This is a genomic window from Streptomyces sp. NPDC111606, assembly GCF_055656945.1.
This window is the reverse complement of record NZ_JBVKBY010000003.1, coordinates 795,128-846,210: the sequence shown is the minus strand read 5'-3', so window position 1 is coordinate 846,210 and position 51,083 is coordinate 795,128. Positions and strand designations below refer to the sequence as shown.

37 protein-coding genes are annotated in these 51,083 nt (G+C 71.7%); 17 read left to right on the top strand and 20 right to left on the bottom strand.

The window, feature by feature from the left end:
* From ACZ7M7_RS15440 to ACZ7M7_RS15415, 6 genes are all read right to left on the bottom strand, one after another.
* Positions 1-2,188, bottom strand: a 2,188-nt coding sequence (locus tag ACZ7M7_RS15440) for a condensation domain-containing protein (protein ID WP_472116622.1), incomplete at its 3' end; no start/stop codon positions are given.
* Between the two features lie 136 nt (positions 2,189-2,324).
* Positions 2,325-11,357: an amino acid adenylation domain-containing protein gene (locus tag ACZ7M7_RS15435; protein ID WP_472116619.1), complete on the bottom strand. Its 9,033-nt coding sequence runs from the start codon at positions 11,355-11,357 to the stop codon at positions 2,325-2,327.
* 231 nt (positions 11,358-11,588) lie between these two features.
* A complete protein-coding gene (locus ACZ7M7_RS15430) occupies positions 11,589-12,905 on the bottom strand; it encodes a sensor histidine kinase (protein WP_472116616.1) in 1,317 nt (438 codons plus the stop codon).
* Position 12,906: 1 nt separating this feature from the next.
* Positions 12,907-13,563, bottom strand: a complete 657-nt coding sequence (locus ACZ7M7_RS15425; RefSeq protein ID WP_472116613.1) for a response regulator transcription factor — start codon at positions 13,561-13,563, stop codon at positions 12,907-12,909.
* Positions 13,564-13,697: 134 nt separating this feature from the next.
* The gene (locus ACZ7M7_RS15420) at positions 13,698-14,351 is read right to left on the bottom strand and encodes a response regulator transcription factor (RefSeq protein ID WP_383616519.1); all 654 of its coding nucleotides are present in this window, start codon (positions 14,349-14,351) and stop codon (positions 13,698-13,700) included.
* Between the two features lie 158 nt (positions 14,352-14,509).
* Positions 14,510-15,898 (bottom strand): glycoside hydrolase family 43 protein, encoded by a 1,389-nt coding sequence (locus ACZ7M7_RS15415; RefSeq protein ID WP_472116610.1) that lies wholly within the window; start codon positions 15,896-15,898, stop codon positions 14,510-14,512.
* 273 nt (positions 15,899-16,171) lie between these two features.
* On the opposite strand from ACZ7M7_RS15415, the gene ACZ7M7_RS15410 reads away from it, so the two are divergent.
* The 4 genes from ACZ7M7_RS15410 (at position 16,172) to ACZ7M7_RS15395 (ending at position 19,934) form a co-directional block, all read left to right on the top strand.
* On the top strand, positions 16,172-17,596 hold the full coding sequence (locus ACZ7M7_RS15410; protein ID WP_472116606.1) for an amidase: 1,425 nt from the start codon (positions 16,172-16,174) through the stop codon (positions 17,594-17,596).
* 26 nt (positions 17,597-17,622) lie between these two features.
* Complete coding sequence (locus ACZ7M7_RS15405; protein WP_369274989.1) at positions 17,623-17,841, top strand: hypothetical protein; 219 nt, start codon at positions 17,623-17,625, stop codon at positions 17,839-17,841.
* 134 nt (positions 17,842-17,975) lie between these two features.
* Positions 17,976-19,445: a flotillin family protein gene (locus ACZ7M7_RS15400; RefSeq protein ID WP_472116603.1), complete on the top strand. Its 1,470-nt coding sequence runs from the start codon at positions 17,976-17,978 to the stop codon at positions 19,443-19,445.
* A 42-nt stretch (positions 19,446-19,487) separates the two neighbouring features.
* Positions 19,488-19,934 carry a type II toxin-antitoxin system PemK/MazF family toxin gene (locus tag ACZ7M7_RS15395; RefSeq protein WP_451168811.1) on the top strand — a complete coding sequence of 149 codons (447 nt, stop codon included), beginning with the start codon at positions 19,488-19,490 and terminating at the stop codon, positions 19,932-19,934.
* A gap of 3 nt (positions 19,935-19,937) precedes the next feature.
* On the opposite strand, the gene ACZ7M7_RS15390 is transcribed toward ACZ7M7_RS15395, so the two are convergent.
* Complete coding sequence (locus tag ACZ7M7_RS15390) at positions 19,938-20,762, bottom strand: TIGR02452 family protein (RefSeq protein WP_472116600.1); 825 nt, start codon at positions 20,760-20,762, stop codon at positions 19,938-19,940.
* A 311-nt stretch (positions 20,763-21,073) separates the two neighbouring features.
* Here ACZ7M7_RS15390 and egtA point away from each other — a divergent pair, with 311 nt between their 5' ends.
* The 5 genes from egtA (at position 21,074) to ACZ7M7_RS15365 (ending at position 25,735) form a co-directional block, all read left to right on the top strand.
* Positions 21,074-22,378 (top strand): ergothioneine biosynthesis glutamate--cysteine ligase EgtA, encoded by a 1,305-nt coding sequence (gene egtA / locus ACZ7M7_RS15385; protein WP_472116597.1) that lies wholly within the window; start codon positions 21,074-21,076, stop codon positions 22,376-22,378.
* Positions 22,375-23,694 (top strand): ergothioneine biosynthesis protein EgtB, encoded by a 1,320-nt coding sequence (gene egtB, locus ACZ7M7_RS15380; protein WP_472116594.1) that lies wholly within the window; start codon positions 22,375-22,377, stop codon positions 23,692-23,694. Before egtA ends, egtB begins: the two co-directional genes overlap by 4 nt.
* Positions 23,694-24,494: an ergothioneine biosynthesis protein EgtC gene (gene egtC, locus ACZ7M7_RS15375; RefSeq protein WP_472116591.1), complete on the top strand. Its 801-nt coding sequence runs from the start codon at positions 23,694-23,696 to the stop codon at positions 24,492-24,494. Before egtB ends, egtC begins: the two co-directional genes overlap by 1 nt.
* On the top strand, positions 24,491-25,453 hold the full coding sequence (egtD, locus tag ACZ7M7_RS15370) for an L-histidine N(alpha)-methyltransferase (RefSeq protein ID WP_472116588.1): 963 nt from the start codon (positions 24,491-24,493) through the stop codon (positions 25,451-25,453). Before egtC ends, egtD begins: the two co-directional genes overlap by 4 nt.
* Before the next feature lie 66 nt (positions 25,454-25,519).
* Positions 25,520-25,735, top strand: coding sequence for a dodecin (locus ACZ7M7_RS15365; RefSeq protein WP_383616547.1), 216 nt, complete (start codon positions 25,520-25,522; stop codon positions 25,733-25,735).
* An 18-nt stretch (positions 25,736-25,753) separates the two neighbouring features.
* Here ACZ7M7_RS15365 and ACZ7M7_RS15360 read toward each other — a convergent pair whose 3' ends face one another.
* Complete coding sequence (locus ACZ7M7_RS15360) at positions 25,754-26,245, bottom strand: phosphatase domain-containing protein (RefSeq protein ID WP_472116585.1); 492 nt, start codon at positions 26,243-26,245, stop codon at positions 25,754-25,756.
* A gap of 414 nt (positions 26,246-26,659) precedes the next feature.
* Here ACZ7M7_RS15360 and ACZ7M7_RS15355 point away from each other — a divergent pair, with 414 nt between their 5' ends.
* The 6 genes from ACZ7M7_RS15355 to ACZ7M7_RS15330 all read left to right on the top strand — a co-directional run bounded on the left by ACZ7M7_RS15355 (position 26,660) and on the right by ACZ7M7_RS15330 (position 33,204).
* A complete protein-coding gene (locus ACZ7M7_RS15355; RefSeq protein ID WP_472116582.1) occupies positions 26,660-26,950 on the top strand; it encodes a DUF485 domain-containing protein in 291 nt (96 codons plus the stop codon).
* Positions 26,944-28,548, top strand: coding sequence for a solute symporter family protein (locus ACZ7M7_RS15350; protein ID WP_472116579.1), 1,605 nt, complete (start codon positions 26,944-26,946; stop codon positions 28,546-28,548). The genes ACZ7M7_RS15355 and ACZ7M7_RS15350 overlap by 7 nt, the downstream gene beginning before the upstream one ends.
* A gap of 84 nt (positions 28,549-28,632) precedes the next feature.
* Entirely contained in the window at positions 28,633-28,803 is a 171-nt protein-coding gene (gene rpmF / locus ACZ7M7_RS15345) for a 50S ribosomal protein L32 (protein WP_427844222.1), read from the top strand.
* Positions 28,804-28,996: 193 nt separating this feature from the next.
* Positions 28,997-30,664, top strand: a complete 1,668-nt coding sequence (locus tag ACZ7M7_RS15340) for a LuxR C-terminal-related transcriptional regulator (RefSeq protein WP_472116577.1) — start codon at positions 28,997-28,999, stop codon at positions 30,662-30,664.
* 133 nt (positions 30,665-30,797) lie between these two features.
* Positions 30,798-32,171, top strand: a complete 1,374-nt coding sequence (locus tag ACZ7M7_RS15335; RefSeq protein WP_472116574.1) for an FAD-binding oxidoreductase — start codon at positions 30,798-30,800, stop codon at positions 32,169-32,171.
* Positions 32,172-32,205: 34 nt separating this feature from the next.
* Entirely contained in the window at positions 32,206-33,204 is a 999-nt protein-coding gene (locus ACZ7M7_RS15330; RefSeq protein ID WP_472116570.1) for an LLM class flavin-dependent oxidoreductase, read from the top strand.
* 25 nt (positions 33,205-33,229) lie between these two features.
* On the opposite strand, the gene ACZ7M7_RS15325 is transcribed toward ACZ7M7_RS15330, so the two are convergent.
* Positions 33,230-34,546, bottom strand: coding sequence for a phytase (locus ACZ7M7_RS15325; protein WP_472116567.1), 1,317 nt, complete (start codon positions 34,544-34,546; stop codon positions 33,230-33,232).
* A 186-nt stretch (positions 34,547-34,732) separates the two neighbouring features.
* Between ACZ7M7_RS15325 and ACZ7M7_RS15320 the strand changes: the two genes are divergently transcribed.
* Complete coding sequence (locus ACZ7M7_RS15320) at positions 34,733-37,066, top strand: ATP-binding cassette domain-containing protein (protein WP_472116564.1); 2,334 nt, start codon at positions 34,733-34,735, stop codon at positions 37,064-37,066.
* Here ACZ7M7_RS15320 and ACZ7M7_RS15315 read toward each other — a convergent pair.
* The 5 genes from ACZ7M7_RS15315 to ACZ7M7_RS15295 all read right to left on the bottom strand — a co-directional run bounded on the left by ACZ7M7_RS15315 (position 37,056) and on the right by ACZ7M7_RS15295 (position 42,516).
* Complete coding sequence (locus ACZ7M7_RS15315; protein WP_472116561.1) at positions 37,056-38,063, bottom strand: lysophospholipid acyltransferase family protein; 1,008 nt, start codon at positions 38,061-38,063, stop codon at positions 37,056-37,058. The two genes, ACZ7M7_RS15320 and ACZ7M7_RS15315, sit on opposite strands and share 11 nt — an antisense overlap.
* Positions 38,064-38,077: 14 nt before the next feature.
* The gene (locus ACZ7M7_RS15310) at positions 38,078-38,848 is read right to left on the bottom strand and encodes a GNAT family N-acetyltransferase (protein ID WP_383599778.1); all 771 of its coding nucleotides are present in this window, start codon (positions 38,846-38,848) and stop codon (positions 38,078-38,080) included.
* Between the two features lie 302 nt (positions 38,849-39,150).
* On the bottom strand, positions 39,151-39,897 hold the full coding sequence (locus ACZ7M7_RS15305; protein ID WP_472116558.1) for a succinate dehydrogenase/fumarate reductase iron-sulfur subunit: 747 nt from the start codon (positions 39,895-39,897) through the stop codon (positions 39,151-39,153).
* Positions 39,894-41,843, bottom strand: coding sequence for a fumarate reductase/succinate dehydrogenase flavoprotein subunit (locus ACZ7M7_RS15300; protein ID WP_472116555.1), 1,950 nt, complete (start codon positions 41,841-41,843; stop codon positions 39,894-39,896). The genes ACZ7M7_RS15305 and ACZ7M7_RS15300 overlap by 4 nt, the downstream gene beginning before the upstream one ends.
* Position 41,844: 1 nt before the next feature.
* Positions 41,845-42,516, bottom strand: a complete 672-nt coding sequence (locus ACZ7M7_RS15295) for a succinate dehydrogenase (RefSeq protein WP_383599787.1) — start codon at positions 42,514-42,516, stop codon at positions 41,845-41,847.
* A gap of 120 nt (positions 42,517-42,636) precedes the next feature.
* Between ACZ7M7_RS15295 and ACZ7M7_RS15290 the strand changes: the two genes are divergently transcribed.
* Positions 42,637-43,521, top strand: coding sequence for a LysR family transcriptional regulator (locus ACZ7M7_RS15290; RefSeq protein WP_472116552.1), 885 nt, complete (start codon positions 42,637-42,639; stop codon positions 43,519-43,521).
* 3 nt (positions 43,522-43,524) lie between these two features.
* Here the strand turns inward: ACZ7M7_RS15290 and ACZ7M7_RS15285 are convergent, their stop codons facing one another.
* The 6 genes from ACZ7M7_RS15285 to ACZ7M7_RS15260 all read right to left on the bottom strand — a co-directional run bounded on the left by ACZ7M7_RS15285 (position 43,525) and on the right by ACZ7M7_RS15260 (position 51,066).
* Positions 43,525-44,421, bottom strand: a complete 897-nt coding sequence (locus ACZ7M7_RS15285) for an SDR family oxidoreductase (protein ID WP_470943701.1) — start codon at positions 44,419-44,421, stop codon at positions 43,525-43,527.
* 48 nt (positions 44,422-44,469) lie between these two features.
* Positions 44,470-45,480, bottom strand: a complete 1,011-nt coding sequence (locus ACZ7M7_RS15280; RefSeq protein WP_369274966.1) for an alcohol dehydrogenase catalytic domain-containing protein — start codon at positions 45,478-45,480, stop codon at positions 44,470-44,472.
* 132 nt (positions 45,481-45,612) lie between these two features.
* The gene (locus tag ACZ7M7_RS15275; protein WP_472116548.1) at positions 45,613-46,515 is read right to left on the bottom strand and encodes a LysR family transcriptional regulator; all 903 of its coding nucleotides are present in this window, start codon (positions 46,513-46,515) and stop codon (positions 45,613-45,615) included.
* Positions 46,516-46,758: 243 nt separating this feature from the next.
* Positions 46,759-48,894 carry a putative bifunctional diguanylate cyclase/phosphodiesterase gene (locus ACZ7M7_RS15270; protein ID WP_472116545.1) on the bottom strand — a complete coding sequence of 712 codons (2,136 nt, stop codon included), beginning with the start codon at positions 48,892-48,894 and terminating at the stop codon, positions 46,759-46,761.
* Positions 48,891-49,703, bottom strand: coding sequence for an SAM-dependent methyltransferase (locus tag ACZ7M7_RS15265; RefSeq protein ID WP_383599802.1), 813 nt, complete (start codon positions 49,701-49,703; stop codon positions 48,891-48,893). Before ACZ7M7_RS15265 ends, ACZ7M7_RS15270 begins: the two co-directional genes overlap by 4 nt.
* A gap of 373 nt (positions 49,704-50,076) precedes the next feature.
* Positions 50,077-51,066 carry an SCO0930 family lipoprotein gene (locus tag ACZ7M7_RS15260; protein ID WP_383621608.1) on the bottom strand — a complete coding sequence of 330 codons (990 nt, stop codon included), beginning with the start codon at positions 51,064-51,066 and terminating at the stop codon, positions 50,077-50,079.
* Positions 51,067-51,083 lie beyond the last annotated feature (17 nt).

Genomic DNA, 51,083 nt, shown 5'->3' with positions numbered 1-51,083 from the left:
CCACCAACGTCTCCAAAACCCCCGGCAACACCCCCTCCTCAACCGCCAACACACCCGGCGGAACCGTCACATGCGTCGCCCCCGACCGACGCAACGCCTCCCCCAACGACACCACCGGCGGCAACCCCCCAACCCCCGCCACCACCAACACAGCCCCCGAACCAAACGCCATACACAGCTCCGACACCGCCGCATCGAAACTCAACGACGCAAACTGCAACACCCGCGCCCCCGCACCCACCACAAACCGCTCAATCTGCGCCCCCGCCAGATTCACCAACCCCGCATGCGACACCACCACACCCTTCGGCCGCCCCGTCGAACCAGACGTATGGATGACGTACGCCGCATTGGAGGGGCGCAGCGGTGCCGTGCGTTCGGATTCCGTCACCCGGCCCGGCGTGCGCCGCGCCACCGCCGCAACGACCTCCGGGTCGTCCAAGGCGATCGCCTGCCCCCGGGTGGCCTCGGGCAGCACCGCGCGGCCGGCCTCGGTGCACAGCACCACGACCGGGTCGGCGTCCTCGAGTACCAGGGTGAGCCGGTCCGCCGGATGCCCGGGATCCAGCGGGACGAAGGCCCCGCCGGCCATCGACACCGCCAGTAGCGCCACCACCGTGCCCGCCGACCGTTCGGCGACCACGGCGACCCGCCGCTCGGGTCCTACCCCCAGGGCGATCAGGTGGCGCGCCAGGCGGCCGGCTTCGTCCTCCAACTCGGCATAACGCAACGTCCGCTCGTCCGAGTCCAGGGCCAGCGCGTCCGGTGTCCGCCGCACCTGCCCGGCGAGCAGCTCGGGCAGTGTCCCGGTGGGTGCCTCGGGCTGGATGTCCTGCCAGTCCCGGGTGACGCGGGCCAACTCGTCGCCGTCCAGCAGCCCGAGGCGTGCCAGCGGCGCCTGCGGGTCGGCCACGAACCCTTCGAGCACGCGTTGCAGCGCTGCCAGCACCTGTTCGGCGCTGGCCCGGTCGAACAGGTCCGTGCGGTGGTCGAGCTGGAGCTCCATCCGCTCACCCGGCGCGACGATCAGGCCGAGCGGATAGTGGCTGGCGTCCCTCGTCCTGCCGTCCAGCCGGATGGTGAGCGAGTCGGGGCCGTCCGGCACCGCGTCCGCCGAACGCGGATAGTTCTCGTACACCACCAGCGTGTCGAACTCCGCGCCCGGTCCGGCGAGCTGCCTGATCTCGGTGAGCCCGAGATGCTGGTGGCCCAGGAGGCCGACCTGGCGCGCCTGCAGCGCGGTGAGCAGATCGGCGGCGGAGAGGCCCCCGGCCAGCTCGACCCGGACCGGCAGCGTGTTGATGAACAGGCCGACGAGCGAGTCGGCGCCCGGCAGGTCCGTGGGACGGCCGGCGACCGTGGTGCCGAACACCACGTCCTGCCGCCCGGCCAGTCGGGCGAGGACCACCGACCACGCGCCCTGCACCACCGTGGCCATGGTGACACCGCACTCGCGGGCCAGCACCTCCAGGGCCCGCGTCAGCTCGGCGCTGCACTCGGCGACCACCGCCTCGGGCCGCAGCGGCGCCCGGGCGGGGTCGGCCGGGGCGACCAGGGTGGGCTCGTCCGCCCCCGCCAGTTCCGCGCGCCATGCGGCCCGCGCCGCCTCCCGGTCCTGACGGCCCAGCCAGGCCAAGTAGTCCTTGTAGGAGCGAGCCGAGGGCAGGGCCCGGACATCGCCACCGGCCCGGTACACCATCGACAGTTCGTCCACCAGGATCGGCAGCGACCAGCCGTCGAGCACGATGTGATGCGTCGTCATCACCAGCCGGTGCCGCCGCTCGCCGAGGCGGATGAGAAGAAGCCGCAGCAGCGGGCCCCGCGCGAGATCGAAGCCGGCGGACAGCTCGGCCTCGGACAGTCGGACCGCCTCGGCCTCCGCCTCGGACTCCGGCATGCCGCTCAGGTCGGCCTCCTGCCAGGGGAGTTCGGCGTGCCGGGCGACGACCTGCACCGCCTGGCCCGACCTGCGCCGGCGGAAGCCCGCCCGCAGGGCGCCGTGGCGGGCGATCAGGCCCTCCCAGGAGCGGCGAAGCCGGTCGACGTCCAGCGGCCCGTCGAGGGCAAGGGCCCGCTGTCCCGCGTACACGTCGGACGCCCCGTCTCCGAAGGCCGCGTGGAACAGCAGCCCCTCCTGCAGCGGCGACAGCGGCCAGATGTCTTCGATGGCGTTCCGAGTGCGGGTCATCGCGTAGGTCTCCTCACAGCGGTAACAGCTTCGGTTCGGCAGCACGGGCGGTGCGTCAGGTGCGGATGTCGGGAGGTGGGTGGCGCGGGCGGGCGCCAGGGGTCGAGGACTGGGTTCAAGGGGTCGCGGAGTGGGCTCAGTGGTGGTCGTCGGCGAACTCGGACTCCAGGGCCTCGATCTCGTCCTGGTCGAGGTCGAGCAGCGCGAAGTCGGAGGGTGTGTGGCCGCCGGCCGACGGATCGGCGGTATGGGCGGCGAGCCCTTCCAGCAGCTCCAGCCAGGCCCGGCCGAGACGCTCCGCCCGGCCGGCGTCGAGCAGCGTCCCGGGCCAGCTCAGCGTGAGGGTCAGCAGGGGCCCGTCCGGGGTGTCGGCCACGAGGGCGCCGACTTCCAGCGGATGCGACACCGGCATGTCCGGGTCCGCCGTACCGACCATCGCGGTGTCCCCGGCCGCCTGCCAGGCGCGGACCGGACGTCCGCCCGGTCCGGCACCGGCGAACCGGCCCAGATAGTTGAAGCCGATCTCCGGTGCGGGAAGACCCGCCAACGCCCGTGCCGCGTCCGGCTGCGCACAGCGCAGCAGACCATGGCTCAGCCCGTCCCCCGGTACCGCCTGCACCTGCTCCTTCACTCGCTTGACCAGCGCGCCGGCCGAGCCGCCGCCGGCCGCGGCATCCTCCAGATCCAGATCCGACACCTCCAGCCGCAACGGATGCACCGCGGTGAACCAGCCCACCGTCCGGGATACGTCCATGCCCTCCGCCAACTGCTCGCGGCCATGCGCCTCGACGTCCACCAGCAGCGCGCCGGCACCGGTCTGCGGACGCCACCGCGCCACCGCTCCGGCCAGCGTTGCCAGCAGCACCTCGTGCACACCGCAGTGGTAGAGCGCCGGGGTGCGGCCGACCAGGACGGCGCTGCGGTCGGCGGAGAGCGTCCACTCACGGCGGGACAGGGTCCGGACGGTGTCACGGGCCGGGTCCAGGACCCGGGATCCGACCACCGTCCGACCGTCGGCCCCGGACAGCATGCGCACCCAGCCGTCCAGCTCCGCCGCTCGCTCCGCGCTCCGCGCCGAGCATTCCAACTGACGGGCCCAGGAACGAAAGGAGGTGCCACCCGGTTGCAGGACGGTCTCGGGCTTCCGGCCGCCGGCCACGGCCTCGCAGGCCGCCTGCAGGTCCGGCATCAGCACCCGCCACGACACCCCGTCGACCACCAGATGGTGAACGGCGACGACGACGCGACCGACCCGGTCCGGGCCGGCATCCACCCACACCGCGCGCACCATCACGCCGGCCACGGGATCCAGACCCTCGATCGCGGTCCGGGCGGCGTCTTCGGCCACGTCGTCCAAGCCGTCGTCGGGGACACCGCCGGCGTCCACCCGCACGACGCGGCCTGACGGATCCACCGTGCCGGGTTCCGGCACCATCAGCACCGGGTCCTCGGACCCGCCCTGGACGCGGGCCCGGAGCATGGCGTGTACCGCCAGTACTGCCCCCAGACCCGCCTCCAGCACATCCGTCCCCAGCCCGGCGGGCGCGCCGACGGCCATCCACTGCGCGAACCCCGGCCGCAGCGCGTCCGCGCCCATGGACCGCATCACCGGCGTCCACGGCACCTCGCCGACTCCGCCGTCCTCGATCTCTTCGGACGCGTCGTCGGTCGCGGCCGCCACCAGCGCGAGCCGCTCCGGGGTCTTCTCCTCGAAGACCTGGCGGGGCGTCACCACCCAGCCGGCCCGGCGGGCGCGGGAGGCGAGCAGCATCGACATGATCGAGTCGCCGCCCAGCTCGAAGAACCCGTCCCCGACCCCGACGTCTTCCAGGCCCAGCACTTCGGCGAACAGGGCGCAGAACGCTTCCTCGGCGGAGCTCCGGGGCGAACGCGTGGCCGTGGACGCGAGGTCGAGCGCGGGCAGGGCGGCACGGTCGACCTTGCCGTTGACCGTCAGCGGGAGGGCGTCCAGCACCACCACGGCCGAGGGGACCATGTACTCCGGCAGCCGCGTCGCCGCATGGGCCCGTACGGTGTCCGCGTCCACCGCTCCCACGACGTACCCGGCCAGCCGGCCGTCACGTGCCAGTACGGCTGCCCGCTCCACGCCCGGGTGGGCGGCGAGGACGGACTCCACCTCGCCCAGCTCGACCCGGAAGCCGCGGATCTTCACCTGTGCGTCCGCGCGGCCCACGAAGGCCAGCTGGCCGTCCGCCGTCCAGCGGGCCAGGTCGCCGGTGCGGTACATCCGCCCGCCGTCATCGAACGGGCACGCGACGAATCGTTCCGCCGTCAGGTCGCTGCGGTTGACGTACCCACGGGCCAGACCATCCCCGGCCACGTAGAGCTCACCCGTGACGCCCTCGGGGACGGGACGGAGGAACGCGTCCAGGACGTAGGTGCGGACGTTGGGCAGCGGGCGGCCGATGGCCGGCGGCGCGTCCTCACCGGTGATGCCCTCCTCCAGCAGGACGGCCGTGGTGATGACGGTCGCCTCGGTCGGCCCGTAGGTGTTCCACACCCGCGCACCCTCGCGCCACCTCGCCGCCAGACCGGCCTCCAGCCGCTCCGCACCCAGCACCCAGTTGCCGACCCCCGGCACCACGTCCGGCTCCAGGGCCCACAGCAGCGACGGCACCACACTCGCGACCTCGACACCGGCCGCCTCGAGCATGGCCGCCAGGGCAGCCGCGTCCTGGCGCTCTTCCGCCGAGGCGATCGCCAGCACCCCACCCGCGGCCAGCGTGACGGCCACGTCCAGCACGGCCGCATCGAAGCTGAACGAGGCGAACTGCAACGCCGTCACCCCGGGCCCGGCGCCGAGGACGGGACGCATCGCCGAGGCCAGGTTCGCCACCGAAGCGTGTTCCACCGCCACGCCCTTCGGCCGCCCCGTCGAACCCGACGTATAGATCACATACGCCAACTGGTCGGCCACAACCGCCGGAAGCACACCGAGGTCACTCTCCAACTCGTCGAACAGGACCGTCTCGATGTCCGCGGACAAGCAGCCGGCGGTCTCAGGCGTCACCAACACCAGTTCGGCGCCACTGTCGGCGACCATGAACACCAGCCGGTCGGAAGGGTATTCGGGATCCAGCGGCACATACGCCCCACCGGCCTTCCACACCGCAAGGATCGCCACCACCAACTCGGCGCCACGCGGCAGGCACAAACCCACCCGCGACTCCCGGCCCACCCCGCGCGCCGTCAAGCTGCGCGCGAGCGCGTCGGAACGCGCATCCACCTCCGCATACGACAACGCCCGGCCCTCGGACCACAATGCCACCGCGTCCGGCGTCCTGGCCGCCCAGGCACGGACACGCTCCAGCACGGTCGTTGTGTCCACCTGCTGAGCCGTGGCGTTCCACTCCTCCACGACCGCGGCCCGCTCGGCCTCGTCCAGCAATTCGAGGTCGCTCAGCCGCAGCTCCGGATCGGCCGCCATCTGCTCCAGGACCCGGACCAGGCGGCGAGCCATGCGCAGGGCGCCCCGGTGGTCGAACACGTCGGAGCGGTGGTCGAGACGGATCGCGAGGCCGTCGGCCGGGGTGACGCCCAGTGCCAGCGCGAAGTTGGTCGACTCGCGGAGTTCGGTGGCCGTGAGGGCCGGCCCGTCGCCGAGGGGCTGGGCGTCGAGGTCGCCCGGGTAGTTCTCGAAGGCCAGCAGGGTGTCGAAGGTCGCACCGGGGCCCGCGGCCCGCTGTACCTCGCTCAGCCCCACGTGCTGGTGATCGAGCAACGCCGACTGCCGCGACTGAAGCGCCCGCAGCGACTCACCCACCGACCGGGCCGCGTCCAGATCGACACGTACCGGAAGCGTGTTGATGAACAGGCCGAGCATCGCCTCCATGCCCGCGAGCTCCGCCGGGCGTCCCGCCACGGTCGCCCCGAACACCACCTCACGCCGCCCGGTCAGCTGCCCCAGTACCAACCCCCAGGCCAGCTGCACCACCGTGTTCAACGTGACGCCGGCACCACGGGCGACCCGCTCAAGATCGCGCATCAGTTCGACACTCGTACGGTCGGTGACCCGGTCCAGGACGACGGACGCCGTCGCGCTCGGCTCGGCCGGGGCGACGAGTGTCGGCTCCTCGACCGGCGCCAGTTCGGCCCGCCACGCCTCCAGCGCCGCCGCCGTGTCCCGGCCGGCCAGCCACGCCCAGTACGGCCGCGACGACACCGGCGCACCGAGCCCGTCCGCCCGGCCGCCGGCCGCATAGAGCGCCCACAACTCCCGCAGCAGCAGCGGCAACGACCAGCCGTCCAGCAGCAGATGGTGGAGCGTCACCAGCATCCGCGACCGCTCGGCGCCCTCCCGGACAAGCGCGACCCGCAGCAACGGCGGCGCCGCGAGGTCGAACCGCGCGGCCCGCTCCTCGACGCCCAGCTGTCCCGTGGCATCGCCGCCCAGGCCGGCCACATCGACTTCCCGCCACGGCAGTTCGGCCCGGTCGACCACCACCTGCACGGGTCCCGCCGCGCCCGCGATCTGCACGAACCCGGCCCGCAGCGCCGCATGTCGATCGACCAGCGCCTGCCAGGACGCCCGTAGCCGGGTCCCGTCCACCTCACCGTCGAGCGTCAGAACCATCTGCTCCACGTAGACGTCCGCTCCCTCCTCGTCGAAGAGGGAGTGGAACAGCAGGCCCTCCTGAAGCGGCGCGACGGGAAGGACGTCCGCCGGCCTCGGGACGACCCCCTCGATCTCCTCGACGCCGGCCTGGTCCAGCGCAACCAGCGGGAAGTCCGACGGCGAGTGACCGCCCGCCCCGTCCCGGACCTCCGCGACCAGCTCGGCGAGCGCACCCGCCCATGCCTCCAGCAGCCCGCGCGCCCGCCCCTCGTCCAGCAGTCGAGCCGGGTACGCCAGCGTCAGCTCCAGCACCGGACGGCCCACCGCATCGCGTACCGCTGCCAGCAGCTCCAAGGCGTGCATCACCGCAGCATCGGGCGCGCTCCCCGCCCCGAAGCCCTCACCCGCCCCCACGCGCCCGAGGTAGTTGAAGCCGACCTGTGCCGACGGCAGGCCCGCCAACTCCTCGGCCGTGTGCGGATTGACGTACCGCAGCAGCCCGTACCCGAGCCCGTCGCCGGGGACCGCCCGCGCCTGCTCCTTCACCCCGAGCACCGACACACCCCCGCCCGCGCTGAGCCGCACCGGATGCGAGGACGTGAACCACCCCACCGTCCGCGACAGGTCCTGGACGCCCGGCAGCGGCTCACGGCCGTGCCCCTCGACGTCCACCAGGAAGCCGTCCACCCCGGCCCATTCGCCGACCGCCCCGGCCAGCCCCGCGAGCAACACCTCGTCCACCCCGGCATGGAACGCCGTCGGCACCGCCGCCAGCAGCGACGCCGTCACCTCCGCCGGAACGGAGACCGACACCTCGCGCACCGTCGCACCCACATCCACACCCGGATCCAGCGGCGCGTCCGTCAGCGGCGTGTGCCCACCGTCCACCAGCGCCCGCCATGCCGCCAGCTCGGCCACCCGCTCCGGTCGGCCCGCCTCCGCCGCCAACTCCCGGGCCCACGCCCGGAATGACACCGGAACGGGGTCCCACTCCACGACGTGTCCCTCGGCGAGGGCCTCGTACGCGGACCACAGGTCTGTCTGGAGCACCTGCCAGGACACCGCGTCGACGACCAGGTGGTTGGCCACCACAACCAGGCAGCCCGGCACATCCGGCCCCGCGTCCAGCCACACCACCTGCACCATCACCCCGGCCGCGGGATCCAGCCGCCCCACCGCCGACTCGATCTGCTCCCCCACCAAGGCGGCCGGATCCGCCCCGACCGCGTCGACGCGCGTCACCAGCCCGTCGAGGGGCACCGTGGACCTCTCCGGGACCACCAGCACCCCGGAGTCCGCCACCAGACACGCACTCAGAACCTCATGACGCTCCACCAGAGCCGCCACCGCGTCCCGCAGGGCCGCCTCGTCCAGCCCCGCCGGCGCGTCCACCGCCATCGACTGCACGACCGCGCGCACGCCGTCGGCGCCGACCCGGTCCAGCACCTCGCGCATCACCGGCGTCAGCGGCACCTCACCAGCGGCGAAGTCCGCCGGGCGAGCGCCGTCCACCGTCTCGTCGACCGGCATCGCCACCGCGGCCAGCCGTGCCGGCGTCCGTAGCTCGTGCACCTGCCGGGCGCCGACGACCAGACCCGCGCGGCGGGCCCGCGACACCAGCAGCATCGCCGTGATGGAGTCGCCGCCCAGCTCTAAGAAACTCTCCTCCGCCCCGATCTCCTCCAGCCCGAGCAACTCCGCGAACAGGGCGCACAGCGCCTTCTCGGCAGGGGTCTGCGGAGCGCGACCGGCCCTCGCTGCGGCCTCCGGCACCGGCAGTGCGGCGCGATCGACCTTGCCGTTGACGGTCAGCGGGAACGCGTTCAGGACGACGACCGCCGACGGCACCATGTACTCCGGCAGCCGGGCGGCGGCATGAGTCCGTACGTCCTCGCCGTCCGCGTCCCCGACGACGTACCCGACCAGACGCCCGTCCCGAACCACCGCCACGGCCCGCTCGACCTGCGCATGAACCGCCAGGACCGCCTCGACCTCACCCAGCTCCACGCGGAACCCGCGGATCTTCACCTGCGCATCCGCACGCCCCACGAACTCCAGCCGGCCGTCCGCCGTCCAGCGGACCAGGTCCCCGGTGCGATACATCCGCCCGCCGTCACCGAACGGGCACGCGACAAAGCGCTCGGCGGTCAGGTCGGCGCGGCTGATGTAGCCGCGGGCCAGACCTGACCCGGCGATGTACAACTCACCCACCACATCCACCGGCACGGGCCGCACATACGCATCCAGCACGTAGGTGCAGAGGTTGGGCAGCGGAGAACCGATCGCGGGCGGCGCGTCCTCGCCGGTGATGCCCTCCTCCAGCAGGACGGCCGTGGTGATGACGGTCGCCTCGGTCGGCCCGTAGGTGTTCCACACCCGCGCACCCGCACGCCACTTCGCCGCCAGACCGGCCTCCAGCCGCTCCGCACCCAGCACCCAGTTGCCGACCCCCGAAACGGCCTCCGGATCCAGCACACCCAGCAGCGACGGCACCACACTCGCCACCCCGACACCGGCCGCTTCCAACATGGCCGCCAGGGCGGGCGGGTGCCGGCGCTCCTGAGCCGAGGCGATCGCCAGCGTGCCGCCCGCTGCCAGCGTCACCGCGACGTCCAGCACCGCCGCATCGAAACTGAACGACGCGAACTGCAACGCCGTCCCGCCCGGCTCGACGCCCAGGACCGGGCGCATCGCCGACGCCAGGTTCGCCACCGAACCATGGGCAACGGCCACGCCCTTCGGCTGCCCCGTCGACCCCGACGTATAGATCACATACGCCAACTGACCAGCCACAACCTCCGGCAGCACACCGAAGTCGCTCTCCAGCCCGTCCAGCCGGACCGCGTCGACGTCCTCCGGCAGCCGGTCCGCTGTCTTCTCCGCGACGAGCACCAGTTCGGCGCCGCTGTCGGCGACCATGTAAGCCAGCCGGTCGGAGGGGTATTCGGGATCCAGCGGCACATACGCCCCACCGGCCTTCCACACCGCAAGGATCGCGATCACCATCTCGGCGCCACGCGGCAGGCACAAGCCCACCCGCGACTCCCGACCCACACCCCGCGCCACCAACCCCCGCGCCCACACATCCGAACGCGCATCCACCTCGGCATAGGACAGAGCACGACCCTCGGACCACAGCGCAGCCGCCTCCGGCGTACGCACCGCCCACTCCCGGAACCGCTCCAGCACCGACGACGCATCCACATCCCGCGCCGTGGCGTTCCATCCGCTCGTCACCAGGGCACGCTCGTCGTCCCCCGCCAGTCCGATCCTCCGCACCGGCGCCGTCGGGTCCCCGACCGCCCGCTCGACGAAGCCGACCAACGACCTGTGGACCGCCCGCACCCACGCCCGGTCATAGAGCGCCGCGTTCGCCTCGACGGTGACCTCGATGCCCGAGCCGGTCCGGTCGATCAGGACGCCGAAGTCCTCGACCAGCCGGGTCGACACGTCCCATGCCACGCCTCGGCAGTCGCCGAAGGTCAGCTCCCCGGCCCGCGGCAGGATGTTCACGTACGGCCCGAAGTGCCAGCGATCGCCTTCCGGCCAGCCCAGCTCCCGGCGCAGCAGCTCGCCCCGGTACCGCTGGTGTCGGAGCAGCTCGCCGAGGGCTCCGTCGGCACTCCGTGCGAGGTCGGACAGGCTCGCTCCAGCCGGGACCGGGAACCGCAGGGGCAGCATGTTTGCCCGGGTGACGCGCGCTCGCAGGTCCCTCTCGGTCACACGCCCGGTCACAGGCAGGCTGAGCAGCGCCTCTGCCGACCCGGCCATCCCGCTCACGAAGGCGCCCGCGGCGGCGACGAGCATCCGGGACGTCCGCAGGCCGGCGCCGTCCGCCGCAGCGCGCAGCGCGTCCGCCGCGGCGGGAGCGAGGCCGCCCGTCTCACGCCGCACCGCCCCGGCACCGCTCTTGCCCTCCTGGAGGAAACCAAAGGCGCCGGAAAGGCGCGAGACCTCCGCCAGTTCCGGTCGGTCCGAGAATCGGTCGTACAGAAAACGTCGATCGTCGGTGAATTCGGTCGAGTTCCGGTACCTCGCCTCCTCGTCAAGCACCTCTCTCAGCGAGATGCACTCGGACTCCGAATTTGCCGCGCCCACGACAAGCGCCGAATACACCTCGGCGACCCGGCGCGCCATGAGCGTGCATGCATATCCGTCGAGGAGCAGGTGGTTATAGCCCTGGAACCAGCAGTACCGTTCGGAATCGAGTTTGTAGAGCACGAACGAGAAGAGCTGTCCTGCGAGCGGATCCTCCACACCGGCGAGTTCCTCGCGCATCCGAGTTTCGAGCCACGCCCGCCGGTCACCGTCGCCCCCGTTCTGCTCCTCGACGCGCAGCGCCCATCGCCCGGCGCCGTGCGGCATGGCGCGCACGCCGCCGACCGCGTCCTCGGCGAATCGCACGCCCAGGATCTCCGTCTCCTCGACCGTCCGGCGCAGCGCGGCTTCGAAGGCGGGCACGTCGAGCGCGCCCGTGATCTCGACGGCCTGCCCGACGCTGTAGAGCGCGCGCGGGCCTCCCAGGCGCTGCGCGCGCCAGACGCCCTCCTGGCTGTCGGACAGGGGAATTCCGCCGCCGATTCGCTCGCTCATATCCGCCCCTAACCCCTATTCCCTCTCCATGGGCAGGCAGCTGCCCAACGCGCCATTTCGCAGGAAACGCAAGGAAAAGAGCTTCCACTCGGGAAGCTCCTGGGAATCTCACCCCGTGGACCGAAAGGCCCCGGCGAAACGTCGCCAAAACCCGTTCACGACCGGGGCCGGTCAATCAGAACGATACCTATCGGACGGCATCGGACGGCATTGTCCAACCGACCGTTCTGGTCACTTGGACGCGGTCACCGCGCGCGTCTGCGGCCAACCCTCGTATCGCTCCACGCCCTTGACAAGCAGAGGAAAGGAGAGCTCGACGACGAGTCCCCCGCCCGGCCTGGGGCAGGCGGTGAGGGGGGCGTCGTGGGCCGCGGCGATGGCCCGCACGATCGACAGGCCGAGGCCGTGGTGGCCGTCACCCGCTGTGCGGTTCATGCGCTGGAACGGCTCGAAGAGCTGGTCGACACGGTCCTTCGGGACCTCGGGGCCGGTGTTGGTGACCGTGAGGACGGCGCGCCGATCGTGGCGCCGGACGGCGATGTCCACACTCCCGTCCGAAACGTTGTAATAGGCGGCGTTGTGGACCAGGTTGGCGACCAGCCGCTCCAGGAGCGCGGTGTCACCGGCGACCGGCGCCGGCTCGGTGCTGTCCACGATCCGCACGCCGTACCGCCGGGTCTGAGGCACCTGGGTGAGCAGCACGGACTCGACGACCTCGGACAGGTCGACGGGCTCGGTCCGGTCCATGCCCCGCTCACTGACAGCCAGGGTGAGGAGGGATTCCAGCAGGGCTCCCTGGTGGGTGCTGATCCGCAGCAGGCGCTCGAAGTTCTCGCGGAACGACTCGGCGGTGGCGTCGGGGTCGAGAAGGGCTTCCTCGAGGAGCGCACGTTCCACCGTGAGCGGGGTGCGCAGCTCGTGGGCGGCATTGGCGACGAAGCGCTTGTGGGACTCCAGGGCGGCCTCGAGCCGGTCCAGGAGGCCGTCGACGCTGTCGGCGAGGTCGCTGATCTCGTCACCCGGGCCCTCGACGGCGAGCCGCTCGTGCACATTGCGGGCGGAGATGCTGCGGATGCCGGCGGTGACGGTGCGCATGGGGCGGAGCACCCGGCGGGCCAGCAGCCAGCTGAGCACGACGGAGATGCCCGCCATGATGGCGAGGGCGATCCCGGACTGCACGAGCAGCTCGTGCATCTGGGCCTCGTGCATGCGGGCGGCCTGTTCGCGCAGTCGGGCGTCGAGCACGGACTCGGGCGGCGGGGCGTCGGTGCCCGGGCCGGGCCCGATGTGGATCGTGGGCTGCTCGCGGCCGCCCTCGCTGATCTCGTACTTGACGACGCTGTGGGTGGGGCGGTTGACCAACAGGTAGGTCATGCCGAGCAGGACAGCGCCGGACGCGATGAACAGCAGGCCGAACAGTACGGCGAAGCGGACCCGCACCCGGCGAGGCGTCAGGCGGCGGACCAGGGCGCGCAGCCAGGACGCCGGGGCGGAGCGGAGTGCGAGGTGGCGTGCTCGGGCAATGCGGGCGAGGAGGGATGCCACCATGTCAGTCGACCCGATAGCCCAGGCCCGGCACGGTCTGGATCACCGAGGCGTCGAGGAGCTTGGCCCGGAGCCGGTTGACGGTCGCTTTGACGGTGGTGCTGCCCGGATCCGCCACCTCGTCCCACACCTTGGCGAGCAGCTCGTCGGCCGGGACGGTCCGCCCCTCGGCGCCGAGCAGGTACTCGAGTACGCCGAACTCCTTCGTGGTGAGGGGCAGCTGGGTGCCGGAGTGGCTGGCGGTGCGGCGGGCGGGGTCGAGGCGCAGGGGGCCGCGGACGAGCACGGGCCGGCGCACCGGGTGGGCGCGGCGGCCGAGAGCGCGGGTACGGGCGAGGAGTTCGGCCCACGCGAAGGGCTTGGCGAGGTAGTCGTCGGCGCCGAGGCCGAGACCCTCTACGCGGTCGGCGACGGAGGCGGAGGCGGTGAGCATGAGCACCTTGGTGCGCAGGCCCTTGGCAGCGAGTTCGCCGCAGACCTCGTCGCCGTGCACGTCGGGGAGGTCGCGGTCGAGGACGACGACGTCGTAGTCCACCTCCATCACGAGGTCGAGCGCTGTCTCGCCGTCGTAAGCGGTGTCGACGGCGAGGCCCTCGCGGCGGAAGACCCTGGTGATCGAGTCCGCGAGCTCCGTATGGTCCTCCACCACCAGTACCCTCATCACTCCCCCTACGCGACACGCGCCACGGACCCCAGCCTGCCCCACTCCCGGTCACAACCGGGTTACCCCATCCACAGCCTGGCCCACCACCCCCCGCCTCGCAACGGCATCCGGTCCTCTGACCGCGGCGCGCATCAGATGCGGTAGCCGACGTTCGGGAATGTCTCGATGACCGGCGGGTCGCCGAGCTTGCGGCGCAACCGGCTCACCGTGACCTTGACCGCGTTGCTGAACGGATCAGCGTCCCGGTCCCAGGCCCGCTCCAGCAGCTCCTCGGCGGAGACCACGGCGCCGCCGGCCGCGAGCAGCACCTCGAGCACGGCCATCTCCTTCGGCGACAGATCCAGCTTGCGTCCACCGCGCAGAGCGGTCCGTCGGGCGGGGTCGAGCTCGATGTCACCGCGGACGAGGACCGGGGGGACGGCGGGCTGGTCGCGTCTGTCCAGGGCTTGGACGCGGGCGATGAGCTCGGCGAAGGAGAAGGGCTTGGCCAGGTAGTCGTCGGCGCCGAGATCGAGGCCGTCGACGCGGTCGGCGAGAGTGCCGGCAGCGGTGAGCATCAGGACGCGGGAGGGGCAGCCCTGCCGAACCAGCGCACGGCAGATATCGTCGCCGTGCACCAGCGGCAGGTCACGGTCCAGTACGACGACGTCGTAGTCCCCGCTGGAAGCCCGGCTCAGCCCCTGCTCACCGTCGTGCGCGAGCTCGACCTCCATGGCATGCCGACGCAGCCCCCTCGCGACGCTCTCCGCGAGATCCTTGTGATCCTCCACGATCAGTACCCGCATGTGCCCACCCTCGCAGCCGGACGGTCACTCAGAGGTAACAGAGAATGCGGCTACAAGGACCGGCTTCCGTTCCAACGCCGGTGCCGCCGCGATGTTTACACGGGAGGGAAGCCCTCCGCAGTCCTCAACGCAACTTCCCAGGCCAGCAGGAGTGCGGCTCAGGCCCAGGCCCCCACCGGCACGAACGAACTGTCCTGCCGGAACAGCTCAGTCCCGTCCGCCCGTTCCACCCGCAGCTGATAGCCGTAGTGCCGCAGGTAGTACCCGGGATAGTTGTACGACTCGAAGCGGAGCGCGCCGCTCGATGTGCCCGTGCGGGCGACGAACGTGGCGTCCCTCGCGAACGTCGACGTGCCGTCGTCGGTGTCGAAGCGGGCCCGGAAGTCCCAGTGGCGGAGGTACTTGCCGGAGGAGTCGTGGAAGGAGTGGCCGTTCGCGTCGGCGAGGCCGGGCACCACCGTGAAGGTCGATGCCTGCTTCTCGGCGGTCGTGCTGGAGCCGCTGACCACCGGGAGGTTGAGCAGGGACGACTGTGCCTGCCAGTAACGGGTGGGGTAGTTGGCCGACTGGAAGGACCGGGTGACGTTCTTCGCCAGGGCCGGGCCGCCCGTGACGGTCTCCTTGATGACCGTGAAGTGGCGGGCCGTTCCGGAGACGGCGGGCAGGGCGGCCGGGGCGGACCAGGTCGCGAAGGTGTCGTAACTGTCGCTGTAGTAGTAGGTGCCGTCGCCGTAGCCGTCGAAGAAGAGCCGCCAGCCGCCGTTGTCGAGCTGGACGAGTGCCGGGCCCTCCCGGTAGCTGCCCCAGCCCGCCCAGTCCCCGGTGCGGGAGATCGTGTACGGGCCGGTGAGGCTGGGCGCCGTGGCGTACTCGATGTACTTCGTCGTCTCATTCTTCGTGAAGGCGTGGTAGGTCGAGCCCAGCTTCACGATGAAGGTGTCGATGTGGTTCGCGCCGATCCCGGACAGCGTCACCGGTGAACTCCACGCCGTCAGTGCGGAGTTCGTGGCCCTCAGCAGATAGGGCGTGAAGATCCACTCGTCGTTGGTGGTCGAGCAGGACACGATGACGTTCACGCTGCCGTCGCTGTCGACGAACCACTCCGGCGCCCACGCGCGGGAGAGGCCCGCGATCGGGACCGTGTAGTCGTACAGGAACGTCCAGTTGAGCCGGTCGGTGCTGCGGGCGAATCCGATGGTGGTGCTGGTGTCCTGCCAGGTGTGGGTCGTGTAGGTGACGTAGTAGTAGCCGTTGGTGTGCTTGAGGACGCTCGCGTCGCGGATGCGGTTGCTCGGCGGGGTGTACGCGGAGGCCTTCGCCAGGCGGAAGTCGGTGGCGTCGTCCGACTGATAGACGTTCACGGTGCCGTCGTTGCTGTTCAGGAACGGCACGATCGTGTAGCGGGTGGCGGACCCGGTGGGCGGTGCGGCGGCCAGGGCGGTACCGAGCAGTCCGGGCGCTTCACCCAGCACGAGGGCCGGGGCGGGCAGGACGGCCATCGCGCGCAGCAAGGTGCGGCGGGACGGTCTGGGGGGAGGTGGGGTCACGGCGGCTCTCCATGACGTTCGGGGGTATGGGGATTCAGGGGGTTCAGGGACGCACTTCGTTCGACATTTCGAACACAGTTCGGCAGAGCGATCAGACGGTAGGGGTGGGACCAGGCCTCGTCAATCCTTCGCGCACGAAGCGGAAGAGGCCTGTGGGAAACCTGTGCTCCTTCAGCGCTCCCCCAATCGGACTCCCCCCGTTTCCCAAGTCGTTCCACCGACGGGCCTCGGAGGTTACTGTTCGGTAGACAACGTCGTTCCGGAGGTGCCCGTATGACACCCGACCGTGCCGTAGGCCTCGCCGAGTCCGCCCGTGCGCTGGCCGACGGGGAGGTGACGTCGCAGGCGCTGGTCGCGGAGGCGCTCGCGCGGATCGAGGCGACCCAGGGGTCCCTCAACGCCTTCCGGGTGGTCCGGGCCGAGGCCGCCCTCGCCGAGGCGAAGGCCGCCGACGCGGAACTCGCCGCCGGCGGGCGCCGGCCAATGCTGGGCGTCCCGGTCGCGGTGAAGGACGACATGGACGTGGCGGGCGAACCGACCGCGTTCGGCTGTTGCGGCGAGTTCCCTCCGGTCGCCGAGGACGGTGAGGCGGTGCGGCGGCTGCGCGCGGCCGGGGCGGTGATCGTGGGCAAGACGAACACCTGCGAGCTGGGACAGTGGCCGTTCACCGAGGGGCCGGCCTTCGGCGCGACCCGCAACCCGTGGCACGCGGACCACACGCCGGGCGGCTCGTCCGGTGGTTCGGCGGCCGCCGTGGCCGCCGGTCTGGTGCCCGCCGCGCTCGGCTCGGACGGCGCCGGTTCGGTGCGGATCCCGGCATCGTGGACGCATCTCATCGGCATCAAGCCGCAGCGCGGCCGCGTCTCCACCTGGCCGCGCGGCGAGTCCTTCCAGGGCATCACCGTCAACGGCACCCTCGCCCGTACGGTGGCCGACGCCGCCCTCCTGCTGGACGCCGCCGCCGGCAACCACGACCTCGACCCGCACCGCCCGCCGGCGGTCGACGCCTCGCAGGCCGTGGGCCGCGAACCCGGACGGCTTCGCATCGCCCTCTCCCTCAAGCCGCCGTTCACCGCACTGCCCGCGCGTCTGCAGCCGGAGGTGCGGGCCAGGGTCGTCCGACTCGCCGAGAAACTGAGCGCGTTGGGGCACTTCGTCGAGGAGGCCGATCCGCCGTACGGCCAGATCGGGCTGACCTTCATCCCGCGCGCGACGGTCGGCATCGCCGAGTGGGCGAGCGCGGCGCCCTTCCCCGCGCTGCTCGACCGGCGCACCCGGGACGCCGCCCGGCTGGGCCGGCTCCTCGGCGGGGTCCCGCTGCGGGCGGCACGGCGCGCGGAGGCGGTGCTGCACCGTCGTATCGGCGCGTTCTACGAGTCGTACGACGTGATCCTCGCGCCCACGACGGCCGCTCCCCCGCCCCGCATCGGCGCGATGCTCGAGCTCGGCGGTTTCGCCACCGACCGGGCGATGATCGCCGCCTGTCCCTACGCCTGGCCGTGGAACGTGCTGGGCTGGCCCGGTGTGAACGTCCCCGCCGGGTTTGTGGACGGTCTGCCCGTCGGTGCCCAGTTGCTCGGGCCGGCGAACAGCGAGCCCCTGCTGATCTCGCTGGCCGCGCAGTTGGAGGCGGAGCTGCGCTGGCACGAGCTGTGGCCGCCGCAGCAGGGCGAGACCGTTCCCGCCCCGGTCGTCTGAGGGACCGCAGGACCTACCCTGTGACGATGGACGATGCGTCGATGGTCGGGCTCATGGGGCGGGTCACCGGCACGGTGGGACCCGGGCTCGTCGGCGAGGTGATGGTGCGGGTGCGCGGCGGCGCCGAGCACTTCCTCGCCTATCCGGCCACCGGCACCGACCGCATCGAACGCGGCACGGTGGTGATGGTGGTGGAGTACCAGCCGCCGCGGACCGTCTACGTCCAGGCTGCATACGACAGTTGAGCCCGTTCCTTCGCAGGTGAGAGCCGTCTGCGTCAAGGTTGCGGCAAGGATGCGTCAACCCCTGTACCTGCGTGGCGCACAGGCGCACACTCCCATTCGTTCGGTGCCGAAAGGGCACCATCCAAAGGGGGCGTATGCCGATGGTTGTCGGCGTCGTTGCGGGGGTGGCGGTAGCTGCCGTCCTCGTTCTGATCGGTTTGTTCAAGATGATGTGGCGGGTCGCCGAGCCCAACGAGGCGCTGGTCATCTCCGGTTCCAAGCACCGCACCGAGGGCCTCGAGGAGGGCATGGGCTTTCGGATCGTCACCGGGCGGGGCACGCTGGTGCTGCCCGGGGTGCAGGCGGTGCGCAAGCTGTCGCTCGACCTCAACGAGACCGAGTTGCAGGTGGACTGCGTGACGCACCAGGGCATTCCGCTGAAGGTGCGGGGCGTGGTCATCTTCAAGGTGGGCGACGACTTCGTGTCGATCGCCAACGCGGCCCGCCGTTTCCTCGACCAGCAGAAGCTGATGTCGGAGCGGGTGCACAACGTCTTCGCCGGTCATCTGCGGTCCATCGTGGGCGGGTTGACGGTGGAGGACATGATCCGCGACCGGGACAAGCTCACCGGGCAGACGCGGGCGGCCTGCGGTACCGAGATGGAGAAGCTCGGGCTCATCGTCGACTCGCTGCAGATCCACGAGATCGAGGACCCCACCGGGTACATCCAGAACCTGGCCATGCCGCACGCGGCGGCCGTGCAGCGGGACGCGCGGATCGCGCAGGCCGAGGCGAACCGTCTCGCCACCGAGGCGGAGCAGCAGAGTTACGCGCGGATGGCCGAGGCGACCCGGGACAGCGAGATCCTCCAGGCCGGCTACCAGGCCGAGCGCGACAAGGCGGGGGCCAAGGCCCGGCAGGCCGGTCCGCTCGCCGACGCGGCCGCCCGGCAGGAGGTCGTCGTCCAGGAGACGCGGGTCGCCGAACTGGAGGCGCACCGGCGCGAGCAGCAGCTCCAGGCCGACGTGCGCAAGCCCGCCGACGCGCAGGCCTACGAGAAGCGCACGCTGGCCGAGGCCGAGCGCGACGCGCGGATCTCGGCGGCGCAGGCCAAGGCGAAGGAGACGGAGCTGGCGGCCGCGGCCGAGGCGACCCGCGTCAAGACGGCCGCGGGCGCGGAGGCCGAGGCGACCAAGACGCGCGGCACGGCCACGGCGGCCGCGACCCGGGCCACCGGAGAGGCCGAGGCCTCCGCCGCGCAGGCAAGGGGTCTCGCGGACGCCGAGGCGGCCAAGGCCAAGGGGCTCGCGGAGGCGGAGGCCATCAAGGCCCGGGCCGCCGCCCTGGCCGAGAACCAGGAGGCCGTGGTCGCGCAGCAACTCGCCGAGAACTGGCCGGAGATCGTCCGGGCCGGAGCGTCCGCCTTCGGCAGCGTCGACAACATGGTGCTGCTGAACGGCGCCGACGGCATGGCGGACATGTTCGCCAAGGCGCTCACCATGGGCGGTACGGGACTGGGGCTGGCCCGGCAGCTGCTGGCGTCCATGAACCAGAACGGGCAGGACCCGAAGGAGGGTTCCCCGCTCAACGGGCTCGCTCAGAAGGTGCCGATGGACGAGAAGTGACCCGGCGGAATTGCTTGCGGGGGCAGCCTCTAGGGTGCCCCCGTGAGCATCTCCACCGATGAGAACGTCCCGGGCCGCCACGGCCCCTCCGCCACCACCGAGGCCGATCCCCGCAAGGTCGGCAAGGTGCGCACCGAGTACTCCCCCGCGCACGACGGCGACCCCGACCCCGGGGAGATCGTCTGGACCTGGGTGCCCTTCGAGGAGAACGACGGGCGGGGCAAGGACCGGCCGGTGCTCGTGGTGGCCCGGGAGGCCGGAGGGACGTTCCTCGCGGTGCAGCTGTCGAGCAAGCGGCACGACGGGGACCGTGAGTGGGTCGCCATCGGCAGCGGGCCGTGGGACCGGACGGGGCGCGACTCCTGGGTCGACGTGGACCGCATCCTCCGCCTGCACGAGCAGGGCATGCGCCGGGAGGCGTGCGCCCTGGACCGCGGGCGGTTCAACCTGGTCAGGCACCGGCTGCACGAGCGCTACGGCTGGACCTGAGCGCTACGGCCGGAGCCGGCCCTCGGGGAACGCCCGTACGAATGCGGCTCGCACCGGGCTGTCGGGCGTGCGGTCCAGGATGCCGAACACCACGTGCTCGAACGCCCCGGCGAACCGCCCGCCGGGCGCGAGCAGCCCCTGGAACGCGCCCGCCACCTGCGCCGGGTCGTTCTGGAACACCCCGCAGCCCCAGGCACCGAGCACCAGTCGCCGGTACCCGTGCGCCACGGCCGTCTCCAGCACCCGCTCCGCCCGGGTCGCAAGGGCGCCCGGCAGCTCGGCCGTGCGCTGTGGGGCCGTACGCCGGATGACGCCCGCGTTCGGTGCGGCGGCGGTCAGGAAACCGGCGGTGTACGGGGTCTGAAGCAGCCGGCCGCGGTCGTCGCGGAAGACCGGCACGCCGGGTGAGTGGATGACACGGTCGGTGTAGAACGGGTCGCGGTGGGCGCGGTGGTGGTCGTAGAACGCGCGGGCGCCGAGCAGGCTGGTGTACAGCGCCGAGGCGCGGCACAGGGCTTCCTCCTGGGCCTGCGCGCCGTTCAGAAAGCCGCCGCCCGGATTGCGGGCCGAGGCGAAGTTCAGTACGGCCGTCCCGGCGCCGAGGCGACGGGCGGCCTCCAGGCTGCTCTCGCCCGTGACCTCGAAGAACGTCTCCAGCTGGGGGATCTGCGGCACCGGCACCGGGTCCGGCCCGTACATCAGGGTGCCGTCCCGCGCCGCCTCGATCGCCGCCGCGAGGGACACCTCGCGGCCGTCCGGCGCGCGGTACCTCCCCGCCGCCACGATCTCCTCCGTCTGCTGCGCGATGCCGCGCAGGCGCGCGCTCATGGCGCCACCCCCGTGCGCGCCATGACCGTGCGACCGCGTCGGCTGCACGCGATCTCCCCCGCCGTGCTCATGCACGCATCCTGAGCGATGCTGGTCGTGCGGTGCAACAGAATTCCCGGGCGCCGACAGCCGACCGAGAACGAGCGGGAAAGCCCCCGCAAACGCCCGGAGAGCAAAGATTACGCACCCGGAACGTGCCGGTACGCGCCCTTGTGCGAAGCGACGTGAGGGTCTTGGGTGGGACGAGTGTGCCGGCCCGCCCACAAGATCCGGGCCGGGCGGCATCGTGGACTCTCAGGAGGATCCAAGACATGTCAGATTCGGTGAGCGACTGTACGGAGCAGCCGCGCTCCGCAGTCACCGAAGCCGAGGTGGAGGCCCTCGTCAGGGGCATCTGCTTCAAGACCGGCCCGCCCCGCAGCCTCGGGGTCGAAGTGGAATGGCTCGTCCACGAGCTGCACAGCCCGCAGCTCCCCGTGACACCCGAACGACTCGAAGCGGCCTACGCCGCACTACGGACCGTGCCCCTGAGGTCGGCGCTCACCGTCGAACCCGGCGGTCAGCTGGAGCTGAGCTCCCCGCCCGCCACCTCGCTGATGGAGTGCATCGGTACCGTCTCCGCCGACCTCGACGCCGCCCGCGCGGTGCTGCGCAAGCAGAACCTCGGTCTCGTCGGCATGGGCAACGATCCCTGGCACCCGCCCCGCCGTTTCCTGCGCCAGCCGCGCTATGACGCCATGGAGGCGTATCTGGACCGGGCGGGCCCGGCCGGCCGCGCCATGATGTGCACCTCGGCCTCCGTGCAGGTGTGCCTGGACTCCGGATACGAGGAGCCCGGCCCGCTCGGGCACGGACGGCGCTGGTGGCTGGCACACCAGCTGGGCGCGGTCCTGGTCGCCGCCTTCGCCAACTCCCCGCTGGCCGGGAACGAGCCCACGGGCTGGCTCTCCACCCGGCAGCTGCTGTGGATGGAGATCGGCCCGGGCCGCGCGGGCGCACCTCCGCTGGACGGCGACCCGCGGGTCGCCTGGGCGCGGCACGTCCTGGACGCGCCGGTGATGTGCGTTCGGCAGGACGGCGGCCCGTGGGACGTCCCGGACGAGCTGACGTTCCGGGAGTGGACCAGGTCGGGAGCGCCGAGGCCACCGACGCAGGAGGACCTCGACTACCACCTGACGACCCTGTTCCCGCCGGTCAGACCGCGGGGCCATCTGGAACTGCGCATGATCGACGCGCAGCCGGGCGAGGACGGCTGGATCGTGCCGCTCGCCGTGGCCACGGCGCTCTTCGACGACCCCGAGGCCGCCGAGACCGCCTACCGCGCGGTGAAGCCGCTGGCCGAGCGCGCCATGTCGCTGCCCGCGCCGCACAACCCGCTGTGGCTCGACGCGGCCCGCTCGGGCCTCGCCGACCCCGAGTTGCAGGAGGTCGCCGACACCTGCTTCGCGGCGGCACTGGAGGCCCTGCCCCGGCTGGGGGCCACGACCGAGGTCACGGCCGCCGTCGCGGCGTACCGGGACCGCTATGTCAGCAAGGGCCGCTGCCCCGCCGACGACCTGCTGGACGAGCTCTACGGCACGGACCGCATCCTGCACGGGAAGGACGACCGGACATGACCGACCCCGCCCACGACGCCGACACGCTCCGCGAGCGGGCACTGACCACCCTCACCACCGCCCGTGCCCGGACGACCCTGCTGACCTCCTGCGTCGAGGACCCCGATCTCACCGCCCAGCACTCACCGCTGATGTCCCCGCTGGTCTGGGACCTCGCGCACATCGGCAACCAGGAGGAGCAGTGGCTGCTCCGGACGGTCGCCGGCCGGGAGGCGATGCGGCCCGAGATCGACGGCATCTACGACGCCTTCGAGCACCCCCGCGCCGCCCGCCCCACCCTGCCGCTGCTGCCGCCGACCGAGGCCCGTCACTACGCGTCCGAGGTGCGCGGGCGGGTCCTGGACCTGCTGGAGAGCACCGCGTTCCACGGGACGCGACTGACCGAGGCGGCATTCGCCTTCGGGATGATCGCGCAGCACGAACAGCAGCACGACGAGACGATGCTGATCACCCATCAGCTCCGCAGGGGCCCGCAGGCCCTGACCGCCCCCGACCCGGAACCGGCACCCTTGCTGACGGGCCCGTCCGAAGTCCTGGTCCCCGGAGGCCCGTTCACGATGGGCACCTCGACCGAGCCGTGGGCACTGGACAACGAACGCCCGGCGCACCGGCGCGAGGTACCGCCGTTCTACATCGACACCACACCGGTGACGAACGCCGCCTACAAGGCGTTCATCGAGGACGGCGGCTACGACGACGACCGCTGGTGGACGCCGGAAGGCTGGGCGCACATCCGCGGGAACTCGATCCACGCCCCGCTGTTCTGGCGCCGGGACGGCAAGCAGTGGCTCCGCCGCCGCTTCGGCGTCACCGAGGTGGTACCGCCGGACGAGCCCGTCCTGCACGTGTGCTGGTACGAGGCGGACGCCTACGCCCGCTGGGCCGGGCGCCGGCTGCCCACCGAGGCCGAGTGGGAGAAGGCCGCCCGCCACGACCCCGCCGGGGACCGCTCGATGCGCTACCCGTGGGGCGACGACGATCCCGGACCGGAGCACGCCAACCTCGGCCAGCGGCATCTGCGCCCGGCGCCCGCCGGCAGCTACCCGGAGGGCGAATCACCCCTCGGCGTACGGCAGTTGATAGGCGACGTGTGGGAGTGGACGGCGAGCGACTTCCTGCCGTACCCGGATTTCCAGGCGTTCCCGTACAAGGAGTACTCGGAGGTGTTCTTCGGGCCGGAGTACAAGGTGCTGCGCGGCGGTGCGTTCGCCGTGGACGCGGTGGCCTGCCGGGGCACCTTCCGCAACTGGGACTATCCGATACGTCGGCAGATCTTCTCCGGGTTCCGCACGGCCCGGTCCGCGGGGGACGCCTGATGTGCCGTCACCTGGCCTATCTGGGCCCCGAGGAGCCGCTCGGCAGACTCCTGGTCGAGCCGCCGCACAGCCTGTACCGCCAGTCGTGGGCGCCTCGGCGGCAGCGGTACGGGACTGTCAACGCCGATGGTTTCGGGGTCGGTTGGTACGCCGAGGGGGACCCGGTGCCGGCCCGGTACCGCCGGGCCGGGCCCATCTGGGCGGATCCGTCCTTCGCCGATCTGGCACGGGTCGTACGCAGCGGCGCGCTGCTGGCCGCCGTACGGGACGCGACGCTGCCGGGCGCCGATCAGGAGGCCGCGGCGGCGCCGTTCGCCGGCGGTCCCTGGCTGTTCAGCCACAACGGCGCGGTGAAGGGCTGGCCGGGCTCGCTCGCGCCGCTCGTGCCGACCCTGCCCGCGGTGGACGTGCTGTCGATGGAGGCCCGCAACGACTCGGCGCTCGTGTGGGCACTGGTCCTCGCGCGCCTGCGCGGCGGCGACGAGGAGGGGCAGGCGCTGGCCGACACGGTCCTGGAGGTCGCCGAGGCGGCCCCCGGTTCCCGGCTCAACCTGCTGCTCACCAACGGCGAGACCATCACCGCGACCGCCTGGGGCGACACCCTCTTCCACCTCACCCGGCCCGGCGGCGGCACCGTCGTGGCCTCCGAGCCGTACGACGACGATCCGCACTGGCAGGAGGTCCCCGACCGGACCCTCCTCGCGGCGAGCCGCACCGACGTGCTGCTCACCCCGCTCAAGGATCCGAGCGACCCCCTGCAACCCTCCGCCTCCGCACGACCGAAGGAGCCCAGCACGTGAGTCCGTTCCTTCTCACTCGCACCCTGCCCGAGGACGCCACCGACGCCGCGCTGCGCGCCGACGTCCTCAAGGGCCTGACGAGCACGCCCAAGACCCTGCCGCCGAAGTGGTTCTACGACGCGCAGGGCAGCGAACTGTTCGAGAAGATCACCGAGTTGCCCGAGTACTACCCGACGCGCGCCGAGCGGGAGATCCTCGTCGACCGGGCCGGCGAGATCGCCGCGGTCACGGGCGCCCGCACACTGGTCGAACTGGGCTCCGGCTCCTCGGAGAAGACGCGGTACCTGATCGACGCGCTGACGGGGCTGCACACGTACGTCCCCGTCGACGTCAGCGAGAGCGCGCTCACGCAGGCCGGGCAGGCGCTCATCGAGGAGCGGCCGGAGCTCGACGTGCACGCGCTGATCGCCGACTTCACCGGCGGGCTGACGCTGCCGGACACACCGGGACCCCGGCTGGTGGCGTTCCTCGGCGGCACGGTCGGCAACCTGCTGCCGGCCGAGCGTGCGGCGTTCCTTGCCTCGGTGCGGTCCCTCCTCTCCCCCGGTGACGCGCTGCTGCTCGGCACGGATCTGGTCAAGGACGAGAGGGTCCTGGTCGAGGCGTACGACGACGCGGCCGGGGTGACGGCCGCGTTCAACAAGAACGTCCTGGCGGTGATCGACCGCGAGTTGGGCGCCGACTTCGATCCGGCCGCGTTCGACCACGTCGCCGTCTGGGACGCGGACCACGAGTGGATCGAGATGCGGCTGCGCTCGCGTACCGCGCAGACGGTGAAGGTGCCCGCGCTGGGCCTCGCCGTCGACTTCGCGGCGGGCGAGGACATGCGCACCGAGGTGTCGGCGAAGTTCCGGAGGAACGGTGTCCGCGCGGAACTGTCGGATGCCGGGCTGGAGCTGGCGCACTGGTGGACGGACGGCGAGGGGCGCTTCGCGCTGTCACTGAGCGTGGCGCGGTGACGGACGGCTCGCGCGATGCCCCGCCTTGGGGCACCGTGGAGTGACGCGTGTGAGAGGAGCACCCACATGTCGAACCACACCTACCGGGTCACGGATATCGTCGGCACCTCGCCGGAGGGCGTGGACCAGGCCATCCGCAACGGCATCAAGCGTGCCTCGCAGACCCTGCACAACCTGGACTGGTTCGAGGTGACCGAGGTGCGCGGCCAGCTCGACAACGGGCAGATCGCGCACTGGCAGGTGACCATGAAGGTCGGCTTCCGCCTCGACGAGACCGGGTAGCAGGCCCCGGTCCGCTCCTCAGGTCCGCCCCTCCCGCTCCTGCGCCACCTTCAGCGCTGCGGACGGGGCGGACCAACGTGCCCGTACGACGGTGAATCCGGCCCGTTCGGCGTCCTCGCAGACCAGCTCGTCGTCGTCCACCAGGACCCGGATCTCGTGGGTCCGGGCGAGGCGGCGCAGGATCTCCAGCTTGGTGCGCCGGGCGGGCCGCCGGTCGTCGTTGCGCCGCATGTACACGCGCCCCTCGGGCAGCCCGTGCGTGGCGAGCCAGTCGAGCGTGTCGCGCCGGCAGCGCTCGGGCCGCCCGGTCAGATAGCGGACCTCGCACTCCTTCGCGCTCTCCCGCACCAGAGCGATGCCCTCCGAGAGGGGCGGATCGTCCGGGGCGGCGCCGAAGAAGCCGTCCCAGTCACGCGGCTTGCGCTCCAGGAAGTGCTGCCGGTGCGCCGTGTCGGCGAGGGTGTTGTCCAGGTCGAAGACGGCGAGGGGGCGGTCGTTGCTGTCGTTCACATCGCTCACCCTAATCCGGGGCCCTGATGTGAAACAGTCCGCCCCGAACACATGGTCCGGACTAATTCACTGACAGTCGTTATCCGCAAACTTCACGCGATCGCCGAAAAAACAAGAGGGACTAATGCGCCACCGTGGGGCGGCAATTCACGTCGACGGTTGATTGCTCAAAGAGAGCGCTGTCATACTCCGGCTTCCGGCTTTTCGCCGCCCGCCCCTCGTCCCCCATCAGGCCCGCACTCCCCAGTGCGTTCGGCATGTCGCAGCGAAGAAGGTGCGCCTGTGCCCGAGTTTTCACCATGGCACGACAAATCTCTCACATACAGTTCTCCGGTTAATGGCCCCGTACCGTCCAAACGCATATCCGAAGACGCCGAATTCCACTCACTTCGCCGCGCCCAGCGCAGGTTCGGCGTGCGCGCGACGATCCTGTCGGTCGGCGGATTCCTGCTGTACGTACTGCTGTCGCACGCCGCTCCCGGCCTGATGAACCAGCGTCTGACCGGCAACCTCACCCTCGGCCTCGCGCTGGGTCTCGGCCAGTTCGCCGTGATGGGCGTGACGGCCTGGTGCTATGTACGGCACATGCGCACCCGCGTCGACCCGCTGGCCCGTGGCCTGGCCTCGCGACTGCGGCAGCAGGAACTGGGATCACCCCGCGCCGCGACGCCGCACGGCGAGGCCGGGGGGCACCGCACGTGGTGACCGTGTCCGCAGGCGTAGTCGACAGATTCAGCCTCAACCTGACGTTCGTGCTCTTCCTGACGGTGGTCGTGGTCACGCTGTTCATGGCGCTGCTGACAGCCCCTCAGCGCGACGAGATCAGCGAGTTCTACCTCGGCAACCGCACCATGTCCCCGCTGCGCAACGGCCTCGCGATGTGCGGCGACTACGTGTCGGCCGCGACCCTGCTGGGCAGCACCGGACTGGTCGCACTCAACGGGTACGACGGACTGCTGTACCTGGGCGGGACCGTCGTCGCCTGGATGATGGTGCTGCTGCTCATCGCCGAACCCCTGCGCCGCGCGGGCAAGTTCACCCTGGGTGACACGCTGGCCCTGCGGCTGCCCCGGATGCAACGCCCGGTCAGGCTCGCCATCGCGATGTGCACCCTCGCCATCGCGACGCTCTATCTCGTGGCCCAACTCGTCGGCAGCATCGCCCTGTTGACCCAGTTCACGGGCGAACCCAGCGCCGCGACACGGACCCTGTGCGTGATCGTGATCGGCACCGTCGTCATCGTGTACGCCGCGATCGGCGGGGCGCCCGGCGCCACCGTCATCCAGATCATCAAGGCCGTGATGCTGGTGGCGGGCGTGACGGTCACCGCGGTCATGGTGCTCAACCACTACGACTGGAACCCCAATACCCTGCTGTCCGCGGCCGCGAACCACAGCGGCACCGGCACGCAGTTCCTCGAACCCGGACTGCGCTACGGCGTCAGCACGACCAGCAAACTCGATTTCTTCAGCCTGGAACTGGCGATCGTCCTGGGCCTCGCCGCCCTCCCCCATGTACTGATGCGCCTGCTCGCGCCGCGCAGGATCGACGTGCTGCGCTCCTCGGTCGTGTGGGCGGTCGGCCTGGTCGGCCTGGTCTGCCTCGCCGCCGGCGTCCTCGGTCTCGGCGCCACCGCCATCGTCGGCCGGGAGACCATCGCGGAGACGGATCACAAGGGCGACTCCGCCGTGCTGCTCCTCGCCAACGCACTGGGCGGCGGCATCCTCACCGCCCTGCTGTCCTGCCTCGCCTTCGTCACGCTGCTCGCGGTCGCGGCCGGCCTCACCCTCGCCGCCGCGTCGTCCCTCGCCCACGACCTGTACGGCGAGGTGATCCGCAAGGGGCGCGCGAGCGAGACCGAGGAGCTGATGGTCGCCCGGCTGTCCGCGGCCGTCATCGGGGTCCTCGCCATGATGCTCGCCCTCGTCTCCTGGGGCGCCAACACGGCGACGCTCGCGTTCCTCGCCTTCGCGATGGCGGCGTCCGCGATCCTGCCGACGATCGTGTACACCCTCTTCTGGCGCCGCTTCACGGGCCAGGGAGCGCTGCTCAGCCTCTGGGGCGGCCTGGTGTGCTCGGTGCTGCTGGTGCTGTTCTCCCCGGTGGTCTCCGCCACGCCCGGCTCCTTCTACCCGGACTCGGACTTCGCCTGGTTCCCGCTCCAGAACCCCGGCATCGTCTCCATCCCCGCGGGCTTCTTCCTCGGCTGGCTCGGCACGGTGCTGAGCGACCGCGGGCAGCCCCGGGACGACGCCGCCTACGAGGAGTTCGAGGTGCGGATGCTGGTGGGCGCCCAGGAATAGCCCCGAGTAGGCCCGGGACGCAATTGTTAATGGGATCCATTTTCATATAGCCTCCTCGGTGTTCACCCACCGAGGAGGTCCGTCATGGCTGTCCCCAAGCGGAAGATGTCCCGCAGCAACACCCGCCACCGCCGCGCCCAGTGGAAGGCGAGCACGCCGCAGCTCGTGCCCGTCACCGTCGACGGTGTCAGCCACCTCGTGCCGCAGCACCTGGTGAAGGCCTACGAGCGCGGGCTGCTGCGTCCCGAGAGCTGACCGGGGCTGCCGTACGAACTCCCCTTCCGCCCCGGCCGGTTGTGGACCTGCATCAGGGAAGAGCTCGGCAGCGGCGGCACGCACCTGCGTGCTCAGGCCCTCCAGGTGGCCGTTGGCTGACTCCCCGGCCGCCGTCCTGCCTATTCTGGTGGAGGGCCGGTCCTGCTCGCAGAGCGCGAGAAGGGAGCCGCTGGTGACCGAGCGGACGATGGACAGGGTGGCCGCGGACACGTTGCGGCAGGCCAGGGATGCCGCCGCGCGTGAGGCCTGGGCCGAGGCGTACCGGTTGCTGGGCCGCCTGGACGCCGGCCGACTCACTCCGGACGACTTCGCCGCGTTCGCCGACGCCGCCTGGTGGACGGGCCGTGTCGACGAGTCGATCGACCGGCGGACACGCGCCTACTCCGGGTATGTCACGGCGGGGGCCACCCGGCAGGCGGGCCATTCGGCGTGGCTGCTGTTCTACGAGCACCAAATGGCGGGCCGTACGGCCGTGGCCGCCGGCTGGCTGGGTCGGGCCCGGCGGCATCTGGGCGGTGAACCGGAGTGTGTCGAGCAGTGCTACCTCGCCTGGGTCGACGCGGAGGACGCTCAGCGGCGCGGTGCCTTCGACGAAGCGATGGCGGCGGCTCGGCACATGGCAGGGATCGCGCGGCGTCGCGGGAGCCCGGATCTGCTCGCCATGGGCGTCCAGGCGCAGGCGGGCGTGCTGGTGTCCCAGGGGCGCGTCCGTGAGGGGCTCGACCTGCTGGACGAGGCGATGTGCTCGGCCATGGCGGGTGAACTCAGCTCCTTCTTCACCGGCTGGGTCTACTGCCTGGGCCTGCAGCAGTCCATGGCCTGCGTCGATCTGGGACGCGCCGCCGAATGGACCGACGCGGCCATGCGGTGGTGCGCGGCCATGCCGGCCGAGAACAACTTCCGGGGATTGTGCCGGGTGCACCGGGTCGAGGTGCTGGAGCTGCGCGGCAGCTGGCCCGAGGCGCTCACCGAGGCGGAGCGGACCTGCAAGGAAGTGCTGCCGAACGAGCGGCGGACGGCCGCCGAGGCGGTCTACCTGGTCGGCCAGATCCAGCGGCGGCGCGGTGAGCTCACGGCGGCGGAGCGGTCGTACGACCGCGCCCATGAACTCGGCCGCGACCCGCAGCCCGGCCTCGCCCTGCTGCGATTGGCCCAGGGGAAGGCCGACGCCGCGGCCGCCGCCCTGCGGCATGCGGGCGGAGTCGAGGCGGGCGGTCTCACGCGGTGCAGACTACTGGCCGCCCAGGTGGAGGTGTACCTGGCACTGGGCCGGACCGCCGAGGCACGCGCGGCTGCCGAGGAGCTGGCCCTGCTTGCCCGCGACTGGCAGCGGCGGTGCGGTTCGCAGACGACTCTCCTGCATGCGAGCGCCGCCACGGCGTCCGGCGCTGTGGCCTTCGCGGCCCGTGACCTCGACCGGGCGCTGCCCGGGCTGCGCCGGGCGCTGACGCTCTGGCTGGAGCTGCAGGTGCCGTACGAGACGGCCCAGGTGCGGACGACCCTGGCCGCCGCCGACCGGGCCACCGGGGACGACGAGGGTGCCCGCATGGAGCTGCGGGCAGCCGAGCAGGTGTTCCGGCAGCTCGGCGCCGTACCGGACGCGCTCCGGGCGGCCGCTCTGCTCGCCGATGTGCGCCCGGGGCGGCCCGGTGGGCTCACCGAACGGGAGATCCAGGTGCTGCGGCTGGTCGCGGCGGGCCGTACGAACCGGGCCGTCGCCGCTGAGCTGGTGATCAGCGAGCACACCGTCGCCCGGCACCTGAACAACATCTTCGCCAAACTCCAGGTGTCCTCGCGGGCTGCGGCGACGGGATACGCGTACCGGCACGGTCTCGCGTGACGCGGATGGGCCGTTCCGCCCATGCCCTGCTCCCGCCCTGGATGGGCGATTCCGGCGATGAGCACGTCCCCTCCGCGCGCGTACACCGGTGGTGTATCCCCTCCTCCCGGCACCCGAACGGAGAGCGGCGGCCATGGCCACCTTCACAGCGACCCTCGACCACCGGCTGACGGACCGGCTGCGCGGCGACGTCGTCGAGCCCGGTGACCCGGACTACGACGAGGCCCGCAAGGTCTACAACGCCATGCACGACAAGCGGCCGGCCGTCATCGTGCGGGCCGTCGACGCGGGCGACGTCGTCGCCACGGTGAACTTCGCCCGCGAGCAGGGCCTGCCGCTGGCCGTGCGCGGCGGCAGCCACAGCGTCCCCGGCCACGGCACGTGTGACGGCGGGGTCGTCCTCGACCTGGGCCGGATGCGCGGGGTCCGCGTCGATCCCGGCGCCCGCACGGCGTGGGTGGAGGGTGGCTGCACCTGGGCGGACGTCAATCACGCCACGCACGCGTTCGGGCTGGCCACCACCGGCGGGGTCGTCTCCACGACCGGCGTCGGCGGCCTGACGACCGGCGGCGGCATGGGCCACCTGGCCCGGCGCTGCGGTCTGGCCTGCGACAACCTGGTCTCGGTTGACCTGGTGACGGCCGACGGCTCCTTCCTGACCTGCACGGACGACCAGCACAGCGATCTGATGTGGGCGGTGCGAGGCGGCGGCGGCAACTTCGGCGTCGTCACGTCCTTCGCGTTCCGGCTGCACCCCGTCGCCGACATCCTCGGCGGGCCCACGTTCTTCCCCCTCGACGCCGACGTGATCCGCCGGTACCGGGACCTGGTCGCCGCGGCGGACGAACGGCTCGGAGCGGTCCTCGTCGTGGGGCTCGGACCACCGGTGCCGTTCCTGCCCGAGCGCTGGCACGGGCGGCCGCTGTGCGGCGTGGTCGCCTGCTGGAGCGGCCCGCCGGACGAGGACGACCGGGTGCGGGACCGGGTCGCCGCGCTGGGCCCCGTCCTGGGGCGGCACCTGGAGCGCATGCCCTATCCCGTGATCAACACCCTGTTCGACGAGCTGGTGCCCGCCGGGCTGTACCACTACTGGAAGGGCAGCTTCACCAAGGAACTGCCGGACGGCGCCGTCGACGCCCTCGTCGAGTACGGCGCCACCACGCCCTCGATCCAGAGCGTCACGGTCGTCTTCCCCATCGACGGGGCCTGCCACCGCGTGGCACCGGAGGAGACCGCCTTCTCCTACCGGGACGCCGACTACTCGATCGCGCTCAGCCCGACCCTCACCACCCGTGAGGAGTGCGAGGGTCGCAAGGACTGGGTGCGCGCCTTCCACCGGGCGATGGAACCGCATTCCATGGGCGGCGGCTACGTGAACTTCATGGACGGCGACGACCAGGACCGCGTACGGGCCAACTACCGGGCGAACTACGACCGTCTGAGGGATCTGAAACGGCGCCACGACCCGGGCAACCTGTTCCGCCTGAACCACAACATCGCACCGTGAGGAATCCTGCGGGCTCCCCGGTGTTGAACCCGGTATGAGCTCCGTGATCGCCTCGACCCGCTTCTCCGTCCTCGACCGCTCCCGCACCCGCGAGGGCCACCCGACCGGAGAAGCGCTGCGTGACACCGTACGGCTGGCGAGGGAGCTGGAGGAACTGGGCTACCACCGTGTCTGGGTCTCGGAGCACCACGGTGTGCCCGGGGTCGCCGGCTCGGCGCCGACCGTGCTGGCCGCCGCCGTCGCCGCCGCGACCCGCACGATCCGGGTCGGCACCGGCGGGGTGATGCTGCCCAACCACCAACCCCTGGTCGTGGCCGAGCAGTTCGGGGTGCTGGAGTCCCTCTTCCCCGGCCGTGTCGACATGGGGCTCGGGCGATCGGTCGGCTTCACGGACGGCGTCCGCAAGGCGCTCGGACGGGACAAGGGGGACGCCGAGGACTTCGCGTCGCAGATCGGGGAGCTGCTCGACTGGTTCCGCGGTACCTCGCCGACCGGTGTGCACGCGCGGCCCGCCGAGGGCCTGAACGTGCCGCCCTTCGTGCTGGCGATGGGCGAGGGGGCGGACATCGCGGCCCGCGCCGGGCTGCCCATGGTCATCGGGGATCTGCGGAACCGGGAGAAGATGCAGCGCGGGATCGATCACTATCGCAACCGCTTCCGGCCCTCCGCCTGGGCCGGCGAGCCGTACGTCGTCATCTCCGGCACGATCGCGGTGGCCGCGACGCCCGAGGAGGCCCGGCGCCTGCTCGTCCCGGAGGCCTGGGCGATGGCGTACTCGCGCACGCACGGCACCTTCCCGCCGCTGGCTCCCGCCGAACGCGTCGAGGCGTCGGCCATGACCGACAAGGAACGCGGCTTCTTCGAGGGAGGCCTCGCCGGGCACATCGCGGGCACGGAGGAGCAGGTCGCGCACGAGCTGGAGACGGTGCTGAAGGAGACTCAGGCGCAGGAGGTGCTGGTCACGACGAGCACGTACGACCGCGAGGCGCTGGTGGACTCCTACCGGCGGCTCGCCCGGATCACCGCTGCGTGATCCGCGCGAGCCGCCGGCCGGGGCGTCAGTCCGTGTCGCGCGGGTCGAACGACTTGGTGTCGATCGTCAGCGGCTTCGGGAACGCGGTCGCCACCGAATCCCACCGCGTGAACTTGAAGTTGGTGCCCTCCCGGTCCCCGTCGGCGGGCGCGGCCTCGCCGTCGTGGGTGACGAGCAGGCCCTTGGGGAACGAGCGGCCCAGTGGCACATTGACCACGGCGGCGCCGTCGGAGTGCTGCACCCCGTCGGTGGCGGCGCTGTCGGTGACGGTGAAGGACCCGAGGTAGGCGTTGCGGCCCTGACGCTCGTACACGGCGAAGGTGTTGTCGCCCTGACTGGAGGCGAGCAGGTATCCCTTGCCGTCGGCCGCGTGGTAGATCGTGGCGCCCTCGGCGTCGGCGCTCAGGTGCTCACCGCCGAAGCCGGGGTCGTTGGCCGTGTCGACGACGCACTCCTCCTCCTCGGCGTCATACGTCCACGGGGTGCCGTACTCCCGCACCCGGTCGATCAGCTCGGGCCGGCCGAACTCCTCGTCGTCGAGGTCGACCCGCCACAGCCCGACGTCCTCCTGGGCGGCGTACAGGACGTGCTTCTCCTGGTCGACGACCATGCCCTCGACCTGCGCGTGATCGCCGGGGTCGGCGCAGGGCGTCCAGCTCTTGCCGTTCGGCAGCGTGAAGGAGCCGGGCAGGTCGAGGGTGTCCTCGGCCTTGTAGCCGACGCGGCCGCCCCGGTCCTCCAGCTGCAGCAGCCGTACCCGGGTCTCCGAGCGACGCGACACCACCACGTAGGCGTTGTCGTCGTCGCTGAAGGCGGCCAGCCCGTAGGCGGTGCGCTGGTCGTCGACCTCGGCCTCGCTCGCGGAGAAGACGGGCGCGGCGCCGGCCGCCGTCACGTCCTTCAGCGGGGGCCTGCCCGCCGCCACCGCGGCCGGGTCGATCGCGTAGGCGCGGACACGGTCCCGGCCGCGGTCGCTGACCACGGCCAGGTCGGTCTTCCTGCCGCCCAGTTCGAAGCCGTACACGACGTCGACGTTGTTGAAGCGGCCGGGCGCGGCGTCCTCGCCGGGTGCCGCGGGCGCGGCGATGTGCTGGAGCCGCTTGCCGTCGAGGCCGTAGACGTCGAGGCCGGCCTCCTTCAGGGTGCTGATCACGAGGCTGCGGCCCGCGTCGCGGGGGTCGACCCAGACGGCCGGGTCGTCGGCGTCGGCGTTGCCGCCCGCCTCGTCGTCGTACACGGCGGGGGTCTCCACGCGCGCGGAGACGGCGACCGGCTGCGGGGCTGACGCGCCCGAGACCATCAGCAGCGCGGCGGTGAGAGTGCTCAGAGCTGAGGCGCTCACGATACTCCTCGGTAGGAAGAGAGACTGGCGAGACGGTATGGGGGGCCGGTGTGGGCGAGCCGACGGCATCGTGAACAGCAGGTGGCTCATACGGCCCGCGCGCCCCGTTCGTTTAGAATTGCGGGGTTTGCCCACGACGAGGTTTGCCCACGACATCGACACCCCACCTTCCGGAGCCCTCACCCCATGCACTCCCCGCACGACCCCTACGTCCGCGTACGCGGCGCCCGTGAGCACAACCTCAGGGGCGTGGACGTCGACATCCCACGGGACGTGCTGGCCGTGTTCACCGGTGTGTCCGGGTCCGGGAAGTCGTCGCTCGCCTTCGGCACGATCTACGCGGAGGCCCAGCGGCGCTACTTCGAGTCGGTCGCGCCGTACGCACGCAGGCTGATCCACCAGGTCGGTGCGCCGAAGGTCGGCGAGATCACCGGGCTGCCGCCTGCCGTGTCCCTCCAGCAGCGCCGCTCGGCGCCGACGTCCCGCTCCTCCGTCGGCACGGTCACCAACCTCTCCAACTCCCTGCGGATGCTGTACTCCCGGGCGGGCGACTATCCGCCGGGCGCCGAGCGGCTCGACTCGGACTCCTTCTCACCGAATACGGCGGCCGGTGCCTGCCCGGAGTGCCACGGGCTCGGGCAGGTGCACCGAACGACCGAGGAGTTGCTGGTTCCCGATCCGGGGCTGTCGATCCGGGAGGGCGCGATCGCCGCGTGGCCGGGTGCCTGGCAGGGCAAGAACCTGCGCGACATCCTCGACGCGCTCGGCCACGACGTCGACCGGCCCTGGCGAGAGCTGCCCGCCGAGGAGCGGGAGTGGATCCTGTTCACCGAGGAGCAGCCGGTGGTCACCGTGCACCCGGTGCGCGACGCAGACCGCATCCAACGCCCGTACCAGGGCACGTACATGAGCGCCCGCCGGTACGTCATGAAGACGTTCGCCGACTCCAAGAGCCCGACCCTCAGGACGAAGGCGGAGCGGTTCCTCGCCGCCGCGCCGTGCCCGGCGTGCGGCGGCAGCAGGCTGCGGCCCGAGGCGCTGGCGGTGACCTTCGCCGGCCGGACGATCGCCGATGTGGCCGCGCTGCCGCTCACGGAGCTGGCGGGGTTGCTGCAGGGCGGCTCCTCGGAGGCGGCCCGTGTCCTCACCGAGGACCTCAAGTCCCGTATCGGGCCCGTCGTCGAACTCGGCCTCGGCTATCTGAGCCTCGACCGCGCCACGCCCACGCTCTCGGCGGGCGAACTGCAGCGCCTGCGGCTCGCGACGCAGCTGCGGTCCGGGCTGTTCGGTGTGGTGTACGTCCTCGACGAGCCGTCCGCGGGGCTGCACCCGGCGGACACCGAGGCGCTGCTGACGGTGCTGGCGCGGCTGAAGGCGGGCGGGAACACGGTGTTCGTGGTCGAGCATCATCTCGACGTCATGCGCGGCGCCGACTGGCTGGTCGACGTGGGACCGCAGGCGGGTGAGCACGGCGGGCAGGTGCTGCACAGCGGGCCGGTGGCGGAGCTGGCGGCGGTCACGGAGTCGGCCACCGCCCGCTTCCTGTTCGACGGCTCGTCCACCTCCGCTCGCCAAGTGCGGTCCCCGCGCGGCCAGTTGAAGGTGGGCCCGGTCACCCGGCACAACCTGCGCGGGGTGACCGCCGAGTTCCCGCTCGGCGTGTTCACGGCCGTCACCGGTGTCTCGGGCTCGGGCAAGTCCACGCTCATCGGCGAGATCACCGAGGAGCAGGCGGGTGTCGGGCGGCTGGTCTCGGTCGACCAGCGGCCGATCGGCCGCACCCCGCGCTCCAACCTCGCCACCTACACCGGGCTCTTCGACGTCGTACGCAAGGTGTTCGCGGCCACCGACGAGGCGCGGGCCCGTGGTTACGGCGTCGGGCGGTTCTCCTTCAATGTCGCCGGCGGGCGGTGCGAGACCTGTCAGGGCGAGGGCTTCGTCAGCGTGGAGCTGCTGTTCCTGCCGAGCACGTACGCGCCGTGCCCGGACTGCGGCGGGGCCCGCTACAACCCCGAGACGCTGCAAGTGGCGTACCGGGGACGGAGCATCGCACAGGTGCTGGACCTCACGGTCGAGGCGGCGGCGGAGTTCTTCGCGGACACCCCGGCCGTGGCCCGCAGTCTCGGCGCCCTGCTCGACGTGGGCCTCGGCTATCTGCGTCTCGGGCAGCCCGCCACCGAGCTGTCCGGCGGTGAGGCCCAGCGCATCAAGCTGGCGAGCGAGTTGCAGCGCGGCCGGCGCGGACACACCCTCTACCTCCTCGACGAGCCGACGACCGGACTCCACCCGGCCGACGTCGAGGTGCTGATGCGCCAGCTGCACGGGCTCGTCGACGCCGGGCACACCGTCGTCGTGGTCGAGCACGACATGTCCGTCGTCGCGGGCGCGGACTGGGTGATCGACCTGGGGCCGGGCGGTGGTGACGCGGGCGGACGGATCGTGGCGGCGGGCCCGCCCGCCCAGGTGGCGCGGGCGGGCGGCAGCGCCACGGCACCGTATCTCGCCCGGGTCATGCCGTGAGCGGCTCGGGCGACGGGGCGGACTGCTCCTCTTCGGCCACGGCGGGTACCGCTTGGATTCCGCCCTTCACCGGGAGGGCCACGGCGCGGGACTGGCGAGGGACCTGGACCTGACAGGCCCCCAACAGCGCGGACACCTCGGCCGCTCGGGCCAGGGACCGGCGGTCGGGACGGCTCCCGGGCGCGATCGGCTCCCGTACGTCCGCCTCCGCGACCAGCTCGCGTGCCCGCACCACCCGCCACACCGAGGTGAGCAGCGCGTCCGCGCCGACGAACGCGGCCGCCGTGCTGGGCGTGCCCTGGGCCGCCCGGTAGCGCAGGCGGACCGGCTGGACCGGGACGCCCGCGTCGAGGGCTGCCTGGAACGCGGCCCGGCGGAAGTAACCCTGGGCCCGGCCGCACCACGTACTGCCCTCGGGGAAGACGGCGACCGCTTCGCCGGCCCGCAACGCCTCGGCGATCCGGGCCACCGTCTCGGGCAGGGCGCGGATCCGGTCCCGGTCGATGAACAGGGCACCGCTGCGGGCGGTCATCCACCCCGCCACCGGCCAGTCCCGGATCTCCGACTTGGCGAGCATCCGGGCCGGACGGACGGCGGCGAGCAGCGGGATGTCCAGCCAGGAGACGTGGTTGGCGACGAGCAGCAGCCCGCCGTCGGACGCGGCGCGGCCGTCGATCCGTACCCGGACGCCCGCGGCCCGTACGACCCACCGGGACCAGCGCCGGACGAGTGCGCCGGGTATCCGCCCGCCGAGCGGGGTGAGCAGGAACCCGACGATCAGCAGGAGCAGGACCGCCGCGATCCGCAGGGCGGCCAGGGGCAGGGCCCTGGCCGGCCCCGTCGCGTCCACGCACCCGTGCGGGGTGCAGGGGGCGCTGGGCCGCCAGAGGGTCGCCACCTCGACGGGGTGGGCCGCTGCGGCCGGTGCGCCGGCCGCCTGGGCCTTGGCAGCGGTCGCGGTGGGGACACCGACGGCACCGAGGGAGGGGGTGCTCATGGCCGCCACGTCCGTCACGCCGGGACGAGGGAGAGGAAGTGCCGCAGGTAGCGCGAGTTGACCCGGCGCATCGACAGCAGCACGTACATGTCGGCGACGCCGAACTCCGGGTCGTGCGCGGGCTCGCCGCAGACCCAGGCGCCGAGGCGGATGTAGCCGCGCAGGAGGGCCGGGAGTTCCATACGGGCGGCGGGGGCGGGCTCGGTGGGCTGCCAGGGCCGCAGCGGGCGTACCCGGTACTCCTCCGGGGCCAGGTGCTTGGCCTGTACCCGGTCCCAGGTGGCCGCCGCGAGCTTGCCGCCGTCGGCCAGCGGGATGGAGCAGCAGCCGGCCAGCCACTCGTGGCCGCGGTCGACCATGTAGCGGGCGATGCCGGCCCAGATGAGGCTGATGACGGCGCCGTCGCGGTGGTCGGGGTGCACGCAGGAGCGGCCGACCTCGACCAGGTTCGGACGCAGGCCGTCGATGCGGCTCAGGTCGAACTCGCCCTCGGAGTACAGCCGGCCCGCGACCGCCGCCCGCTCCGGCGGGAGCAGCCGGTAGGTGCCGACGACCTGGCCGGACACCTCCTCACGGACGAGCAGGTGGTCGCAGTACGCGTCGAAGGCATCGATGTCGTGACCCGGCTGCGGGGTGGTCAGCAGGGCTCCCATCTCACCGGCGAAGACGTCGTGCCGCAGCCGCTGGGCGGCGCGCACGTCCTCCTCGTTGCGGGCGAGGCCGACGGTGTAGCGGGTGGGTGCCGTGGGCTGCGGGGGACGGTCGACGGTCAGTACGCCGGTCATGGCTTACTCCTGGTCACGGGCCGGGGACGGCGAGCGGAGCTCGGTGGGAGCGGTGCGATGTGCCGCCCCTGTTCTTCCTATGCCGGTTGGCGTATGCGTGACCTGTGCCAGGAGAGTGGATGTGCGAATGTTGAACGGCGCGAGCTGGTACCGGCCGTCCATGTTCCGGTGTCCGGCCGGTCAGCCGGGCGATCCAGTGCTGTTCACCCGGGGGGTGCGGAAACGCCAGACGGGGCCGGAGAGCACCACTCCCGGCCCCGCCCGTCCGCACCTTTCGGCGAACGTCTGTTGGGCGTCTCGCCCTACCGCTTCACCTTCCGCGTGGCCCGCAGCCACTCCTTGTTCATGCTGGTGATGGACATCAGCGGGATGCCCTTGGGGCAGGCGGTGGCACACTCTCCGGTGAGAGTGCACCCGCCGAAGCCTTCGTCATCCATCTGCGCCACCATGTCCAGGACACGGGTCTCGCGCTCGGGCGCCCCCTGCGGCAGCACGCTCAGGTGGTTGACCTTGGCGGAAGTGAACAGCATCGCCGCCCCGTTGGGACACGCGGCCACGCACGCCCCGCAGCCGATGCACTCGGCGTGCTCGAAGGCGAAGTCGGCGTCCGGTTTGGGTACGGGTGTGGCATGGGCCTCCGGCGCGGCACCCGTCGGGGCGGTGACGTACCCGCCCGCCTGGATGATCCGGTCGAACGCGGTCCGGTCGACGACCAGATCCTTGATCACGGGGAACGCCGACGCCCGCCACGGCTCGATGTCGATCGTGTCGCCGTCCTTGAAGGACCGCATGTGCAGCTGGCAGGTGGTCGTCCGCTCGGGGCCGTGCGCGTCACCGTTGATGACGAGCGAGCAGGCACCGCAGATGCCCTCACGGCAGTCGTGGTCGAAGGCGACCGGGTCCTCACCGCGGAGGACGAGCTCCTCGTTGAGGGTGTCGAGCATCTCCAGGAAGGACATGTCGGAGGAGATGCCGTCCACCTCGTACGTGGACATGGCGCCGTCGGCGTCGGCGTTGCGCTGCCGCCAGACGCGCAGGGTGAGCTTCATGCGTAGCTCCGCTGGGTGGGGTGGACGTACTCGAAGACCAGGTCTTCCTTGTGCAGCACGGGAGCGGTGCCCGTGTCGGTGAACTCCCAGGCCGCCGCGTAGGCGAACTCGTCGTCCTTGCGGGCCGCCTCGCCGTCCGGCGTCTGCGACTCCTCGCGGAAGTGGCCGCCGCAGGACTCGCTGCGGTCCAGCGCGTCGAGGCACATGAGCTCGGCGAGCTCCAGGTAGTCGACGACGCGGTTGGCCTTCTCCAGCGACTGGTTGAACTCCTCGCCGGTGCCCGGCACCTTGATCCGCCGCCAGAACTCCTCGCGGATCTGCGGGATGCGTTCGAGGGCCTTGCGCAGTCCGGAGTCCGTGCGGGCCATCCCGCAGAACTCCCACATCAGCTCGCCGAGTTCGCGGTGGAAGGAGTCCGGCGTACGGTCCCCGTCCACGGCCAGCAGCAGGTTGAGCCGGTCCTGGGTCTCGGCCAGCACCTCCTGCACGACGGGGTGCTCGTCGGTGGCCGCTTCGCGGTGCGGATTGCGGGCGAGGTAGTCGTTGATGGTGGCCGGCAGCACGAAGTAGCCGTCGGCCAGGCCCTGCATCAGGGCCGAGGCGCCGAGCCGGTTCGCCCCGTGGTCGGAGAAGTTGGCCTCGCCGATCGCGAACAGGCCGGGGACGGTGGTCTGCAGGTCGTAGTCGACCCACAGGCCGCCCATCGTGTAGTGCACGGCCGGGTAGATCCGCATCGGCACCTCGTACGGATCCTCGTCCGTGATCCGCTGGTACATGTCGAAGAGGTTGCCGTACCTGGCCTCGACGGCCTTGCGGCCCATCCGCTCGATGGCGTCGGCGAAGTCCAGGTAGACGCCCTGCCCGCCGGGTCCGACGCCCCTCCCCTCGTCGCACACGTTCTTCGCGGCGCGGGAGGCGATGTCGCGGGGCACCAGGTTGCCGAAGGACGGGTAGATGCGCTCCAGGTAGTAGTCGCGCTCGTCCTCCGGGATCTTGTTCGCGGGACGGTCGTCGCCCTTGGCCTTCGGCACCCAGATCCGGCCGTCGTTGCGCAGCGACTCGCTCATCAGCGTCAGCTTGGACTGGTGGTCGCCGGTGCGCGGGATGCACGTCGGGTGGATCTGCGTGAAACAGGGGTTGGCGAAGTAGGCGCCGCGCCGGTGTGCCCGCCAGATCGCGGTGGCGTTGGAGTTCATGGCGTTCGTCGACAGGTAGAAGACGTTGCCGTAGCCGCCGCTCGCGAGTACGACGGCGTCTGCGAAGTAGGTGTCGATGCGGCCGGTGATGAGGTCCCGGGCCACGATTCCGCGCGCCTTGCCGTCGATGACGATCAGGTCGAGCATCTCGGTACGCGGGTGCATCTCGACGTTCCCCGCGGCGATCTGCCTGCTCAGTGCCTGATACGCGCCGAGCAGCAGCTGCTGGCCCGTCTGGCCGCGGGCGTAGAACGTGCGGGACACCTGGACGCCGCCGAAGGAGCGGGTGTCGAGCAGACCGCCGTACTCGCGGGCGAAGGGCACGCCCTGGGCGACGCACTGGTCGATGATCTCGACGGAGATCTGGGCGAGCCGGTGGACGTTGGACTCCCGGGCGCGGAAGTCGCCGCCCTTCACCGTGTCGTAAAAAAGGCGGTGGATGGAGTCGCCGTCGTTGCGGTAGTTCTTCGCGGCGTTGATGCCGCCCTGCGCGGCGATGGAGTGGGCGCGGCGCGGGGAGTCCTGGTAGCAGAACTGGACGACGTGGTAGCCCTGTTCGGCGAGGGTGGCGCCCGCCGAGCCGCCGGCCAGGCCCGTGCCCACCACGATCACCGTGTGCTTGCGCCGGTTGGCGGGGTTGACCAGCTTGGCCTCGAAGCGGCGCTTGTCCCAGCGCTCGCCCACGGGCCCGGCGGGGGCTTTGGTGTCGAGGACCGGTTCGCCGGTCGTGTACTCGGCGTAGGTAGACATGTCAGTTCACCAATCCGGTCATGACGCCCACGGGTACGGCGATGAAACCGACCGTGAGCAGCAGCGCGAGGATGTCGGCCGTGGCCTTCAGGGCGCGGTCGCGGGTGCGGCTGCCGGCGCCGAGGGTCTGGGCGGCGCTCCAGAAGCCGTGCCGGATGTGCAGGCCGAGGGCGAGCATCGCGACGATGTAGATCACGTTGCCGTACCAGGTGGAGAAGGTGTCCACGACGTTCTGGTACGGCCGGCCCTCCTGGAAGCCGCCGGAGTGCACGGTGCCGGTCGTCAGATCGAGGATGTGCCAGACGATGAACAGGCCGAGGATGATGCCGCCCCAGCGCATGGTGCGCGTGGCGTAGGAGGCCCTCGGCTTCTTGTGCACGTACTTGCTGGGGCGCGCCCTGATGTCGCGGCGGCTGAGCTGGTAGGCCGACGTGGCATGGGCGACGACGGCGACGACCAGCACGATACGGACGAGCCAGAGCGTCCACTCGTAGTGCATGAACGGCTCGCCGACGGTGCGCAGCCAGTGCGCGTAGTGGTTGAACTCGCCCGCCCCGAAGAAGATCTTCAGGTTTCCGATCATGTGGACGACCAGATACGCCAGCATGATCAGACCGCTGACCGCCATCACGGTCTTCTTGCCGACGGTCGAGTCCCACACCGTGCGTGCCATGGACGGCCGTCGATCCGTCCGCGTTGCCAGAGCCATGGAACAGGACGCTACGGCCGGGCCACCCCATCGGTCCAAGACATGGTCCGGCTCGTTTCGATAGACAAGCCCTATGCTGGCTGGATGCAGTTCCAGCAGCTCCAGTATTTCGTGGCGGTCGCGGAGACCCGGCACTTCACCCGGGCCGCCGACCTGGTGCATGTCGCGCAGCCCTCGCTGTCGCAGCAGATCAAGTCGCTGGAGCGGGAGTTGGGCGCGGATCTGTTCCTGCGGGCGCGCGGCAACATCACGCTGACGGACGCCGGGGAGGCCCTGCTGCCGCTGGCCCGGCGCATCCTGGCAGACGCGGACACCGCACGCCACGAGGTGCAGGAACTGGTGCAGCTGCGCCGGGGGCGGGTCCGGCTGGGCGCGACGCCGAGCCTGTGCACGGGCCTGCTCCCCGATGTGCTGCGCGCCTTCCACGACCGCTATCCCGGCATCCAGCTGCTGATCGAGGAAGGCGGCTCGCACGACCTGATCCGGGAGCTGGCCCGCGGTGCCCTCGACCTGGCCCTGGTGGTGCTGCCCCTGCCGACGGCCTCCCCCGCGCTGACCACGGTGGAGCTGCTGCGCGAGGACCTGGTGGTCGTCTCCTCGCCGGAGGCGCTTCGTCCCGGCGGCGGCCGGCGCACCGTGCGCATCGCCGACCTGGAGGGCGAGCGGCTGGTGATGTTCCGGCACGGCTACGACCTGCGTGAGCTGACGGTGGCCGCGTGCCGTGCCGAGGGCTTCGAGCCGGACTTCGCGGTCGAGGGCGGGGAGATGGACGCGGTGCTGGGGTTCGTGCGGGCGGGGCTGGGGATGGCCGTCGTACCGCGCATGGTGGCGGCCCGGTCGGGCCGGGGGCTGCGGGTCACCCCGCTGGCCCGGCCCGGACTGCACCGCACGATCGCCCTGGCCCACCGCAGCGACGTGGCTCCGCCGCGGGCCGCGCGGGAGTTGCAGCGGATGCTGCTGGAGCGGTGAGGGTCAGCCGGCCGTGCGGGGCGTGAGCAGGTCCGTCATGCCGATGCGCTCGTAGAAGTCGGCACGGACGCCGTCGGCGACGTCGCTGACCCGCTCCGAACCGTCGTCGGCCGGGTCGATGGTGATCCGGAAGGGGCGCTCGCCCTTCGGTGTGTCGACGATGCGGACGATGGCTCGGGCCACCTCCATGACGTCCGCGTCGGCGGGTGCCAGGGCGGCCAGGGCCTTGCCGACGTCGTCCATCAGGCCCGCGTAGAAGGCGTCGTACGCCTCCGCGGTGGCCGTGTCCTCGGGGTGCATCGCGTGGGCGAAGTGGTTGGTGCCCGAGGTGAAGGAACCCGGGACCACGATGGCCGTGTCGATGCCGAAGCGGCTCAGCTCGACCGCGTAGCTCTTGGCCAGGTGGTCCATCGCGGCCTTCGCGCCGAAGTAGGGGCCGAGGTAGGGCGGGGTGCCGCCGTAGGTGCTGGACGACCCCACCCACAGCAGCAGACCGTCGCGCCGGCCCCGCATCTGTGGCAGTACGGCCCGGTTGACGCGCTGTGTGGAGAGCACGTTGGTGTCGTAGATCTCGGCGATCTGCTCCGGCGTGAACGACTCGGTCGGGCCGAGGACCATGTGCCCGGCGTTGTGGACGACGACGTCGATCCGCCCGGCCTCGGCGGTCACCTGCGCGACCGCGGCGTCCACGGACTCCTGGCCGGAGACGTCGAGTTCGACGGCACGCAGCGCCACGCCGTGCTGGTCGGCGTAGGTCTGCGCGTCCGCGACGGCCGGGGCGTTGCGGCCGGTGGTCTGCCGCATCCCGGCGTAGACGGTGTGTCCGGCGTCGGCGAGGGCGCGGGCGGTCAGGGCGCCGAAGCCGCTGGAGGCACCCGTGACGAGGACGACGTAGGGCATGGCTGACTCCTTGGTGGCGTGCGGAAAGTGAGGGGTGGTTCCGGTCGGTCAGGCGAAGGTGATCACGCTGCGGCCGTGGGCGGAGCCCTCCGCCATGGCGTCGAGAACCGCCGGGGCCTGGTCCAGGGTGATCGGCGTGACCTCGGGCAGGATGCCGTGGGCCAGCGAGAAGGCGAGGGTGTCGCGCAGGTCGTGGGGCGAGCCCGAGGGGGACGCGGCCACGTGCAGGCGGTTGAGGACCATGGGCGGGGTGGGCAGCGTGAGCGGCTCGGAGCCGTAGCCGAGGAGCAGCAGGGTGCCGTCGGGGGCGAGGCCGCCCAGGGTGGCTCCGGCCGCGGCGGTGGAGGGGGCCGCGTTGAGCACCAGGTCGGCGCCGCCGTCCCACGCCCTGAGCGCCTCGGCCGGGTCGGACTCGTCGGTGGCGACGAAGAGTTCGGCGCCCAGGGTCTTGGCCTGGTCCTCGCCGCGCCGGGAGCGGCCCACCACGGCGACCCGCGCGCCCATGGCGGCGGCATAGCGCACGGCCAGGGTGCCCACTCCGCCCAGACCGACGACGGCGACCCGGGAACCGGCCTTCGCGCCGCCCTGCCGCAGGCCGTTGAAGGCGGTGAGGCCGGCACACATCAGCGGCGCCGCGGACACCGGGTCGAGGCCGTCGGGCAGGGGGGTGACGAAGTTGGCCTTGAGCAGGGCGTACTCGGCGTAGCCGCCGTCGGCCACGATGCCGGTGATCCGCTTGCGGGGGCACAGGATCTGGTCGCCGCGCACGCAGTAGTCGCAGTGCTCGCAGGAGTCGTAGAGGAACTGGGCGCCCACCGTGGTGCCGACCTCGGGGAAGGTCACGCCCTCGCCGACGGCGGTCACGACTCCGGTGATCTCGTGGCCGGGGATGACGGGGAACCGGGCGAAGGGGTAGTGGCCGCGCAGCAGGTTCAGGTCGGAGAAGCAGACACCGCACGCCGTGACCTTGACCAGGACCTCGCCGGGGGCGGGCTGGGGGATGTCGAGGGTGTCGAGGGCGAGGGGAAGGTTCGCGCCGGTGGCGACGGCAGCACGCATCGCGGGCTCCAAGGGGGTCGGGGGGGAAGTGCTCCAGTTGATTTCCTGGTGCTTCCGAGTCTCCGAGCCCACTGTGATCCCGTCCAATGCTTGTTACGGCTCGATTGATGCCGAGAAGGCATCGGCGCAGGTCTACGCCGTGCCTCGGGCCCGCACGGCGGCCTGGACGGTCTCTACGAAGCTCGTCACGAGGTGCGAGGCACGCGAGCCGTTCCAGGCGAGGGACACCTGCCCCGGCGGTACGTCGGCGACGGGGACGTACGCGATGTCGGACCGGGGGAAGGCGGCCGCGACGGAGCTCGGCACGAAGGCGATTCCGCGCCCGCCTCTGACGTAGCCCAGCAGTTCCTCCATGTCGTGGAAGGCGGGGCCATGGCCGGGCCGGGTGCCGTCGGGGCGTGGGTCGGCGTTCCATACGGCCGACCAGGCCTCGGCCGCCCCGGCGTAGTCCAGGACGGGGTCGTCGGTCAGGGCCGCGAGGGCGACCTTGGCGTCGCGGGCCCGCGGATGATCGATCGGCAGGACGGCGGCGAGCTGCTCGGCGTACAGGGCGAGCAGCTCCACCCCGTCGGCCTCCAGGGGCGGACGGACGAACCCGACGTCGACACTGCCGTCCAGGAGGGCCCGCGCCTGGCTCCACCAGCGCAGCCGGACCAGTTCGATGGAGACACGGGGGAAGCGCGCGGAGAACGCGTTCAGCGCCAGGCTCACATCCGTGCCCAGCATGAACCCGACGACCAGCGCGTCGTCACCGGCGCCGATACGCCGGGCCCGCTCCTGGGCGGCCTCCGCGGCGGCGAGCAGCGCCTTGGCGTCGCGCAGGAACTGCTCGCCGGCCGGGGTGAGCGAGACCTCGCGCGTGCTGCGGGTGAACAGTTCGACCCGTAGCTCGTGCTCCAGCTGCCGTACCTGCCGGGACAGCGCGGGCTGGGTGACGTGCAGGGCCACGGCCGCCTGCCCGAAGTGCCGGCGCTCGGCCACGGCCACGAAGTAGCGCAGCTTGCGCAGATCCAGATCGATCGGCCTGTCGGGCATGGCGCGTCCTGCCTTTCCGCCCCGTCCGCTCTCCCCGCCGACCGTCGCGGCACGCGCCACCACAGTCGACGCACTTCACGCTAGCCGACCGAACGGGACGTGTTGCTCGGATCGCCCGTCCGACGTGGCCGACGGGGGGCGTCGCCCGACCCGACCGACAGCAGCGGCCCGCACGAGGCCGCTGAGCGGGCCGGCGCCGGGACACGGCTCGCAGCCCGCCCAACCCGCGCCGGCCCCGCCGCCTCAAGCCGTGGCGTCCACCAGGGCCAGTTCGTGGAGGCGGTCCGGTGGGCCCGGGCGGGCGTAGTACCAGCCCTGGGCCGTGTCGCAGCCGAGTATCCGTAGTTGTTCGGCCTGGGCGCCGGTCTCCACGCCCTCCACGGTCACGGCCAGGCTCAGGCTGTGGGCCAGGGAGACGATGCCCTCGACGATCTTGAGGTCGACGGGGTCGGCCGGGAACTGCTGCATGCTCTGGGTGAAGGAGCGGTCCAGCTTGAGGATGCTCACCGGGAGCCGGCGCAGGTTGGCCAGGTTGGAGTAGCCGGTGCCGAAGTCGTCCAGGGCGATGTCGACGCCCATCTCGGCCAGCCGGCGCAGGGGCTTGAGCAGGTCGTCGTCGGCGCCGATGAGGGCCGACTCGGTGACTTCCAGGCAGAGGGCGTCGGGGGCCACCCCCGCGCGCTCCAGGATGTCCACCGTGTCCTGCACCAGGCCGGGATGGGTGAGCTGGCAGGGCGAGAGGTTCACGTTGATGCGAAGCGGGCCCGCGTCGACGTGGCGTTCCCGCCACTCGCGTGCCTGGCGCACCGACTGCTCCAGGACCCAGCGGCCGAGCGGAACGATGAGCCCGGTGTGCTCGGCGAGCGGGATGAACCGGTCCGGGCCGAGGACGCCGTGCTGCGGATGCAGCCAGCGCACCAGGGCCTCGGCGCCGCGCACACTGCCGTCGCCGAGGTGGACCAGCGGCTGGTACTCGATGAAGAACTCGCCCCGGTCCAGGGCCGTCGGCAGCGCCGTGGTCAGCCCGTGCCGGGTGATGGCGCGGGCATCGGCCTCCTCGTCGGCGAGCTCGAAGCGGTTGCCGCCCGCCGACTTGGCCCGGTACATGGTGATGTCGGCGCTGCGCAGCACCTCCGCCGGGCTGCGCTCCCCGGCCGGGCCCTCGACGATGCCGATGCTGCCGCGCACGGTCAACTCACGGCCGTCGACGCTGATCGGCGCGACCAGCACGTTCATGATCCGGGCGGCGAGCTCGTCGACCTCGCGCTCGGTGTCGGGGCCGGTGGTCAGCGCCACGAACTCGTCGCCGCCGAGCCGGGCGACCATCTCGCCGGGCGCGGTGGCGCAGGACTGCAGCCGGTCGGCGACCTCGACGAGCAGCCGGTCGCCGGCGGCGTGGCCGAGGCTGTCGTTGACGGTCTTGAAGCCGTCCAGGTCGAGGTAGCACAGGCCGAACCGCTGGCCTTCCCCGGCGCCCAGTGCCTTCTCCAGACGCTCGAAGAAGAAGGTGCGGTTGGGCAGTCCGGTGAGCGCGTCGTGGGTGGCCTCGTAGCGCAGCCGCAGATTGAGCAGCCGGCGCTCGGTGGTGTCCTCCATCAGGGCCAGCTGGTACTGCGGTTCGCCGTCGGCGTCACGCAGCAGGGAGACCGTGAGGTTGGTCCACAGGACCGTTCCGTCAGGGCGGTAGAACGCCTTCTCGACGTGGTAGTGCTCGCGCTCGCCGCGGACGAGCTCTTCGTAGAGCTTCCAGGTCTGCGGCGCGTCCTCGGGGTGGGTCCACTCCATGACCTTGCGGCCCTGCATGGACTGCTCGGAGAGGCCGAACATCCGTAGCAGCGCGCCATTGACCTGCAGGACGTTGCCGTCCAGGTCGGCGATGCCGATTCCTATGGCGGCGCCCTCGAAGACCGCGCGGAAGCGGGCCTCGGTGGCGTGCAGGGCCTGCGCCACCACGCCCTGCGCCTTGAGGGCGGCCGCGGAGATCGCCTCCTGCTCGGCCAGCGTCCGCTCGCGCAGCGCCTGGGCGAACCCGGCGGCCATGGCGTGCTGGAGCCGGGACGAGCGGGCCCGCTGGCCCTCCTGGTCGCCGTCGGTGCCGCAGTACAGCACGAGGTAGGCGTCGACGCAGTCCAGCGAGCGACTCAGCGCCTCGGGGTCGGTGCAGTGCGCGGATACGAGCGCGGCGCCGACCGCCCTGCCCTCGTCGGCCTCGAAGGTCCTGGACCTGAGCGCCTCACTCAACCGCCGGGCAAGCGGCAGCAGTTGCTCCTCGAACTCCGGCCGGGTCGACGACGTCGAGGTCACCGGGAAGACCGCCCGGCTCCAGATCGTCGCGAACCGGCGCAGTCTGTCCTCCGGCCCGTCCGGCCCCGCGCTCACGCCGTACGTCCCACGCCGGCGAAGCCGGAGAAGGCATACGGATCCTCGTCGTCCGGTGCGGTGTCCGGCCGCCAGAGCGGCATCGGCACCAGTCCGGGTTCCACCATGTCGTACCCCTCGAAGAACCGCGCGATGGCCTCGCGCGAGCGCATGATCAGCGGGTTGCGAATGTCCTTGTACACGTCCACCGTGCCCTTGGCCCGCTCCTCGGGCAGCGGGATTCCCTCGTACGAGGCATGCGTGAGCACCAGCATGCTGCCGGGCGGGAGCGCGTCGCGCAGCTCGGCCACCACGGCGTACGGGTCGTCCTCGTCCTCCACGAAGTGCAGTATGGCAACGAGCAGCAGCGCCACCGGCCGGTTCAGGTCGATGAGGCGCTCGACCTCGGAACTGCCCAGGATCTCCTGCGGCTTGAGCAGGTCCGCGGCGACGACGTCCGCGTCGTCGTTGCCCTCGAGGACCGCCTGGCTGTGCGCGACGGCGACCGGGTCGTGGTCGACGTACACCACGCGGGCGCCGGGGACCGCGGACTGGGCCACCTCGTGGACGTTGCCGAACGTCGGGATGCCGGAGCCGATGTCCAGGAACTGGGTGATGCCCTCGTCGACCGCGAAGCGCACCGCGCGGCGCATGAACGCCCGGTTGGCCTGCATGATCTTGGGGAGCCCCGGCATGAACTCCATGGCCTTGCGGGCGGCTTCCCGGTCGACCTCGAAGTTGTGCGAACCGCCCAGGTAGTAGTCGTAGATTCGCGAGACACTGGGCACCGAGATGTCGATGCTCCGAGGGGCCCAGGCGGGACGCTCCATCTATCTCTCCAAGGCGTAGGCGATCCGGTGTTCGAGCTGAGGCTACTGATCGCCCGCCAAAGGAGCGAGCGGAAACGGAAATTGACCATCCGTTCCCGGTCACTGCCTGTGGCACGTGCCGTATTGATGCCCCACTCACCCGCTACGAAAGCATCCGAAGCATTCCACAGAGTTCCGAACCATGGCGAAAGAGTCCGAAGAATCAGGGTGAATGACGGCAAACCGGTCCGCCCCCCATGCATGGAGCATCAGGGGGCGGACCGGTGGGTCGCGCGCGCCGTCCGTTCGTCCGGCACTCTCGCTGTCTCTCCCTCCCTTCCGCGGTCGGAACTCGACTGGGTGAGGCGATCAACCCTGGGGAGGTGTGATCTTTTTACTGCTCCGACGCGCCGACCGGCTTGCCGTCCGGGCGAATGGCGAACCAAGTGCCGCCGACGCCCTGACCGTTGGTGTCGCCGGGCTTCTTGTCACCGGCGAAGGTGTAGATCGGTATGCAGTCGATGGTCTGCTGCTTGATGCCGTCGGGCCGGTCGAAGACCACGTAGCCCTGACCCCTGGGACCGGACCCCTTCAGATCGATGCCCTCGGTGTCCTCGGCGTCGACCGGCGCGATGACCGGCCACTTCTCCAGGCACTCGCCGGTGCACGCCGTCTTCATCGGCCAGGGCGAGTCCTTCATGAAGCGGTAGACCGTGTGGCCGTTCTTGTCGATGACGATCTCGCCGAGCTTGGAGTCCTCGCGGGTGGACAGACCGGGCAGGTCGCCGGCCTCGGCACCCGCACCGCCCTGCGCCTTCTTGCCGTCGGGCGCGAGCGCGTACCAAGTGCCACCGACGGCCTGGCCGTTGACGTCACCGGCCTTGGTGTCCTTCGCGAAGCGGTACGCCGGCCAGCCGTCGACCGTCAGCTGCTTGGTGCCGTCGGTCCGGGTGACCGAGCCGAGCAGCGCCTTGTCGATGCCGGCGCCGGCCGTGGCGTCGTCCGCGGGGACCGGCGGCCACTTCTTGGCGCAGTCGCCGTCACAGCTCGACTTGGGCGGCTCGGCGGTGTCCTTGTCAAAGCGGTAAAGGGTCAGGCCGGAGCTGTCGGTCAGCACCTTGCCGAGTTCCTGATTGGTGGAAACGGCCAGCTCACCGGCGGAGGACGGCTTGGTGGCGGCGCTCTCCTGGCCCGCCGCGCCCGAGTCGTATCCGGTGCCGTTCCCAAGGCCGGTACCGGCGGTTCCGTAATCACCGGCCGCGGCCGTGGCGCCGACGTTCTGGCTGCTCGCCGGCGGGGCCGTTTCCTGCCCACATGCCGTCGTCAGCGCCAGCACTGCCACGGCGCTCACCACGAGCGAGGCGCTCCGCCACGAGGTCTTCATCTTCAACTCCCCATAAT

Excerpts from the sequence above, each read along its gene's own strand:
- ACZ7M7_RS15435 (WP_472116619.1), bottom strand. The coding sequence starts at position 11,357 with ATGAGCGAGCGAATCGGCGGCGGAATTCCCCTGTCCGACAGCCAGGAG.
- ACZ7M7_RS15430 (WP_472116616.1), bottom strand. The coding sequence starts at position 12,905 with ATGGTGGCATCCCTCCTCGCCCGCATTGCCCGAGCACGCCACCTCGCA.
- ACZ7M7_RS15425 (WP_472116613.1), bottom strand. The coding sequence starts at position 13,563 with ATGAGGGTACTGGTGGTGGAGGACCATACGGAGCTCGCGGACTCGATC.
- ACZ7M7_RS15420 (WP_383616519.1), bottom strand. The coding sequence starts at position 14,351 with ATGCGGGTACTGATCGTGGAGGATCACAAGGATCTCGCGGAGAGCGTC.
- ACZ7M7_RS15410 (WP_472116606.1), top strand. The coding sequence starts at position 16,172 with ATGACACCCGACCGTGCCGTAGGCCTCGCCGAGTCCGCCCGTGCGCTG.
- ACZ7M7_RS15405 (WP_369274989.1), top strand. The coding sequence starts at position 17,623 with ATGGACGATGCGTCGATGGTCGGGCTCATGGGGCGGGTCACCGGCACG.
- ACZ7M7_RS15400 (WP_472116603.1), top strand. The coding sequence starts at position 17,976 with ATGCCGATGGTTGTCGGCGTCGTTGCGGGGGTGGCGGTAGCTGCCGTC.
- ACZ7M7_RS15390 (WP_472116600.1), bottom strand. The coding sequence starts at position 20,762 with ATGAGCGCGCGCCTGCGCGGCATCGCGCAGCAGACGGAGGAGATCGTG.
- egtA (WP_472116597.1), top strand. The coding sequence starts at position 21,074 with ATGTCAGATTCGGTGAGCGACTGTACGGAGCAGCCGCGCTCCGCAGTC.
- egtB (WP_472116594.1), top strand. The coding sequence starts at position 22,375 with ATGACCGACCCCGCCCACGACGCCGACACGCTCCGCGAGCGGGCACTG.
- egtC (WP_472116591.1), top strand. The coding sequence starts at position 23,694 with ATGTGCCGTCACCTGGCCTATCTGGGCCCCGAGGAGCCGCTCGGCAGA.
- ACZ7M7_RS15365 (WP_383616547.1), top strand. The coding sequence starts at position 25,520 with ATGTCGAACCACACCTACCGGGTCACGGATATCGTCGGCACCTCGCCG.
- rpmF (WP_427844222.1), top strand. The coding sequence starts at position 28,633 with ATGGCTGTCCCCAAGCGGAAGATGTCCCGCAGCAACACCCGCCACCGC.
- ACZ7M7_RS15335 (WP_472116574.1), top strand. The coding sequence starts at position 30,798 with ATGGCCACCTTCACAGCGACCCTCGACCACCGGCTGACGGACCGGCTG.
- ACZ7M7_RS15330 (WP_472116570.1), top strand. The coding sequence starts at position 32,206 with ATGAGCTCCGTGATCGCCTCGACCCGCTTCTCCGTCCTCGACCGCTCC.
- ACZ7M7_RS15320 (WP_472116564.1), top strand. The coding sequence starts at position 34,733 with ATGCACTCCCCGCACGACCCCTACGTCCGCGTACGCGGCGCCCGTGAG.
- ACZ7M7_RS15315 (WP_472116561.1), bottom strand. The coding sequence starts at position 38,063 with ATGAGCACCCCCTCCCTCGGTGCCGTCGGTGTCCCCACCGCGACCGCT.
- ACZ7M7_RS15310 (WP_383599778.1), bottom strand. The coding sequence starts at position 38,848 with ATGACCGGCGTACTGACCGTCGACCGTCCCCCGCAGCCCACGGCACCC.
- ACZ7M7_RS15305 (WP_472116558.1), bottom strand. The coding sequence starts at position 39,897 with ATGAAGCTCACCCTGCGCGTCTGGCGGCAGCGCAACGCCGACGCCGAC.
- ACZ7M7_RS15300 (WP_472116555.1), bottom strand. The coding sequence starts at position 41,843 with ATGTCTACCTACGCCGAGTACACGACCGGCGAACCGGTCCTCGACACC.
- ACZ7M7_RS15295 (WP_383599787.1), bottom strand. The coding sequence starts at position 42,516 with ATGGCACGCACGGTGTGGGACTCGACCGTCGGCAAGAAGACCGTGATG.
- ACZ7M7_RS15290 (WP_472116552.1), top strand. The coding sequence starts at position 42,637 with ATGCAGTTCCAGCAGCTCCAGTATTTCGTGGCGGTCGCGGAGACCCGG.
- ACZ7M7_RS15285 (WP_470943701.1), bottom strand. The coding sequence starts at position 44,421 with ATGCCCTACGTCGTCCTCGTCACGGGTGCCTCCAGCGGCTTCGGCGCC.
- ACZ7M7_RS15280 (WP_369274966.1), bottom strand. The coding sequence starts at position 45,480 with ATGCGTGCTGCCGTCGCCACCGGCGCGAACCTTCCCCTCGCCCTCGAC.
- ACZ7M7_RS15275 (WP_472116548.1), bottom strand. The coding sequence starts at position 46,515 with ATGCCCGACAGGCCGATCGATCTGGATCTGCGCAAGCTGCGCTACTTC.
- ACZ7M7_RS15265 (WP_383599802.1), bottom strand. The coding sequence starts at position 49,703 with ATGGAGCGTCCCGCCTGGGCCCCTCGGAGCATCGACATCTCGGTGCCC.
- ACZ7M7_RS15260 (WP_383621608.1), bottom strand. The coding sequence starts at position 51,066 with ATGAAGACCTCGTGGCGGAGCGCCTCGCTCGTGGTGAGCGCCGTGGCA.